Here is a 57,671-nt window from a genome sequence, read left to right on the forward strand (position 1 = left end):
CCGTCATGCTCCCGCAGGGATCGGACGTCGTCCGGTGCACCAGGTGCGGCGCGCTCCACGCTCGTGCCCCGCGCGTGCGGTGCTGCTCTACGAGCCCGCGACCGGCCGCGTAGGACAGGCCCACCCGGCTGCCGTCGTCGAGGGTGACCTCCTCCTCGAAGGGGGCGTGCGCCGGCGGCGCGGCTTTCGCATCCCCGGGCCCCGCATCCGGCTTCCCGCACGCCGCGGCGAACCCCAGCAGCACCACCGCCGCGGCCGCAGCCGCCGGCCGAACGCCGAGCATCTTCACAGCCCTCCCTCGCCCACCCCCGTACCGGGGACGTCCCGACAGACGCTACGCGATGCCGGCAACGGTCCGTGGCGCTCCTCGGGGACGGACGATGCGCGGGCGGGCGGACGCCCGTCAGCGTCGCGTAGTTGACCGGACCCGCGCTCACGGTGCTTCTCGCGGGCCGGTCACCCGCATCCGACTCCGATCCCTCCGACTACGTCAGCCCGAGCGGTGCTCGTAAGATGCCGGGATGCCAAAACCGTTAGGGATGAGTCGCCGTACGTGGGTCACCGCGTGGGCGGCGCTGTGCGCGGCGGGTATCGCTGCCACCGCCGCTCTGAATAGCTCTGTGGAGCCTGCGGCGCAGCCTGAGAACCCTGTCAGCGCTGAGTGCGCCGAGTACATCTCGGAGATCGAGACGCAGCTGGACCGGGCCAAGGCGGAAGGCAACGACGACGGTGTGCTGGCCTTCTCGCGGACGTCGGTCGGCGGGGACGACTGCCACGACGAAATACGCGATCACTTCGGCGGCGACCGGTGAGCCGTCGTACAGGGCTCGCCGCGACAGCGGGGCTGGCCTGCGCCGGTGTCGTGGCCGTCATCGCCGGCAGCGCCGCGACGGAAGCGGGGCCGCAGCCCACTCCGCCACGGGTGTACTCCTCCTGCCTGGCGGCCGACACCAAGCCGATGCCTATGGGCGACGACCCGTGCCATGGCCGTTGAGGAGCCACTGAATCCGCCGGTCGTCGACCGGTTGGACAGGAGGTGGCCGAAGCGCAGTTGCGTTACGGCCCGGGGGTCGGTCGGCGGGCGGGGCGGTCGGTGGGCCGCCCCGCCCGGCCGGTTTCAGGGCCTTTCGCCGTCCCGGTCGACGAGGGACTGGGTCGTCTTCATCTCGCAGAATGTGACCTCGCCCTTCTTGTGCGAAGGCCCGGCCGACGAGCCGTCCTCGTACTGCTCCTTGTAGTCGCGCACCGCGACCGACTGGTTCCCCTGGTACTGGAAGGTGTCGGGGTCGAGGAGGTACTCCCGGCGCTGCACGGCCTTGCTGCCGAGGTCCGGGTATATGGCGATGGCGTCATGCCCCAGGGGGTCCTTCACCAGGTGCGGGACCACTTCGATCGCGGGGTCCGCGGCCAGGGCGCGGTACAGCTTGGCCATCCCTTGCGGAGGCACGGGATAGGCCTCGTTGAGGGTCGCGAGGAGCGCGAAGGTCTCGAGCTGCTCTCCCTTCAAGCCGGTGTCCTTGCCCATGGGGAACATGTCCGCCGCCCGCTTGCGGATCTCGGCGGGGTCGTCCGGCAGCGAGGCGAGCAGGCGGTACAGCCGCCGCTGGGAGGGCTCGTTGTCGCCGTCCTTGTCGTCCTCCCTCACGGGGCTGTCGTACTGGACCCACTCCTCGCTCACCTCGGGCTTGGCATCGGGCGCCGCGTCCGACGCTCCGTTGCGGCACTGCGCGGTCTTGAGGTAGACCCACTGACCGTCGCGCGGATGCAGATCCGGCTGCTGCGACACCACGTTTGCCGCGTGCTCCAGGAGTGCCGTCGCGGACGTGAGGTCGGGGCCGGCAGGCTGCACGCCGCCGCGCTCGGGTCCGTCGTCGCCACCGGCGAGCGTGGTTGCCAGCACCGCGATGACGGTCACCGTCGTGGCGACCCCCGCAGCCGTCACGCGCCAGTCCAGCCACATCCTGCGGGCAGAGCGCTGCTGTGCCGCCTCCAGCAGCTTCTGACGGCCGGGAACCAGCCGCACCCGGTCCGGCGCCGGCGCATCGGAGCGCAGCTCGTGCATCTGGGTCATGTCATCCATGGGTTACCGCCCCGTTGTGGTCGCTTACGAGGGTGGGGTCGGCGCCGAGCGCCGTACGCATCTTGCGCCGCGCCCGGTTCAGCCGGGAGCGGACCGTGCCGACCGGCACCCCGAGGGCGTCGGCACACTCCTGGTAGGTGAAGTCCGCCCAGGCGACCAGCAGCAGCACATGCCGGTCCTTCCCGGGCAAGGCGGCGATCGCCCCGGCCAGCGCCTGCTGCGAGGCCTCGGCCGTCACCCGCTCGTCGGCCCTTTCCGACCAGGACTCGGCCACCGGGTCGACGCCGGTACGGGCCAGGGCCCGAAGCGCCCGCACTTCGGAACGGCGATGGCTGCCGATGAGGTTGCCGGCGATGCCGTAGAGCCACGGACGGGCACTGGCGCGCGCGACGTCGTAGCGGGCGCGGTTGCGGAAGGCGACGAGAAAGGTCTGCGCCGTGATGTCGTCGGCGTGAGCGTCGCCCAGCCGGCGCATCACATACCGGTGGATCTCGGCGGCGTGTCTGTCGTACAGCCTGGCGAATATCTCCGGCCGCTCCAGGGATTCCTGGATGACCAGCGCGTCGTCGGTGGGTGGATCCCCCACGAGGCCCTCGCTTCTTCGTGCAATAGGAGTGGCGTGCATTCCACCCCCTGTTGTCCGAAGCCGCCGGGAGGGTTCACGCGTAGACAGTGAACCGCTCGCACGCAGACGCGCCAGTTCGGGTGCCCCGACAGCCCACCAGCTCCCGCCGCCGGAATCCGTGACAGCGGTGCTCCATCCTGGAGGCCTGGGCCTGGCCAGAAGTACTCGCCCCGCGCCAACACCAGGCCCTACCGAGCGGGGCAGGCAATCTCGCAAGGAGACACAGACGCAACGTTCCTAGGGAAAACCGGACTTCACCCCCGGCAGGGCCCGTGTGCCCTGGCCACGCGAGTGTGCCCGCAGTCCTGTTCGCTCGTGTCCGTGATGTGCAAGCACCGCCGCAGCTCCGGTGGCGAGCAGTCCCGTGACTTCCGGTTCGGAGCCCTGCGCCGCCAGGTCCCGCGACACGGGCCCCGGCACCCCGTCACGTCTCCTCTGCATACAGTTCATCGAAGGGGGCGCCCGACGCCCAGCGCACCAGGGCGGTGCCGTCGAGGAGGCGGGTGTCTCCCTGGCGTCGCGCCCACCGGATGTCACGGGCACGGAAGGTGCCCCGGTGCACGACCAGGTGGACGAGGCGGTCCGCTTCCGTCCGCCGGGTGCGAGGAGGCGGCGGGTCCTCGTCCGGCAGCGGTTCGGCCACCGGGCGGAAGACCACGCGCAGTTCGCGGCCGTCGGCTCGGCTCGCGTACAGGCGCGGTCGTTCCGGCTCGGCCAGCAGGCGCACGCGCCAGCCGTCCCGGCGCAGCATCCGGGCGACCGCCAGCGCGAGTTCCTGGGTGTCGAGTGCGAACAACTCCCGCGCGGTGTAGCGGCCCTTGCGGCGGCGGGCGTCCGGACGCAGGCGCCGGACCACGAGGGGTACGGCCAGCAGCAGGAGCGCGACCGCCGCGAGCGGCACGCCGACTCCCGCGGCCCGGTACCCCACAGCGAGGGCGGCGATGCTGGAGCTGAGGGTCAGCACCGTTGCTGTGAGGGCGGGCAGCACGTCGCGGAAGGCGGGTCCGGCCATGCCCTGGGCGCGCAGTCGGCGAACGACGTGACGGGTGCGTGGCCGGCGCGAGGGAGGGGTTTCGGACGTCCACGAAAGGCGTGCCACAGTGCCGGCCTCCCCGTTCCCGCGCCCACTGACGCACAAGGCATACCCTCGTGAGGTGCCGAACTCCCTTACAGAGGTGGGGAATCGGCCATCGGCATCCGGCGCTCAGGGGTGTGCGGAGGCGCGCAACGGGGGTGAAGAGCGCGGTGCCGTTTCCCGCGTCCGTATGGACGAGGTGGCGCACCGCGAGGGCGGACGCCTCCGAGACAGACGCCGTGTCTACCCGTGATTCACCGCGGTGTCACCGCAGGTTTCGTCCGGACCCTCCCCGCGTTCTCGATCAGCGCCTTACCATTCGCGTACTTGCCGGGGTGGGCATGGGGGGAGCAACTCTTGTTCGGTGATGTTCAGGAAAGCGTGCCGGGTACGGCTGCCGTCGGGAAGGGCCGGAGCGGGGTGGGGGACCTGCCGGGCGGTGTGCGGCTGTACCGGCTGCTGCCCGACGGCTCGATCGTCCTCGCTGACCGGGACGGCGCCCGCGACCTCGGTCCGGAGCGGGATCTCCTGCGGTTCATCGACGACGGGCAGTTCGCCCACTACCTGGTGGGCGACGCCGCCACCTCGCCCGAGCGTCCCTCCAACGCCACCGTCAAACTCGGTGTCGTCGGCCCGCGCAGCGCCTTCACCCCGCACGCGCACGGCGGTGAGCACTTCGTCCTCAGCCTGGGCTACGCGTCCTGCGGCCTGTACGACGCCGACCGCGACCGGGTCACGGAAGTCCCGCTCACGCCGGGGGAGTTGATAAGAATCCCCGAGATGATGCCGCATTCCTTCGCCAATCGGGACACCTCTCCGCTGACCATTCTGGCCGCCAACACCGGCTACGGCATCGACCACGAGGACTACGCGATCACCGCCCCCGAGGCGGACCGCAGGGCGGCGGGCCCGGCGGACGGCACGGTCGCGCCTCCCGGTTCCACCGGCACCGGCACCCTTGCCCGCACAGACTACCTGGCGCTGGCCGCCGCCCTGCGTGACATCGAGCGGCTCCAGCGGGTGCGGGGAGCGGGTGTCACCACCGTCAAGGAACGCCTGGCCGCCCGGCTGCGGCGACTGGCCCACCGACTGGAGGGCCCCGCGTGATCTGTCCGCACTGCGAGCAGTCCCTGCTGCGCAAGGAACGCCCCGGCAACGTCTGCGGCAAATGCGGCCGCAGGTACGCACTGGACCCCAAGACCAACCCCCTGGGCCTGAACGACCTGCGTGTCCGCCGCGTCGCCGCCAAGCTCACCGACGAAGGCCGACTGCGCTGCACCACCGGCCAGTTGTGGTACGCCCTGTCCCGCAAATCGCTTCAGAACACCGATGTGGAGACGGGATGCGGCGCAGTGGCCGCCCTGTTCGGCCTCTTCCTCGGCGTCGCCGGGCTGATCAGCGATGAGGTGTTCTTCGCGGTGCTGGGGGGTCTGCTCCTGGTGACCTCCCTCGGCTACCTCGTCGCGGGGGCGTCGGGGTGGAGGCGAGGCCGGCCCCGCGTCTCCCGGGAGTCCTTCCGTACCGAGTTGATGCGGGCGTGGACCGACGTCTACGGCTCGCTCCCGCCGGGGGTGATAAGCGACAAGGGGTATCCCTCGCCTCGGCCGTCCCCTCGTACCTCCCGTATCGGCGGGGACCGTTCGGCGGCACCGGCAGCCGAGCCCGCGTCCGGCGGGCCCGTGCTGCTCTGCCCGGACCCGTCCGTCGCCGTCTTCCTCGATGCCGCCGGCCTGCCTGCCCGCCACGGTCTGCGCCTGGTCGCCACGCCCGACGGACTGCCCGCCGCCCTCGACCCGTCGGGCCCGGGAACGGTCCTGGTGCTTCACGACGCCGACGCCACCGGCTTCGCACTCGTCCACCGCGTGCGCGCGGCGTACCCCGGACACCGGGTCGTGGACCTCGGACTGCCGCCCGACGCCGCGCGGGACCGTCCGAACGCCGTGCCCGTACGGGGCGAGCCGCCCGGCGACGCTGTCATGGAGGTACTGCGACGCAGCGGGGAGTACCCTCCGGACCAGCTGAAGCGCCTGTCGAAGGGCTGGGGGCTGCCCCTGGTCGCCGTCCCGCCCGCCAGGCTTCTCGCGGTCGTCACCCGAGCCGTCGAGCGCGCCGGCACGGCCACCGACCCGGAACGTCGGCGCGCCGCCTCCCTGGGCTTCATGACCTGGCCCGGCGGAGGCGGTACATGATCTGCCCGCACTGCCAGACCTCCCTGCCGCGCAAGGAACGCACCGACAGCGTGTGCTCCCACTGCGAACGGGCCTTCGCCCTCGATCCCAAGGTGCACGGCCGCGGCATGCACGACACGCGGATCGAACGCATCGCCCGCACCCACACCGACGAGGGTCGCCGCACGATCACCCTCACCCAGCTGTGGTACCTGGCCCGCACCGAGAACCGCACCTGGGACGCGGCGCCGCGCAGCGGACGCTCACCATGGGTGGGGCGCACGGCTGCGGTGGTGCTCCTCGCCGCACTGGTGGCGCTCGCCGTGCGGATGCCGGACATCGCCCACGCCGGACTGCTCTGGTGGGGCTGCGCGGGCGCGGCCGTCGTCGTGTACCTGCTGGCGAAGGGGCGGCCACACAGGCCGGCCTGCCGCGCCGGCGCCTGCGTGGTGCCGTCCGCGTACGCCTTCGAGGCCATGATGCTCGGGCGTTGGGTGGAGGTCTACGGCGGCTTGCCACCCGGCGTCGTCGACGACGAGACGGCCGGCGACGTGGCGATCCTGCCCGCGAATCGGCACCGGCGGAAGCCGACGGTGGCGCTGCTGTGCCCGGACCGGGCGGTACGCGTCTTCCTGTCCGCCAACGACATCCCGCAACGGCTGGGACTGACCCTCGCCGCCCGACTCGCCGATCTGCCGCCCACCGGGCCCGTGGTCGTCCTGCACGACGCGAGCGCCCGCGGCCTCCAACTGCTGGCCGACGTTCGCGCCCACCGCCCCGACGCGGTGGTCGTGGACGCGGGCCTGCCGGTGAAGGCGGTCCGTGGCAACCGCAGGGCCGTCGTTCTCCACGAGGATCCCGCCGAGGGTGTCGGCTCCGGCGCGGCCGACTGGCTCCGGCGGATGGAACGGCTCGCCCCGGAGGACGCCGCATGGCTGCGACGGGGCTGGTTCGGTCCGGTCGCCGCGGTTCCTCCGGCCCTGCTGGAGGCGTCCGTCGCCCGAGGCGTCGAGCGGGCCCGGAGCGCCCCGGAGCCGGCGCGTCGGCGGGCCGCCGAGCTCGGATTCCTGAGCTGGCCGCAGCCGCCCGAGCCGGAGGGGATCTGACATGCGTCACCTCGTCGAGCCGCGCACGGCCGCCTTCTGCGCGAGCGTTGCCGCGGCGGTCGCCGTCCGCCGCGCGGCGCCGACGCGCGGGCGGACCCCCGAGCCCGGTTCCTCGAACCCGTCGCAGGCGTCGCCCGGGAAGGACGAAAGCTGACATGCCTACCCCCATCGAGCCGCCCGGGCCATCGCGCTCGCTCTCGCGGACGGTTCTGGAGCGGGCGATCGGCGTCGCCGCCCGGCGCGCGGCCCTGCCCGGCGGTATCCGTTACACCGAACGGCAGCTGTACTACGAGACGTGCCGCGTCCTGAGGCCGACTCCCGCGCCACTGCGACGCATCCCGCACAGCCCGCGCCCGCCCCTCAGGTTGCCCCGCTTCACCGAGGCACTGCGGGGACTGGAGCCGGCCCTCCTCCTTCCGCCCCCGCACCGTGCCGCCCGGACGATCGGCGGGCCCGCGCGCGAAGCCGACCTCTACGCCTACGGGCTGCCGCGCCTGCTGATCTGCCAGGACCGTTCCATCGCCTGGATGCTGCTGGCCAACCACGTCCACCTGGAGGCCGCCTGCCCCGTCCTGAGCGCGGCCGACGACCTGCCACTCGATCCCCGGCTGGTGGCAGCGCTGGAGCGGGCCGAAGGCGCCACTGTGCACGTCCTGCACGACGCGAGCCCCACCGGCGTCACCCTGCCCGCCCAAGTGCGCGAGCAGCTGGGGCCGGTGCCCGGAGTACGGGTGGCCTCGCTCGGGCTTGTGCCCCGGCACGCCCGCACCCTGCGCCTGGTGACGGGGCGCGCACCCGGCCGCGTGCCCCCACCCGGCCCGCTGCCTCCGGGGCTGCGGCCCGAGGAGGTCGCCTGGCTCGCGGGCGGCCGGTTCGCTGAGGTCGCCGCGGTGGCGCCGGCCCGGCTCCTGCGCGCCGTACTGCGCCTGACCCGCGGCCCCCGGCCGTCCCGGCACTCGGCCTGGGGCGAACTGCGCGAGCTGCGCACCGCGGGGTTCATGACCTGGCCCGACGCATGATCGGACACCTACCCGAGGATCGTATGCCCGACCACCGCAGACCTGAGGACCGATGAGCATGATCCGCCCCCGCGAAATCGGCTACACCGACGAATTGCTCGCCGACGGCAGCGTCCACCGCACCTACGAGGACGGCCGTCAGGAATGGCGCCGCCGCGGCCCCGGTGGCGTGGTGGACTGGCACGACGACCGGGGCGCCGCGGGCACCGACGAACTGCTCGGGGACCGGATCGTCAAGCGGCTGCTCGCCGACGGCACCGTGACCTACGGGCGCGACATCGGCTACGGCCGGACGCTGTGGGGCAGCGGCGACACCGTGATGATCAACCGGACGTCGTTCGGCGGCCGGATGGGAGCGATCCTCGTCGGCCTCGGCGTCACCGGACTCGCGGTCACCGCCGCTCAGTTGCCGCCCGCGCACCTGACGCCGGAGGAGGAGGAAGAACTGCGTCAGCAGGCCCAGAGCTCGTCCGCCTCGGGCGGCGACGGCGGCGGGGACGACTGGGACGGCGGCGACTGGAGCGACGGCGAAGACGGCTGGAGCGACGACGACTTCGGCTGACCGGGTGCGTCGCGGCGGTCCGGACCGGGGCGCCGCGAACACACCATGACGCACGTACGCGCACGGTCCACCTCCCCGAGAAGCGCGCGGGCGCACCCGGACACAACGACGAAAGGACTCCCTCGCTCCATGGCACGCTTCTGCGTCTGTCTCGGCCCGGATCCCGGCCACCCCGACGCTCGGCCCGCGGCCGCCGACGCCCACCTCACCGCCATGGGAGCCCCGCCTCTCGCGCCGGGTCTGGCACTGCTGCCCGACGAACCCGGGCACGCCGAGGGGCCGTTCGAGGCGTCAGGAATGCGCGCCGTCGGCGAGGTCACCCTGCACAACCGCGCCGACCTGCTCACCGCGCTCGTCACGGCCGGCGCCCCCGCCCCGCCCGGCTGCGGCGACGGCGAGGTGCTGCTGCGGCTGTGGGCCAGGCTCGGCGCACCGGGCGTCGCGCTCGCCGAGGGCATGTTCGCGCTCGCCGTCCTCGACGGCCGCGACCTGGTGCTGATCCGCGACCACGTCGGCGCCCGCACCCTCTTCTACGCCCGCGCCGGCGACACCTGGGCCGCCGCCACCTCCCTGCGCGCCCTGCGCCGCTGGCCCGCACTGGGCACCCGGATGAACCTCTCCGCCGTGCGCTCCTTCCTCACCTTCGCCTACCTGCCGGGCGAGGAGACGCTGCTGGAGGGCGTGCGCGAAGTGCTGCCCGGACGGGTGGTACGGCTCGCGGTCGACGGGACCCTCACCCAACAGGTGTACTGGGAACCGCAGGAGGGCCACCGCGAGCCGGGCGGGCCACGCCCCGATGACACGTACGCCCTGACACTGCGCGCCCTGCTCGAAGAGGCGACCGCACGCCGGCTGCCCGAGGCCGACGCCGTCGCGGTCCTGCTGTCCGGGGGCGTCGACAGCTCCCTCGTCACCGCGCTCGCCGCGAAGCAGCACAGTCACCCCGTGCACACCTACTCCATCAGTTTCGGCGGCGAACTCCCCAACGAACTCGGCTACTCCGGGCTCGTCGCCGCCCACTGCCACACCCGGCACCGGGTGCTGACCGTGTCCGGTTCGGCGGTCGCGGCCCGGCTCGCCGAGGCCGCCGCCCTGCTCGACAGCCCGGTCGGCGACCCGCTGACCGTACCCAACCTGATGCTCGCGGAGGCGGTCGCGGGGGACGGGCTCGGCATCGTCCTCAACGGGGAGGGCGGAGACCCCGTCTTCGGTGGTCCGAAGAACCTGCCGATGCTGGTCCAGGAGATGCACACCGGGGCGCCGGGAGCGGCAGACGCGCCCTGGTACGAGGACCGGGCCACCGCCTATCTGCGCTCCTACCGCAAGTGCTGGACCGACCTGCCCGACCTGCTGACCCCCGACGCGCTCGCCGCATTGGACTCCGCCCCGGCCCCGCAGCGCTTCGTCGAGCCCTACCTCACCGGCCCGGACCGGATGACCCACCTGCTCGACCAACTGCTGCACTGCAATCTGCGGACCAAGGGCGCCCACCACATCCTCACCAAGGTCGAACGGCTCACCGCCTCCCAGGGACTCCAGGGCCGCGCCCCCCTCTTCGACCGGCGCGTCATCGACCACGCCTTCGCCACCCCTCCCGCCCTCAAACTGCGCGGCACGGCCGAGAAGTCGGTACTGAAAGAGGCCGTACGCGATCTGCTGCCCGCCACCGTGGTGGACCGGCCCAAGAGCGGGATGCGGGTCCCGGTGCAGCAATGGCTGAGCGGACCACTGCGCGAACTGGGCGGCGACCTGCTGCTCGGCCGCGCGGCCCGGCAGCGGGGGCTGTTCCGGCCCGCCACCGTCCGCACCTGGATGCGCGGCGAGGGCACGCTGCTGCCGCGCCAGGGCGGCAAGCTGTGGCTGGTCCTCACCCTGGAGCTGTGGTTGCGGTCCTACGACCTGTGACCGCCGAAACCTCCACGGCTGTACCGTCCGCAACCGCGACGGACGTACGGCCGATGACCCCGCGGCCATGCCGACCGCTCGGCGTGCGACGAGAAGCCCGGAGACAAAGCCTCGGCACCCGGCCCGAGGGCGGAACTGATCCCGAAGTGGGAGGAGTTCCGCCTTCGGGAAGCCCTCTCCGTGTGGCGGCCTCGGTCAGCGCACGGAGAGGCTGGTCAGCCGGGCGTCACCCCGCCGCCCCGCGTCGGTCGCCAGAGCCACGTAGCGAGCGGTGGCGTCGACGGTGAGCTCGCGGGTCCGGCCGTACCCGGTGAGGGGGCCGGCCTGCGTATAGGTGAGACCGTCGCTGCTCAGTTCAGCCTTCACGTCGGGGACGTGACCTCCGGTCCACACGGTGCGGATCTCCCGGACGGTGTGCTCGGCGCCGAGGTCGACGACCATACGGCCGTCCGGACCGGGCGCCCACGCGGTGTGCGGGTCACCGTCGACAGCGGCCGAGGGGGCCGACATGCCGGGCGGGAGCGGGGTGGTCGGGAAGACCGTCCGGCCCAGGGCGAGGTCGTCCAGCGGGTAGGCGTCGGCGCCCTCCAGGGTGACCGTGGTGGTGCGGCCCACCCGGACCACCGCCACCTCGGTACGGCTCTGGCCGCTCACCCGCAAGGTGCAGGACGGCCCGGTGAGCCGCACGGTCGCGGCGTCCACGACCTCCGCCCGCAAGCCGACGGGCAGCTTCCGTCCGAGGACGGGGCTCACCACCACACGCGGGGGCAGAAGCTCGGCCGTGGCGGCGTCGAGCCGCGCCTCGTAGGCGCTGCCCTGGGCGGTGAGGGCCTGGTGTCCCTCGAACAGGACTGTGCGCATGCCGGACTGCGGGATGTCGACGCGGGTCGCGATCTCCCGGTCGGTCAGGTTGAACAGGCTGAGGTGGTCCTCGGTGAGAGCCGCCCGGACGCCGCCGTTCTGGGCCTGTGGTGCGTCACGACGGGCGAGGTCACGGAGCTCGTCCGTGGAGATGCCGGGATACCCCTCGGCCAGCAGGGGCGAAGCCGCACCGTCGGCCAGGACGACCGTGTCGCCGTACACCGCCAGCGGCTGCTTCGAGCCCCGCACGACGAGGCCGGCGCGACCGTCGATGTCGATCCAGCCGCCCCTGCTGGAGACGTCGGGCTCGGGCCAGGAGACGAGGTCGGTCCACTTCTGGCCGTCCGTCGAGCCCTGCACGGTGTAAGCACGTCCGGCGGCCGCCTCCCAGCGGAGCGTGACACGGTCCACTGCCCGGGTCACGCCGAGATCGACGGCGATCCAGCTGTCGGCCCGGGGCCGGTCGGCCCTCGACACCGCCCAGCGGGTCGTGGCGTTGCCGTCCACCGCGAGCTTCGGCTCCTTGCCGGGGTCGTACGAGGACGCGGTCGCGGTCCCGCTCCGGGCGAGGTCGGTGCCGTCCACGCCGTCGCGGGCCTCGAAGGCGTAGAGCGAGTAGCCGTACGTCGGGTCGGGCAGGACGCCGGTCATGCGCAGGTGTCTGACCTCGGTCCGCGTGAAGACGACCTCGTCCACGCGCGGGGAAGCGGCGGTCGGCCGGTCGTCCTGCGCCTTCACGGTGGCGCTGCCCTCCGCGAATCGGTAGGTGCGGGAACCGGTCAGACCTGCCATGCCAGGCATGGTGAGGTTGTGGACTTCGAGGTGTCCCTCTCCCGCCGCGACGCCGGTCGTCGCGTAGACGACCGTTCCGGAGGGCAACGTGGTCAGCCCCGCCTGCCCGGTGGTCAGGCGCAGTGCCGTGGCACTGCCGTCGAACCCGTCGCGGAGTCTGGTGTACGTCCTCACCTGGCGGCCGGTGACCTGTGCGGCCGTGCTGGGCAGGAACATGGGGATCGCCCCGCTGATCCTGAACAGCCAGTTGTCGTGGGCCGGTTGCCAGGCGAACTTCACGAAGCCGGGCTTGGTCACGGCGCCGGCCCAGGCGCCGGCCGTCTGGTGGGACACGAGGCCGGGGACGGCACCGAAGTCGGTGACTCCCGAGGCGTGTTCGAACAGTTCCTCCGCGGACAGGGGCCGGACGGTGCGGCCCTGGTCCGCGGCCCACAGGTGCAGGAGGTAGCTGATGGCCACCTCCGCGCGGGCCTCCGGCTCGTACTTCGGCTCCCCGGAGAACTTCGCCAGCCGGTACTCCGGCGGGTACTTCTGATACGACTCCAGCCGTTCGGCCAGGGCCAGTTCTGCCCGGGCCGCGGCGCGGTCCCCGCCCACCTGGGCGAGGAAGGCGAGCGGGATGACTTCCCTGCCGTAGAGGTGTTCACGGTCGTTGACCATCGGCATCAGCGGCTCGCCGGCGTCACTCATCACTCCGAGGAGGGTGCGCCACAGCTCGTCCGCGTTCGGCTGGTTGGTGAGCACCTGGGGCAACGGGCGCCCGGCGGTGATGAAATGGGCGGCGTTGCGGCCGGACGTGCGGAACAGCTCTTGCTGGTAGTGCGGACCGAAGGAGCCGTGATTCTCGACGATGAAGGTGTTGTACAGGTTGCGGGCGGTGTTGTCGGAGACGGGGACACCGTCGACACGGGCCGGGTTGACCAGGTCCGCCTGGGGCAGGCCGGTCTCGTTGCGTGACCAGGTGCCGAAGATTTTGTCCCAGTCGGCGTGCCGGGCGTCGTCCGTGGCCCATGCCAGTCCGGGGGCCAGGGACTGCGCGTAGACGCCCATCTCCTCCAGCTTGGTGTCGCCCTGATGGCCACCGAGCAGGCCGTTCGGGGTCCAGCTTCCGGAGTTCGGGTCGTTCCCCGTGCCCAAGCCCGTGGTGTAGGCCGCCTGTTCGCGGGCGATGGTGTCGACGTGGGTACGGGTGGCCGCGTCGAGCTCGTCCCACAACAGCCGGGCCGCCAGGACGAAGTAGAGCTGGAATGTGGTGTCGAAGAAGAGCGTCCGGCCCCACTGGGTGCCGCCGGTGAGCCGGTTCGACGCGGCGAAGTGCTGGATCGTGGCTATGGTCCGGGCTCTGAGCGTCTTCTCGTCGATGCCGGCGCGGTCGCTGTCGTAGCTGCCGTGGGTGAGCAGGACGGCGTTGCCCAGCACCACGGCGAAGCCGAAGTCCTTGGCCGTGTAGTAGCCGTGGGCTTGGTCCCACTGAGTCTCGGACCAGTGCGTGTGGTTAAGCAGAACACGGTAGTAGATGTCCGCGACGGTGTCGGGCGCCGCACCAGGGTGTCCATGGGCGCTCGCAGCGCCACTGCCGAGGGTGACGGGGACGGTCGCCGCGAGCGCGGTCGCGCCGAGAAGCTGGACGAAGCGGCGACGATCGACAGACAGGGCATCGGGCACGCTGGGCGCCTTTCGGTAAGACAACGTTGTCAAGCGGATGCCGAGATTGTTCGTCCGGAATCGACCGTGCGTCAAGGGGGGTGACGGGAGTGGGGGTTACCGAGTTCGTTCACGGCCTCGTCCTGAGCGGGCGCGCGAAGGTGAACGCCAGACCAACCTCACTGAGGCGGTTCGGCGCGTAGGTCTCCGGAACTGCGGGATGCGCGGAGTTGTTCGGGGATGCCCTCCGTCAACAACCGCGCAGGCTCAAGCGGGGGAAATGAGGTGCGAGGAAAAGCGCACCGTCGTACGCCCTTCCCTAACCGCAACCGCAACCGCATCCGGCGGGAGGGCTCGAGAAGTGTGCCCTATTCGTCGGAGACCTCCTCGCCTCACGCCGAAGGCACCTCACAGACCGCCGGTGTTGAGCAGCCGGTTGGGGGTGTCGGAACGTACGCCGTGCAGGACACCGCGGGTGGCCGTGCGGTCGAGCCAGACGTGGACCTGCTGGGCAGTGGCGTGGGGATGTGCCGACAGGTAGAGGGCGATCACGCCGGTCGCGTGCGGTGCCGCCCAGGACGTTGCGCCGTCGTTCTGGGTGACCTTGCCGCCGCCGGCCAGAGCGGCGGTCACCTTCTGGCCGGGGGCGTACAGGTCCACGCAGCGTCCGTGACCGGATCCGTAGCTGCCGCCGTCGCTCCATGGGCGGTCCTTCGCGGTGGCGGCCGCGACGACGATCGTGCCGGGGACGCCGGCCGGGGAGTGCTTGCAGGCGTCGTCATGGAAGTTGCCGGCCGCCACCACCGTCGGGATCCCGGCGTCGACCATCTTCTTGACGGCTGACTCCAGCTCCGGCGACCGGTGGTCGAGGTTGAGCGACATGTTCACCACCGCGGGCTTCTTCGCGTGCGCGGTGACCCACTTGACCGACTTGACGACGGCCGCCTCGGCCGCTGCCGGGGAGCCGCCCCCGTCGCTCTCGCACAGGATGCCCTGGACCCGTACGAGATCCGCCTTCGGCGCCACCCCGTACTTCGCCCCGCCGATGATGCCCGCCACGAACGTGCCGTGACCTGTGCCCTCCTCGCTGAAGCAGTCGCCGGAGTCCTTCGGCCCCACGAAGTCGGCGCCGAGACGGCCGCGTCCGCCGAACTCCTTGTGGGCGATGTCCATCCCGGTGTCGATCACGTAGACGTGAACCCCCTTGCCTGTTGCGGTGGTGGTGAGCTTTCCGTTCAGGGGCCTGGACCGCTGGTCCAGGATGTCCAGGTTCCACGGCACGTGCCGGGTGACGGGCCCTGCCGCAGCCTGCGCGACGGCGGACTCGTCCTGCTCGGCGCCCGCCGACGCCGACGCCGGGTCCGACGGCACCCCGTCTCGCGAGGGCGTCACTGACTCCTCGCTCCCGTGCGCGGGTCGCGCCCCGTCGCTCCTTGCTGCCGCGCTGCCGGCCGCGCCTCCGCAGGCCGAAGCCCCGAGTACGGTCGCCACGGCCACCGCCATGAGACCGGCCTTCGTCACATTCCGCGTCACAACGTCCCCCGTCACCCTGTTTCACACGCAGTCAGCGCACAAGACGACCTGCGGGGGCGGGTGGTTCCGGCGGCTTGTGCGAGTAACAGTCCTGCAGCGGGTTGCGCGGGACCACGTATGGGCAGGTCGTTCCGGGCGTTCGGTCGGCCCCGCGAGCGGGCGCGTCCTGGCGCTTCGTCAGCTACCGAGAAGCGTGTGAGCGCGTCTGTGGACGACCACGGTGCCGTACGTGACGACTCCGAACGAGCGGGGGACCGCTGACCCGACGGGATTGGGTGCGGACCGTTGAGCAGGGCGGCTGATACCGAGTCAGGTGGGACCTGTAGTGCGGGTGGGGTGACTCTTTCCTGCCGGTGTGTGCCGAATCACGCCCTGGGAACGGCGCTCAAGTTGTGTAGGTCACAGCGTAAATGTCCGTTTGCGTCCATGCTCGACGGAGACAGCGCCTCCCGTGACGGAGCCCGTCGGCACAGGCCCGATGTTCCGAAGTGGCCCATGGCGCAGCCCTCCTGACGATCCTCTCTGTTCCCCTGGAAAGGTGCTCATCATGGCCGCATACCTCTGTCCTCCTGCCGTGATACACGGTGAGCACGCCGTGGAGACCAGCCAGATCGTGGCGGAGGTGCGTGACCGGCATCCCCAGGCGGCGTGGGAGCCGCGGATGGACGGCATCGCGGCCGGCACGGGCATAGCGACCCGCGGATGGATGCTGCCGCTGGAGACCGCCGTCGCCCCCGGCAGCGGCGGCGCGCTGCGAGCCGTCGGAACCGGACCCGCCCAAAGCGCGCTGGCGCGCGAAGGGTTCACCCAGCAGGACGTGGACCGTGTGATCGCCGCTCTCGAGGCGATACCCGCGCCGCAGACCGTCCAGGAGCGCACCGCTCCCGCCTGGGAGGCCGTGCAGGCCTACGGGGAGCGGGCGGCGCGCGGGGCGCTGCAGATCGCAGGACTGGATGCCTCGGATGTCGACTGCCTGATCACCAGCCATTCCACCACCCCGGCGCTGCCGGGCCTGGACGTGTCCCTGGCCAACAAGCTGGCGCTCCGCAACGATGTGATGCTCCTGCCGGCCACGCAGTGGGCCTGTGTCGCGGGAACCCGTTCCCTGGCCCTGGCGGCGGAGCTCGTGGCCGCGGATCCCGACCGGGTGGTGCTGGTGGTGATCTCGGAGGCGCTGAGCACGACCTACCAGCCCGCCGACGACACCCTGGAGTCCCTGATCGTCCGACTGCTGTTCGCCGACACCGCGGTCGCCGCGGTGGTCACCGGCCGGCCGAGGCGCGAGTCGGTGCTGCGACTGGACGCCGCCTGGCACCACACCCTGCCCGGCACCCAGGACCTGCACCGCCTGGACACGCGGGAGGACGGCGCCCACTTCGTGATGGACCGGCGGGGGCCGCGCGCCGTACAGGAGACGGTCAACGCGATGTGGGAGTGGCTGCGCGTCCGTTACGAGGACGACCCGGAGTCCTGGCACCCCGACGTGCTGCTCGCGCACCCCGGTGGGACCCGGGTGCTGGAGTACATGGAGCAGACCATGCCCGAGACGTGGCCGTCGGGCCTGCTGGACTACAGCCGGGACAGCTACACCAGCGGCAACCGCGGAGGCGCCGCCGTGTTCGACATCCTGAGGCGGGCGCACGACGCCGGGCAGAAGCCGGGCAGTCGCGCCGTCCTGTACGCCGCGGCACCCGGCCTTACCGCCACCGCCCTCGAGGGGGAGTGGTTGTAGTGCGTGCCGAACCCGCCCAACGCTCGTAACCGGGTTGCTCGCGTCACCGCTCACGCCGGGGGTGTCCCCAAGGGCACCGTCGGTTGACGCGCCTGGCGCCCCGTCTGCGCGGCGTCCCCGGGCGGCGTTCCGCTCGGCGCGGCAGCGTCACCGTGCGACTTCGGCCCAGACCACCTTGCCGGTGTCGGTCCACCGCACCCCCCACCGGGTGGTGAGCCTGTGCACGATCTGCAGCCCGCGCCCCCCGTCGTCGAGCAGGTCGCCCCTGCGCAGACGTGGCCTGCCGTTGCCGGTGTCGCCGACCTCGCACAGCAGGCCGTGGCCGGATCTGATCAGGCGCACGGTGAGGGGGCCGGAGGCGAAGCGCACCGCGTTGGTGACCAGCTCGCTGACCAGCAGAGGGACATCGTCCCGTACGTTGTTGCGGGCGCGCCATTGCCGCAGTTGCGCGGAGACGTGCGCACGGGCCCGGGCGGGAGCGTCGTCGCGCGCGGGCAGCCGCCAGGTCGCGGTGTCCTCTTTGCGGTAGCCGATCATCCGTACGAGCAGCAGGGTGATGTCGTCGCGCTGACGTCCGGGTACCAGCGTGGAGACGACGTGCCGTGCGGCCTGCTGCAGGGTGTCCCAGGGATGCACCGTGGACAGGACATCCGCCAGTCTGCTGATCCCCTCGTCGATCGGGAGGGCCGGATCCTCCACCAGGCCGTCGGTGTAGAGGGCCAGCAGGGAGCCCGGAGGCGCGCTGAAGGTGTACACCTCGAACGGTTCCCGTAGAGCGAACTCGGCGCCGAGACCGGGGTGAGGGCTCACCGCGAGCGGCCCCGCGCGGCCGGTCGGAAGCACCAGAACCGGGGGGAGGTGACCCGCGCTGGAGAGCGCCACCTGATGGCTGACCGGGTCGTAGAGCGCTATGCAGCAGGTGGAGCCTAGGGCGCTGTAGCCGGCCGTCAGCCCGGACTCCGCGTCGTCCAGCAGCGTGACGGTCTTGTCCAGGTGCTCCAGCACCTCGTCGGGTGCCAGCCCCGCCGAAAGCAGCGCGCGGGCCTCCATGCTCAGCTGGCCCATCGTCGCTGCGGCTCCCAACCCGTGCCCTACGACGTCGCCGACCACCAGTGCGGTACGGCCGTCGGGCAGCGGAAAGCTGTTCACCCAGTCCCCGCCGACGCCCGCGCTGTCCGGGGTGGCGGGCTGGTAGACGCTGGCGATCTCCATGGTGTTGCCGCCCGCCCGGGGGAGCAGCCGGCGTTGCAAAGCGAGCACCTGGGTGTGTTCGCGCTGGTGCTGACGGGCCAGATCGACGTGATGGGCGGTCCTGGCCACCAGTTCCTGCAGGTCGAACAGCTCGCTGTCCTGGAAGGGCATGTCCGCCCGCCGCCAGACCTCCGCCACGCCCAGTACGACGGGCGGCGTGCCGTCCAGGACCAGCGGTAGGCATGCCACGCTCGCCGACCGGTCGCCGGGCACCAGGGCGCGGATCACCCGCGGGCTTCCGAGCAGCCGGTTGATGGCCTCTCGGTGGGGCAGGACGATGGCCTGCGGCGAATCGTCCCGGCGTACCGCCTGCGCCAGCAGGCGACTCGCGTCGCTCGGAAGATCGTCACCCGGAGTCACGTACCCCTCGGGCCATACCCGGTCGGGCACCAGGGCCGCCCGTCGTAGTCGTATGCGTCCCTGCGCCTGGGCGGTGACTCCCTCACCCGTCCACACGGCGTAGTCGAGGTCCACGGCGGCCACGTCCCCCCAGGCCAACAGGGACTCGGCCAGCGACTGGGCGGTCTCACCGATGTCCAGCGAGGTGCCGATCGCGGTCTCGGCGGCGTAGAGGTGCAGTCGCTTGGCCATGGCGATCAGGGAGACGGTCAAGCCTTCCTGGGGCGGGGCTGCGGGCAGGATGCTCATGGAAACGACCAGCTCCGAGCCGTCGCCGCGCCGCAGCCGCTGGATGCGGGCGACGTGGGCCTCACCGATCTCCAGGACCTGCCGCAACCGCCGCGTGACCGTCGGTACGTCCCCCGGAGGCAGCAGGTCGGCGAAAGAACTCCCGATCGTGACGCCCAGCCCCGCGAACACGACGGCGTCCAGATTGCAGCGGGTGATCCTCAGGTCGCTGTCCAGGTTGACCACACCGAGAATCCGCTCCTGACGGTCGGCCGCAGGATCGTCGGACACGCGTGGGCGGACAGCGCGGTCGCCCTGCGGGTCGCCGGAGCCGCCGGCCGCCGCCGCTCCACCACGCGGAACGTAGCGCCCCAGGGCACTGCTGACCAGGTCGAACGGCGATGAGGACGACGGGGTGGGGGAGGGGGAGGGTGTGGAGTCCATGCGGCTCTCTCACAATCCCCGGGGCGGCGCCGGGGCGGCTATTCGGACCGGTGCGACGGAGCCCCGAGATCCCCCGACACACACCTCATTGAATAACAAGAGGGGTCGCTTCGCCCACATCAGCCGATCGTCGCCTGAACACGGACAGCTCACGCCGCCTACGGCGAGGGCACGGGCGCCACCCGGTGTCACCGTTCGCAGAGGTCTGACCAGCCGCGACGAGTGCGGCGGCGGCCACCTTCTCGGCTGTTTCCGTGAGACAGCCGGTAGCGTCGATCACCTGGACGAGGAGGCCTTCGGATCAGGGCCTCGCGCGTCTTGAGCCCGGCGTCGTCGTGAGCGGCACCAGCTTCGGTGGGGGAGTGGGCGGCAGTCTCACCTGCGGCAACCGTGCCTTGCTCAGGTCGCCCATCCGTGGTGCACGACAGCGTGGTCGAAGGTCTCGTCCAGCATCTGCTCAGGTACGGCGCTATCCATGCCGCCCTTGTCTCTCACTGGGCAAGACCTTCGACACCGAGATGCACGGGTGCTGGGCGCCGCTGCCCCCAGCTATCGCCCGGACAGTTCCTAGAAGGTCAGATTCCAGGCGTCGATCTTGCCAGTGTCGGAGGCGGCGTTGTCATTGACGCGCAGCTTCCAGGTGCCGTTCGCCACCTCCGAGGAGGCGTTTACGGTGTAGGTCTGGGCGATGTTGTCGGCGCTGCCGCCGGAGTGATTGTGCAGCGTGTAAACGGTGCCGTCCGGCGCCACCAGGTCGACCTTCAGGTCACCGATGTAGGTGTGCTTGATGTCCACACCCACCTTGAGGGTGGCCGGGGCGTTACCGGTCACGCCGGTGATGGCGATCGGGCTCTCCACGGTCGCGTTGTCGTTGATGGCGAAGTCCGCGAGGTTCTCGAAGTACTTACCGGGCGGCGGGGTGGTCCCGACGGCCTTGAAGGCGTCGACTTGTCCTTCGCCGAAGAACGAGTTGTTGGCCGTCGTGCCCGTGCAGCGGCTGTCCGAGGGGCAAGCGATGTCGTTGGCCTGGGTGGCCAGCTTGGCGCGGATCTGCGCCGGGCTGATGCCCGGGTTGGCGCTGGCGATGAGTGCCGCCACGCCGGCCACGTGCGGGGTGGCCATCGAGGTGCCGCTCTTGCTGCCGTAGCCGCCGCCGGGGACGGTGGAGTACACGTTGCTGCCCGGCGCCGCGACGTCGATCACGCCCTGCCCGTAATTGGAGAACGAGGCCTTGGTGACACCCGTGCCGTTGGCCGCGACCGTGACGACGCCCGGCAACTCGGTCGGGATGTCGAGGCAGGCGTTGGTGATCGTGCGGGTGACCGGCGTCGAGTCGTTCGGGCTCGCGGAGTCGGTCGTCTTGTGGGCGAGGTCGTAGTTCTCGTTGCCCGCGGCGGCGATCTGGAGGGAGCCCTTGCCCTCGGCGTACTCCTGGGCGCGCTTGACGCCCTCGATGATGGCGGCCTGGTCGACGTTGTCGGGGCAGTTGAACTGCCACGGGTCCGTGTAGTAGCTGTTGTTGGTGACCTTGAAGCCGTGGTCACCGGCCCAGACGAAGCCGCAGATGGTGTTCTCGGCGAAGAAGAAGGAGTTGCCCGGCTCAGCGACCCGAACCGCGGAGATCTTCACCCCGGGGGCCACGCCGACGACGCCCTTGCCGTTCTTGGCCGCGGCGATGGTGCCCGCTACGTGGGTGCCGTGCGTGTCGACGTCCCGCCACGCGCCGACACGGGTATCGGGCTTGCCGTAGGCGCAGGAGACCGAGTCGGCCGCGTTGAAGTTGGGCGCCAGGTCCTGGTGCTGGTCGTCCACACCGGTGTCCAGGACGCCGACCGTGACGGAGGTGGAGCCAGGGTTCACGGCCCAGGCCTGGTCGGCCTTGATCTGGCTCATGTCGGCCCGGACCGGCTCTCCGGCCGGAGTCGAGGACTGGGCCGGATTGGCCGGGAGCGCCGGGTTGTAGGCGGCGGCCGGGACGTCCGAGGTGCGCGTGGCGCCCACCTGCTGCACGCCGGCGACGCCGCGCATGGTGGCGGCGAATGCGCTGGACGCCGAGTGGGCGACGATCACGCCGATGGCGTCGAAGTTCGAGAAGACGGTGCCGCCGTTGGCCGCGATCGCGGAGCGGACCGCCGAATTGTCACCGGGGGCGGTGATCACGAGGTAGGCACGCGTGCCGGCCACCCAGGTCGCACTCTGGGAAGCCGGCACGGCGGCCGGAGCGTGGGCGTTGGCGGCCGGAGCGGTGGAGGGGTCGACGGGGAGCGTGCCCGCGAGGGCGCCCGGGGCGCCGAACGCAAGGGCTGCGCCGAGCGTGGCCGCCAGGACCAGCGTGCGTCTGGGGCGACGGGATATGTGGGGTATCAAGGCATCCTCCGTAGACGGCCCGGCCGTGCCGAGGACACTGGCGGGGCCGCACGAAACGAGTGGTGGATGCAAGATGTCAGGCGCGTGCTCCCGTGCGGAAGTACCTTTCCGTGCAGGGGAGTTACAGGGGAATGGCTGAAAAGTGACGTGCTCTGAGCATCGGAGGGCCGGGGCCTACCGGGAGTTCGATGACGAGTTTGGTGGCCAGGACGTACCTGAGCCGAGGCCGACCGTCGCGGCCTCGGTGCCCAGCGGGATCAGCAGGGGCGACTTGCCGGTGTCCCTGTCGCCGATCAGAGGCAGCGGCAGCCCTTCGCGGCTCAGTCGCGAGAGACCAGGGCGGCGAACGCCACTTCGGCAAGGAGTTTCTCGACGAGTACGGGAAGATGCGCGCGTTCCGGGACCTGCGCCCGGCGATCGTCTCCGCTGTTCATCCTCTTCTCGGCCACGACAACGCGGAGGTACGCGACGCGGCCTTCGTCGCTGTGATCCCCCTCGCCGAGCATCCCGTGCTCACCGCGCACCAGGCCGAGTTGGTCGGCCATGCCCGTTGTCTGTTGGCCTCCAGCACCAACCGCTACAACGACGAACGCGAACGCGGCAACCGCCGCGCCGCCCTCCTGCGCATCGATGCAAGCCGCGGCGACTGGACCGGGATCGAGGCCCTGTGGCTGGCCGGCGACCTGCGCGACGACGACCTCGAAGACCTCTTCATCGACGAGATCATCGTCGCCGACATCGGCGCCGGCACCGACGGCTGGGAATATAGCGGAAGTTCATACGGGGTGGAACTCCGGTAACCGCCACCGGCGCACAGGACAACGACCGTTGGGACTGCCGAACACCGTTGATCCGTTTGACTGTCTGCGAACCGAAGCGCTCATGCAGGGAAAACAGTGCTTGTCCGGCGGCTCCTGCCTGCGGGGCTCCTCCGGCTTGACCGCACAGTGTGGCGCTACCGCGGGTAGTGACTGGCCTCTGCCCCCAAAACGTTCAGGAGGGCGAGGGCTTCGGCGCCGGGAGATCCCGGAGGCGCGCTGAAGAGCACGAGGTACTGGTCACGGTCGGTGAGGGTGAGCGTGTCACAGTCGACGGTGACCTCACCGACGGTCGGATGGCGGAAGGTCTTCGTGAGCATCGGCGCGGCCTGCACGTCGTGTCGTTCCCAGAGCCGGGCGAAGTCGGGGCTGGTACGGCGGAGTTCGTCGACGAGGCCGGTCACCGAGGGATCGGTGGGGTAGCGGGCGAGGGCGGTGCGGAGTTGCGTCACGACGCCCAGCCTGAAGTCGGCGGCGTCGAAGATCCCGTAGAGCGTCGTATCGTCGGGCCGCGGCCCGGGGAAGGCCCGGCGGGCGAGGTTGCGGTCCTCGGGGGCGAGCGGGGCGAAGTCCTCCATGAGCGCGGCGGCGAGCTCGTTCCAGGCGAGGACTTCGCACGCGGCGGACATGACGAAGCCGGCCGTCTGCGGCAGCCGCTCGAGGAGGTCCAGGATGCTCGGGCGGACGTCGCGCCGGTGCAGTCCGGTCCGGTTCGGCGCGGTGCCCGCGAGGACATGGATGTGGTCGGACTCCGCATCAGTGAGCCGCAGCGCTCCCGCGATCGCCGCCAGGACGTCGCCCGAGGGGCGTGGCGCCCTGCCCTGCTCGAGCCGGATGTAGTACTCCGTGGAAATGTGCGCGAGGACCGCCACTTCCTCGCGGCGAAGACCTGGTGTGCGGCGTCGCGGGCCGGAGGGGAGGCCGACGTCCTGCGGGCGGAGCCGCTCGCGGCGGCTGCGGAGGAACGCCCCGAGTTCCTGTTTGTCCATACGCCCAGTGTGCGCGCGGCGCGGCGGCGGATCCTGGTACAGCCTGTGCCTGTATCCGGTCGGCAGTCGGCCGGACGCTGTTGCCATGAGGAACAACACGAACACCACCGCCAGTGCACCCGTCGGCCTGCTCACCGGCAAGATCCTGTTCATCACCGGCGCCAGCCGCGGCATCGGGGCGGCCGCGGCCCGGCTCTTCGCCTCCGAGGGCGCCGCCGTCGTGCTCGCCGCCCGTAGCACCGATGCCCTGGACCGCATCGTGAAGGAAATCCGTGCCGACGGCGGCGTCGCCGGCGCTGTCACCTTGGACCTCGCTGACTCCGCGAGCATCCGCGCCGCCGTCGACCGCGTCGAGGAGCTGCACGGACGCCTGGACGGTGCCTTCAACAACGGCGCAGTGATCCAGCAGCCCGGCCCGGTCGACGCCACCACCGATGAGGACATAGACAAGCAGTTCACCGTGAACTTCCGCTCGCACTGGACCGCCATGAACGCCGAGGTCGCCCTCATGCGGCAGGGCGGCGGCGGGGCGATCGTCAACACCTCCAGCATCGGTAGCCGCCGGGCCAATCCCGGCCTGCCCGCGTACGGGGCCATGAAGCGCGCGCTCAACAGCCTCACCGAGACCGCCGCGGTCGACCTGGCCCCCGCCAACATCCGCGTGAACGGCATCACCCCCGGCGGCACCGCCACCGAAATGATCGACGAATGGGAAGCGGCGACTCCCGGACTCATCGAGGGGATGAGCGCAAGGATCCCGATGGGCCGGATGGGTGAGCCCCGGGAGATCGCCGAGGCAGCCGCCTGGCTGCTCAGCGACCGTGCCTCGTACGTGACCTGCGCCGCTTCGACTGCGTACTCCTCCACGGCGTAGCCCCAGCTCGAGGTCTGGCCCCGCCCACGTCAGCTGAGCTTCGCAGAATGGCTCTGCCGCTGCCTCATCGGCGAGCACATGGTCGGCCCCAATATCTCCGCCTCCTCTCGGCCAGCGGCCAGTGCTCGCTGAGGGGCGGTGGGGGATCAGTGGGCGCGCAATGGTTCCCAGGGGCCGGGGAGGGGGGCGCTGGGGTTCTCGCCTTCGGTGGACAGGCCGACGTAGGCGCGTAGGGCGGGGCGGGTGCCGGGAAGGCCGTATTGGGTGAACCGCTCGTGGAGGTCTGAGCCGAATGGCATGGGCTGGAAGTCCGCGTCGGTCAGCAGTTCGGCCAGAACCCTTCGCAACTCCTGGCGCCCGGGGGAGAGCTCAGCGAATCCCGCGCTGGTGTCCGCGGGCTCGAACAGGGCTTCTAGCAGGTCCTCGGTGCAGACCGCCAGCGGGCTCGGCACGACTTTGGTCTTCTCGATACGTGGCAGGGCGCGGACAAGTCTCAGAAGGATCCCGTCCGGGTTTTCGGCGGCGCGCATCAGGTGCAGCAGGCTGCGGACGGTGTAGCTGTGCAGGTCGCCGGCGTGGTGGGCGGTGGCGGGTGCGGGGGCCGGCCCGGCGCCGAAGGCTGCCAGTTCGGCGGCGATGCTCTCCGCCGGCGGCAGGCTTGGCGCGGAGGCCGGGTGCGCGACCAGCAGGCGGGCAAGGGCGGTGGCGGCGGCCCAGCGCGGCAAGGGGTGCTCGTGGTTGAGGTGGTGCCGGAGTCGGCCGTCCGGGTCATGGTCGGCGAGCAGCCCGACCGAGACGAGGACGGTGGCTGTGCAGACGGGGTCCCGCTCGCCGTCGAGGCTGGCCAGCAACGGGAGCAGGGTGGCGTCGGCCTCCTCGGGGAACCAGCCGAGGAGGTACGCGGTCGCGGCGCGGATCTCCGGGTCTCGGTCGTCGAGCAGTTCGAGCAGGACGGGAAGCTGGGCGCGGACCGCGTCATAGGAGCGCAGTGCGCCCTCGCGGGCGTCCACGGGATGCCCCGCCGCACAGTACGCCCGTCCCTCGCGCAGGTTCTGCAGCTGCTCCTCTTCGGTCTCGGCGGCGATCTGCTCGTCGTACCAGCGCAGATTTTCTTCAGGGCTGATGGCCGCAGCACGCCACGCTGCGGTGTCGATGCCGAGCGGGAGGTCGTACTCGTCGTGCCAGTCAACGGCCAGACGGGTCAGCAGCAACAGCGCGTCGGCCCGAGCGCCGACCGGGCCCGCGACAGCGATCCGGGCGAGGAACGGAACGGCGTGCGGAGAGGCCGAGTACCGGGTGCCTTGGTGGAAGATGTTGCTGAACAGGCTGCGGAAGGCGCTCTCTCGGGCTTCCTCGTCCGGCCCGCACACCGTCCGGAGCTGGCCGGGCACGTCCTTGGCGCTGCCGTAGGCGTGTCCCAAGGTCGCCCAGTCGATGTCGTCCAGCCCTGCCAGGAGATCCTCGGATCGTTTCATGATCCATATGCTCGCAGGGGCCGCTGACACCGCTCGCGCAGACGAGCTGTCTCCGCGAGCTCAGCGGTCGAACTCGCCTGTCAATCGGTCAACATCGCCTGTCAAAACAGCCCTCTTCGGCTCACGCACCGTAGAAGGGGACGTCGTTGCCGGTCAGGTCCGGGCGAGGCCAGTGCCAGCGTGCGGGGAGGCGTCGACGGCCCACGCTGTCCCGGGCGACGTCGACGCCGACCTCCACAGCCAGCTCGGGCCGGACGAGACGGGGGTGCAGCAGCTCCGTGGTGCCCCATCCGGCGGTGAACGTTCAGCCGGTTCACACGTGCTCGTCCTCCTCGGCCGGGGCGAGCAGCCCGGCGAGCGCGCTGCTGGCCGGCACGCGGCCGATGATGGGCAGGTTCGACATCACCACGGCCGAGCCGAGTCTGGCGATCCAAGACTGCCCCCCCCGGAGACGGAGAGGGTGGGTACCGCCTACGTCGTACGTCGCGTCACCGTGGCCGACGCGTCGCCGGTCCTCGGTCGTGGCGAGTCCTTGAGAACAAGTGATGGTGCAGGCGAGAGCGAACGACGCCTTGAGGGTCCGCGATTTCCATCACCCGTCAGCTTCATTCAACAGGGGCGCGGGCGTGTTCCATACACGAATGAGACCGTCCCATCCGGCGGCTGCCAGTAGCCGGCCATCGGGTGAGTATTCGACTGATACGAACGGCTGGCTGAGTCCGGTAAGTCGACCCAAGGCAGCGCCGGTTGTCGGGTCCCACAACCCGACTTGGCTGTCCCACCCGGCGGTGGCAAGAGTCTGGCCGTCGGGAGAGAAGGCGAGGTCGGTCACATCGTCGCGGTGGATGCCGGTGAACTGGGTGCACTCTTCGCCGGTTGCCACATCCCAGGCCCACGTCCGACGGGCACTGGCAGTAGCCAGCAGCGTTCCGCTGGGATTGAAGGCCAAGGGGCCGGCTTTACCGGGGCGGCTCATCTCCCGCAGTCGTTCGTGGGTCGCCGCGTCCCATATCACAGCGATCGAGGCGGTAACGGCAGCCAGGTATCGCCCGTCTCTGCTGTAGGCGACCGCCCAGCCGTCGGTGGTGGAGTGGGTCAGCGGCTCGGGGGCCCGGTCGCTGTGCAAGTCCCACACCAGGACGCGGCCGTCGCTGGTGGCCAGTCGGCGGCCGTCGGGGGAGAACGCCGCGGTACAGACTCCGAGCCCGAGAGCGTCGGCGTGGTCGAGAACACGCACGCAGTGGCCGCTTGTGACGTCCCACAGCCGGACCGAGTCCATGTCGCCGCTCGCCAGGAGGTCCCCGCAGGGGGCGAACCGCACCACATGCACGCTCGACCGGTGCTCGGTGAGCACGTGCCGGGTTGTTCCGGTGGCGAGGTCCCAAATCCGGACGGTCATGTCGCCGCTGCAGGTGGCCAGCAGCCGGCCATCGGGAGAGAAGGTCGCCGAATGGACCCAGTTGGTGTGGCCGTGCAGGACCTGCTCGCCTGCCGGCCCAACCGTGGCATGGTCGGCAGGCGAGCTCTCGATGGCCTTGGCCGACGGCCGCTCCTCGCGCGCGTCGGGGCGGGTTGGTACGCGATCGCGGAAGAATCTCAGCAGTCTCGTACGACGCGGTCGGCCGGCACCTGATACGACATCCTCATCCATGCGATGCCTCCCCCCCTTTCCAACTGGCCTTCAGTCGGTTCGCCTGCGACAAGACACCTGTGCCGACCCCATTCCGCGGTCGGTATTTGCTGCGCGCCGCACCGAGCGTCCAGGTCATGGGGCTGGACCCGAGTTTCAAGCGGCTCCGCACAGAGTGACACAGTCACCCATCGAAGAAAACGGCGTCTTACTGATCGTCAGAACGCCGATTTGGTGTGGGGCTTGGCAGTTGCGTGCTTCCTCGGCAGGGTCTGTTGGGTGCCTGCTGATCTTGTGCATGATGATCGGACGTCGTTTCACTTGGTGAGTCGACGGTGGTTGATGAGGCTGGTGGCGACGGCGGTGAAGGCCAGAAAGTGTTCGGGCTTGCGTTCGTAGCGTCAGTGGAGGAAGGGGCATCCGCTGAACCAGGACACTGTGCGCTCGACCACCCAGCGGTGTCGACCCAGCCGTTGTGAGTTCTCGACTCCGCGGCGGGCGATGCGAGGAATGATGTTCCGCGCGGAGCCATCGAGGCAGGTCGGGATAGTCGTAGCCCTTGTCCCCGTTGAGTTTCACCGGCCGGCGGCGCCGTAATCCGCAGGGGCTGTGGAGGGGCGGGATCTCCATGGCCAGCGGTTGGAGGGCCAGGCTGTCGTGGGTGTTGGCTGGTCGCTACTGCTCTCGTAGTTGGGGTTGCACCGTTGTTGGGTGCTGGAGATCGTCTTCAAAGGTCAGATTTAAAGCGTCGGACAGCAGTCACAGCTCGCAGGCATCATCAATACCATCGCCCCACCGGTACCACAGCACACACCCCAGCGCCGCGACACGGCTGCCGCGTCTCCTTGCTGCGCTCCGGCGGTCAAAGGCCGCCGTGTCCGCCAGACCACGCTGCGGACACGGGTGACGCGCAGGGTTCAAGGGCGTGGCTTGCCGGACAGCCCGGGGTTCATCTGATGGGTCCAAGCAGGCGGACATTGCGTCGGGGGGAGGAGGCTGTCACTTCTGGTCTTGTGACCGATTTTTCGGTGTCGAGGAGGGTGCGAACCCGGCCGTATGAAGAGCGCACCAATCCGCGTCGCCTGCGGCATCGGATCACCCTTCGCCGGCAGTGATCGGCGCTGGTGACACTGAGAGGGCACGGGCAACGTAGTGGGACGCAAACGAGTAGCCGTGGTGGGCAGCGGAGTGGCCGGGCTGACCGCCGCTTACGTGCTCAACACGACGTGTGACGTGGTGTTGTATGAGGCCGACGGTCGGCCAGGTGGGCATGCCCACACTCACGAGCTGGCTACGGCGGGACGGCCTGTCAGCGTCGATTCCGGATTCATCGTGCACAACGAGCGCACCTATCCGCACCTGCTTCGTCTGTTCGCCGACCTCGAAGTCACCACCCAGGACGCAGAGATGAGCATGTCGGTACGGTGCGAGGGATGCGGCTTGGAGTACGCCGGCGCTCGTGGGCTGTCGGGGCTGTTCACGGGGCGCGCTGCACTGCGCGCCCGCTACCTGCGCCTGCTGGCGCAAGTGCCCCGGTTCCACCGTGCGGCTCGCCACGCCCTCGCCGCCTCGGCCGAGAGGCAGGTCGAAACCGACGCCGAAGTCACTCTGGGCGAGTTCCTGGCCGACGGCGATTTCACCCGTTACTTCGTCTCGCACTTCGTCGTCCCGCTGGTCTCCGCGGTCTGGTCCTGCCCGCCCGAAACCGCGATGCGCTACCCGGCTACCTACCTGTTCCGCTTCCTTGAGCATCACGGCCTGCTGTCGGTGACCGGGTCTCCGCGGTGGAAGACGGTCACCGGCGGCTCGGCGCAGTACGTCGAGCGGATCGTCAAGCAGTTGACGGAGATCCGTACCGCCACTCCGGTGCGCCGTGTGGAACGGTTCGCTGACCGGGCGCGGGTGGTGAGCGAGGACGGCAAGAGCGACGAGTACGCGGCTGTGGTGATCGCGGTTCACCCCGATCAGGCGTTGCGCCTGCTGGCCGAGCCCACCATGGACGAGCGGCGCGTGCTAGGGGCGTTCCGCTACAGCCCCAATTCCACCGTGCTGCACACCGACACCACCGTGCTGCCGCGTTCGCTCCGGGCCCGGGCGTCGTGGAACTACTACATGCCAACCTGCGATTCGTCCGCTCAAAGTGTCCACGTCAGCTACGACATGAGCCGACTGCAGCGACTGGAGTCCGACGCGACCTTCGTCGTGTCCCTCAACGCCGCGCGCCGACTGCCCCAGGACAGGGTGCTGGCCCGGATGATGTACGAACATCCCGTCTACACGCCGGAGTCGGTCGCGGCACAGCGGGACCTGCCCCGCCTCAACACAGCCGTGTGTGCCTTCGCCGGCGCCTACCACGGCTGGGGGTTCCACGAGGACGGCTGTCGTTCGGGCGTCGAAGCGGCTGCCTCGCTGGGCGTGCGGTGGTGAGCTCGGCGGCGCCCGTGCCGCCGGCCCTGTACGACTGCGTCGTCACACACACGCGCACCACACCGTTGCGCTACTCCTTCAGGCACCGCACGCACCTGTGGCTGATCGACCTCGACCGGCTGCCCCGGCTGCCGCGTCTGCTGAGGCCGCTGGCGGGTTTCGACGCGCGGGACCACTTCGACGGCACGGCCACGTCGATTCGCGCCGGCCTGGAGGCGTACCTGGCGGGACACGGCGTGCAACTCGGCGGCGGGACGGTGCTGATGCTGGCCCACGCACGCGTCTTCGGCCACGTCTTCAACCCTCTGACGCTCTTCTGGTGCCACGACCGGGCGGGCACCCTGGCCTGTGTGGTCGCCGAGGTCCACAACACCTATGGACAACGCCACTGCTACCTGCTGCGCCCCGACACCGACGGTCTGGTGGAGGTGGTCAAGGACTTCTACGTCTCGCCGTTCTTCCCGGTGGATGGCGGCTACCGCATGCGGCTGCCGCTCCCGGCAGGGCAACTGGACGTCATGGTGCAGTTGAGGCGCGGTGACACCCGCCCGTTCACCGCGGTCCTACGCGGCCGGCACCGCCCTGCCACCTGCTGGAACCTGCTCCGCTTCTCGCTGCGCCACCCCTGGTCCACCGCGCTGGTCTCGGCCGGGATCCGCCGGCACGGCATCGCCCTGTGGCTCAGACGCGTTCCCGTCCAGCCGCGTCCCCCTCACCACCCCTACGAAGGCCCGAAGTGACACCTCCTCCAGCTTCCCGCACCTGTCACCGCGACGCACCCACCGGCACCCTGCCAGGTCAGCGTCATGCTCCGCCCCCGGGCGAGCGCGACGAACAGTCCGGCCCCCTCCCGGCCTCCACGCCCGCTCGCGTCCCAGTGGACGCCGCGCGGTGGCCGGACGTCGCCCGGCCTCCCGTCCGTTCGCGGATGCGCGGGGCCATCGCCCGCGTCCTGCTCACCCGGGCGCTCGCCTCCTTGCCCCTGCGTACCCGCCTGGGCGGCGCCCCCTCGCAGGGTGCTGGCCCGACCCTGACCGTGCACGACCCGGACGCCTTCTTCCGGCGCGTGGGCGCACACGGTCTGATCGGTTTCGGCGAGTCGTACATGGCCGGAGAGTGGGACAGCGACGACCTCACCGGCGTGTTGACCGTTCTCGCCGCGCACGTCGACAACCTGGTGCCCGCGCCGCTGCGGCGGCTGCGCAAGGCATGGACCGCCCGCCGCCCCGCGGAGCAACTCAACAGCGAAGACGGGGCCCGGAAGAACATCCACCTGCACTACGACCTGTCCAACGAACTGTTCGCGCTCTTCCTGGACCCGACGATGTCCTACTCCTCCGCGGTGTTCGCGGCGTTCCCCGCACACGAACAGACCCTGCCCGCGGCACAGCACAGGAAGATCGACCGCCTCCTGGACATGGCCGGTGTCGGCCCAGGCACCCGCCTGCTGGAGATCGGCACCGGGTGGGGAGAGCTCGCGCTGCGTGCCGCCGCGCGCGGTGCGAGCGTCGTCACCGTCACCCTCTCCGCCGAGCAGCGGGAACTGGCCCGCACGCGGATCGCGCAGGCGGGCCTGGCAGACCGGGTGACGGTTCGGCTGCAGGACTACCGGCAGGTGACCGGCGTGTACGACGCCGTCGTCAGCGTCGAGATGATCGAGGCCGTCGGCGCCGAGTACTGGCCCGAGTACTTCGCCACCCTAAGGCGGGTACTCGCGCCGGACGGCCGCATCGCTCTGCAGGCCATCACCATGGGACACGAGCGGATGGAGAACACCCGCCGCACCCACACGTGGATCAGCAAGTACGTCTTTCCCGGCGGCCTCATCCCCTCACCCGAGGCGATCCATGAGCACGCCAGTGCCGCCGGGCTGCGCGTGAGCACCGTGGACGGGTTCGGTGACCACTACGCGGAGACGCTGCGCCTGTGGCGCGAACGCTTCCTCGCCCATGGCGACCAGGTCGCCCATCTCGGCTTCGACACCACTTTCCGCCGCATGTGGGAGCTGTACCTCGCGTACTCGGAAGCCGGCTTCCGCTCCCACTACCTCGACGTCCGACAGATCGCGCTGACGAGCACCTCGAACGGGCTGGCGCACCCGGTACCTTCAGGAGCGAACCGATGACCACCTCGGCACCTCAGTTGGCAGACCTGCTCAGCCGGTACTTCCCAGGGAGGCTGCCGGTGCGGCTGCGGGCCTGGGACGGCAGTGAAGCCGGACCGAACGACGCCCCGCTCGTCGTCCTGCGCTCGCCCGCGGCGTTGCGCCGGCTGCTGTGGCAGCCCAGTGAACTCGGTCTCGCCGAGGCGTACATCGCCGGTGAACTCGACATCGAGGGCGACCTCGCCGAAGGGCTGAGCAGCGTATGGCGCTCGATCGCCTCCCACGGTGCGATCCGCCCCGCAGCCAGGGACTTCGTCCGGGCGGCGGTGACCGCTCTGCGTCTGGGAGCCGTCGGCCCTCGGCCTGCCGCCCCTGGCGCGCCGCGGGCCCGGCTGAGCGGCGCCCTGCACAGCTCGGCGAGAGACCGCGCCGCCATCAGCCACCACTACGACCTGTCCAACGACTTCTACGCCCTGCTGCTGGACGAGTCGATGGCCTACTCCTGCGGCTACTGGACCCGGCCTGGCGCGCCCGGTTACACCCTCGCCGACGCGCAGCGCGACAAACTGGCCCTGATCTGCGGCAAGCTGGGACTGCGCCCGGGCATGCGACTGCTGGACATCGGCTGCGGCTGGGGATCGCTGAGCCTGTATGCCGCGCGAGAGCACGGCGTGCAGGTGACCGCGGTCACGCTGTCCCGGCAGCAGTGCGATTTCGTGGCCGCCCGTGCGGAGAAGGAGGGGCTCGCCGACGCGGTGGACGTGCGCCTGCGGCACTACCGGGACATCGACGAGGGCGGCTTCGACGCAGTCAGCGCCATCGAGATGGGCGAGCACGTCGGCGACACCGAGTACCCGGCCTTCGCCGCGCTGCTGCACGATGTGCTGCGCCCCCGTGGACGCGCCCTGATCCAGCAGATGTCACGGGGAACGAACGCCCCCGGCGGCGGCGCGTTCATCGAGACCTACATCGCACCCGACATGCACATGCGGCCGCTGGGGGCGACAGTCGCCCTGCTGGAGGACGCCGGGCTGGAGGTGCGTGACGTCGAGGCGCTGCGCGAGCACTACACGCGGACCATCGCCGCCTGGCACCGGATGCTGGAGACGCGCTGGGACGACTTCACCGCCCTGGTGGGCGAACCGACCGCCCGGGTGTGGCGCCTGTATCTGGCGGGCAGCGGCCTGGCCTTCACCGAGCGTCGGATGGGGGTCGATCAGGTCCTTGCCGTCCGACCGACCCGGGAGGGCGAGTCCGGGATGCCCGCCGTACTGCCGCGCGGTGCCGCTGGCGGTGGAGGGCAGTGAGCGGCGTCCACTGGGCGGCGCTCGGCCTGAACGCGGCTGTGTCGGCGGCAACCGCTCTGACGGTCATGCTCGTCACCTTCGTCCTCGCCCTACGGGCGGCAGTGCACCGGATCGTGGACATCGCCTGGGGTCTTGGTTTCACCGCGGTCGCCATGGTCACCTACGTCATGTCGGCGGGTGAAGGGGATGCGGGCAGACGGCTGCTGATCACCGCGGCGACCTGCGTGTGGGGGCTGCGGCTGGCCGCCCACATCGCACGGCGAAGCCGCGGTCACGGGGAGGACGCCCGTTACGCCAAGCTGCTCGACAAGGCACCCGGCAACCGGAACCTGTACGCCCTGCGGACGGTGTATCTGCTGCAGGGCGCCCTGGTATGGCTCGTCTCACTGCCTGTCCAGACCGCCCAGTACACGCCCGCCCCGCTCGGACCCCTCGCCGTGACGGGAGCGGTGGTGTGGGCGGCCGGGCTGGCCTTCGAGTCGGTCGGCGACCACCAGCTCGCTCGCTTCAAGGCCGATCCCGCGAACCGGAGCCGCATCATGGACCGCGGCCTGTGGGCCTGGACCAGACACCCCAACTACTTCGGTGACGCCCTGGTGTGGTGGGGTCTGTACCTGATGGCGTGCGGCAGCTGGCAGACGGCGGCGCTCGCCCTGATCTCCCCCCTGACGATGACTCTGCTGCTCACCAGAGGCAGCGGCCAACGCCTGTTGGAGGCACACATGGCCCAGCGGCCCGGATACGCCGCCTACCAGGCCCGCACCAGCGGCTTCCTGCCACGCCCGCCGCGTCCCGCCGCATGAGCACCGGTGAGCCCGCGCGTTCGTCCGCGGACGAACGCCGTCCACAAAGCCCGCTGCAGATACGGGAGGCTCCGGCCACACCGTCGGCCGCCGTGCTGCTGCTGCACGGGGGCCGCGCCGATGCCCTCACCGCGCCGCCCCGGCTCAACCTTCCCGCACTGCGCATGCTGCCCTTCGCACGCGCCATCACCCGGGCAGCTTTGCCGGACAGACTCGTCCTCGCGCACGTCCGCTACCGCCACCGCGGCTGGAACGGCATCCGTGCAGACGCCGCCCAGGATGCCCGGCAGGCACTGGAGGAACTCGCCGATCTGTACCCCGGCCTCCCGATAGTGCTGGTGGGGCACTCCATGGGCGGCCGGGCGGCCCTGCGCGCGGCAAGCCACCCGCAGGTTCGGGGAATCGTCGGCCTCGCCCCCTGGTGTCCCCCCGGCGAGCCGGCAGACCACCTGGCCGGCCGGCAGGTGGTTTTCCTGCACGATCCGAGCGACACCATCACCCGGGCCCACGACTCCTGGAGTTTCCTACGCCGAGCGCACGCGGTTGGTGCTGCCACCTGCGGCATCGCCATGCCGAGCGGCCGACACGCCATGCTGCGCGACATCGACACCTGGCACAGCATCACCGCGACCTCCGTCGCGGGAATCGTGCGACCCGCCAAGATGCCACGCAGCGTGACGGCCGCCCAAGCCAGTGCGTCCTGCGTCGTCCTGCCAGCCCACGACGCGATCAACGGACGGTGACCAAAGCCGGACTGAGCACAAGGGCCGCTTCCCTCGCCGCGCTCAGGACGCAGTAAGTCTGGATGAGGGCCAGAGCCTTCGGGGACACTGGCCCTCATCTCACGTGGGGCTCAGTGGTGCTTGCAGTCCCAGTGGCCCTTGACCCAGTGGTGATCCCAGTGGCCGGGAACGTAGACCCACTTGTAGGTGTAGTGGTGCTCCCAGGAGCCCTGGTGCCAGGCGCCGTGCTTGTCGTGGTAGCCGTGGTGCCAGACCTTGTGGTGGACCTGTCGCTTCTCCCAGTGGCCCTTGACCCACTTCTTCTCCCAGTGCCCCTTCGTCCACGTGCACTTGTCGTGGTGGCCGTGATGGTCGGCGGCCACAGTGGAGACGGACGAGGGGGCGGGGGCCGCGTTGGCCGTGGTGGACGTGCCGAGAGCGGCACCTCCGGCCAGCAGACCCGTGACCGCGGTTCCCGCCACCAGTCGCCGGACGCGCATGGATACTGTCATCGCTCAAATCTCCTTGCCAGAGCATGGGCGAACACAACGAAGAAGGTGCCTGTCCTGCCGTGAACGGCCGCAATTCGATGCGGCAGCACGGATGCACGAGCTGCGACGGCTGCCTTGTTGTGTCGGACATGAGGGATTCGGAGCCGACGAGGCGGCGGATGACACAGCCGGGAGAAATGCATGGCTGCCATGCGGTGAGCAGATGCGCGCTGCATGCGCCGGTGCCGAGGCGGCAGGCATGACTGCAAGGCTCGCCTTTCGCGCTGTCACGGCATCCGTCCGGTCGCCGGCTACGAATTACCTGCACAGAAGAGAAGACCAGTTCTCAGGCCCCAGAGGGGGCAGACATGTCCACGATTGCCTCGCCGCCCGTCATGCAGCGGCACACCGTATCTCTGCCCTGCGGTCGGCACGCCCCGGCTGTGGCCCGCCGCATCACCGAACGGTGGCTGAGAGCCGCTGACCAGCTGGACCGCGTCGCGGACGCCGTCCTCATCGTCTCGGAGCTGATAACCAATGCTGTCCGGCACACCCGGGGCTCGTGTTTGCTGACCCTCACCGTCCAGGACGGACGGCTGGACATCGCCGTTGCGGACCACAGTGAAGAGCTCCCGGACCTTCACGCACGGGCAGGCGCGGGCGATCACGGCGGCTTCGGTCTGCAGATCATCGGGCGACTCGGCGGGCAGATGCGGATCGTGCCCGCCCTCGGGGGCAAGACGGTCCACGTCCTGCTCGGCGCGGAGACGGAGTGAACCGTGTCGTCATGGCCACCGCACAAGCTCCGGTTCCGGTCCGCCGACGTCACCCGCACACTCGATCCGACCTGCGCCGCGCAGCGACCGGCACCACAGTGGAACACGGAACCCGGCACGCTGCGGGCACAGCCCGCACCGCAGCACGACGCACAAAGGGAGCCGACGTTGTTGCGCCGCTCAGAGCCCAGCACACGAGCAGAGGAACTGCTGCCCCGTGTGGCCGAAGGCGACAAAGAAGCCTTCGCGGGAATCTACGACGCCTTCAGCGGGACGGTCATGGGGCTGGCCTGCCGCATTCTGCGCGATGCGGCCCAGGCCGAGGAGGTCACTCAGGACGTCATGATCGAAGTCTGGCGCACCGCGGACCGCTACGATCCCCGGCGAGGGACGGCCAAGGCCTATGTGCTCACCCTCGCCCACCGCCGTGCCGTGGACCGGGTGCGCTCCGCTCAGGCCAGTAAAGAGCGTGAACAGCGCGCTTCCGCGTTCCTCGCGGAGCGCGACTTCGACGAGGTCGCCGAGACCGTCCTGACCCACGACGAGCAGCGGCGCACCTACCACTGCCTGGCCTCTCTGGCCCGGCTCCAGCGGGTTCCCCTGGTACTCGCCTACTACCAGGGCCTGACCCATCTGGAGGTGGCCGAGGCGCTGGGAACCCCTGCGGGCACCGTGAAGTCCCGCATGCGTACAGGTCTGAGGCAGTTGCGTGCCTGCCTGGAAGGAAAGTCATGACGCCCCGGGATGATCCGCACCTGGCGCTCGGGGCGTATGTCCTGCACGCGCTGTCTCCGGCCGAGGAAGCCGCCTTCGAAAACCATCTGGCCGGCTGCGAGTCGTGCCGCAGCGAAGCCGCCCTGCTGCAGGAAGCCACCGCCGCCGTTGCCGGCATGCACGCCATGCCCGTGGCCCTTCACGTGAGGGCCAGCACCCTGGACGCCCTCACCCGCGTTTCCCAGGACCGTCCCCGCCAACGGGTGCGCACGGTACGCCGCCGAGCCCTGAACCTCGTTCTGGCCGCGAGCATCGCCGCCGTCTCAGCCCTCGGTGGCATCGCCCTCTGGCAGCACTCCCAAGTCCAGGAAACCCGAGTTCAAGCGGACCGAACACGGTCCACCAACCGCGCTCTCACCAGCGTCGTCACCGCCCCCGACGCCACGCTGCACAAGGCGGAACTGGCCGACGGGGCCATTGCCGCGGTGATCGTCTCACGGGATCAAGGCAGTGCCCTTTTCACCGCCCAGGGCCTGCCGGCCCTGACGGGAAACAACGTCTACGAATTGTGGTACGCCGCTGACACCGGAGCACTGCGCCCCGCAGGTCTCCTCCACGGCGAAGGAGAGCGGGCCGCACGGGTCCTCGAAGGACCCCTTGCCGGCGCCGTTGCCGTCGGTATCACGGTGGAGCCCTCCGGCGGCTCGGAACAGCCCACCACGAAACCTTTGGGAATCGTCTCCCTCAAGTGACAGTCGAGCGCTTCGGTTGTCCAGTGCCAGCGGACTCTTGCTCGCCGTGGTCGTCCTTCAAGTTGCACTCGCTTCGAGACCGCGGACAGTGCTTACCGGAATGGTCGGCTCCTACAGCTGCCGAGCTGGTCAGGCAGAAGCTGCACGCAGCGTGAGACCGATGCCGACGATCACGACGAGGAGAGCGGTCGCCGTGGGGCCGACGCGGGTGAGGGCGCGGACGGCGCGGTGGCGGCTGTCGGCCGGCGACTTCAGGCGAGCTTCGATGCGTTCTCGCAGGCGCACGAGGAGGAGCCCGACGAGGGTGAGGGTCGCCGCCATGCCAAGGCCGTACGCGAAGACGAGAAGGACACCGAAGGCAGTGCGGCCCAGGGCGACTGCGCCCAGTAGGACGACCAGCGCAGACGGACTGGGGACCAGGCCGCCCGCGATGCCCATGCCGATGAGGCCGCCGCGGTCGGCACGCCGAGACCGGACGTCGCGGCGGGGATCCGGACCAACGGCCGTGATCGCCTCCGGCGCAGCGAGGGTGGCCACGCCGACGCTGGTCGGTTGTGGCCTGGGGCCTCCCGTCTGCTGGGCATCTCGGGCGTGGGGTGTGTGGTCGTGGTCGTGAGGTGCGTGATCGTCGTGATGGTGATGTGCGTGGTGGCTGTGATGGTGATTGCCGTGTCCGTCGCCGTGATGGTGGTGATGCCCGTGCTGGGGTTTGTTGCGGAGGGCGGAGGTGAGGAGCCACAATCCGATGCCGGTGACGATCAGGCCGCTTGCTGCTCCGAGCGTGTTCAGGACGGTCTCACCGGCGAGGTGGGTGGCGGCCGGGAGTGCGAGTCCGAGGACCAGTACGCCTGCGGTGTGGGTCAGGGTGACCGAGGCGCCGACGGTGACGGCGTCGCCGCGGGTTCCGCGGCGGCCGGCGAGGTAGGACGCCATGATCGTTTTGCCGTGGCCCGGGAGGACAGCGTGCGAGGCGCCGAGGATCAGGGCCAGCAGCAGGGCCAGGAGTCCGATGGGCACGGTGAGTTCGCGGGAGCCGACCAGTGAGTTGAAGACGGATGACGTGGTCGCGAGGAGGCGGTTGAACCAGTCGGCTCCCGGCGGAGAAGCGCTGACGGTTCCTGTGGTCGTGTTTGCTCCAGGTGTGGTGTGCATCTGGGCGCTGCGCTGGTTGAGCGGGCTGGCCGCCGGGTCGCGGGGGTAGTGGCGCAGTTCGTCGGTGAGGGAGACGGCGGGCAGGTCGGTTCCGGTGGTCCGGACGCCGTGGCCCTGGACGGTCATCTCGCGCCAGCCGATGCGCTGGGTGTCGAAGGTGGTGCGGATGCCCAGGTCGGCGGGGCGGGTGAGGTCGGCGGCCGTGGTGTAGGCGCAGCTGAGTCGGCTTGTCTTGAGGCCCGCCTCGCCGGGTTCATACGTCATACCCGAGGAGACCGCCGACCAGATGACGGAGGCCCCCTGGACGGTCGCATGGAGTTCGCGCCCGAGAGTCGTGCAACCGGCCTTGGCATACGCGCGCGCCTCGACGGAGGAAACGGCGCCATCGTGGTCGGCGTCGACGGTGGAGCGTTCCTGGAGGGTCGAGATCTCCGCGCGGTCGACGACCACTGTGGCGTCGAGACGGTCGGGGCGCAGGCTCAGACCGGTGTGGTAGTTGACGGTGAAGTTGCCCAAGGGGTGCGCCGGCGCCGCAGCTGCGGGGGAGAGGCCGCCGGCGGTGGCCAGGGCGATCGAGGCGGCGGTGAGGGTGGCGCGTCGAAGTGTGTGACTCATGAGGTTTCGTCGATCCGCTGGAGCAGGGCACGTGCCGTGGCCGCGTGCAGAGGGTGGAAGTGCGGTTCGGTGCGCAGCGCCGTCTCGAGGTCCGAGCGCGCCGCGGTGTCGTCACCGAGGGCGTGCCGGATGACCGCGCGGTGATACCGGAAGAGTGCGCTGCGGGTGCCGAGAGCGAGAGCTCGGTTCGCCTGGGCGATGGCCTCGCTGTCACGGCCGGCCTGATGCAGGGCCCAGGCGTAGGCATCTTGCACCGCGATGAACGACCTTGTTTTCAGGGCCTCCTGAGCCATCGCGACCGCGCGTGCGGGACTGCCGTGGTCGGCTTCGTAGAGGATCGCGTCCGTGTCGGCGGGCGTGGAGCCGGTCCGGCGGATGGTCTCCTGCCCGCGCAGGACGGCGTACTGGGCCTCGGCCTGCTCCTTGTGCCCCAGCGACTGCCGGAGTTCGCCGAGTCCGAGCAGGTAGTGGGGAAGGGGCGCGATCTCGATCGCGGCCTCGTAGTCCGCGATGGCCTGCCGCGTCTTGCCCAGAGCCGCCCGGGCTCGTGCGCGGGCTTCGAGGAGGGCAGAGTCGCGCGGCGCGGCGCGCAGCCCCGTTTCGGCCTCCCGCAACGCGTGGCTGGTGTCGCCGGTCTGGAGCGCGAGTGTGGACAGCACCGCGTGGGCGAAGGAGCGTTCACCGGTGGTCGAGGCGGCATCCAGCGACCGCCGCATGAGGGCGACGGCCTCGTCGGTCTCTCCGCGTAGTTCGAAGGTGTACGAGGCGCGTGCCAGGGCGGGCGCGTCGGGGCGCAGGTCGTTCATGCGCTGGACAGCCCGGTAGGAGGCGGGGTACTGGCCGAGTTGAGTGTAGGCGTCGGCGAGGACTCCGTAGGCGACGGAATTGTACGGGTCCGTCGTGGTGGCCCGCCGGGCCCAGACGAGCGCGGTGGGGAAGTCGTGGCGGGCCGCGGCGAGGGCGCCCATGCCGATCTGCGCCCCGGTGTTGCCGTCGTGCTGCACGGCCAGCGACTGCCGCAGCGCCTTCTCGGCGCGTTCGTAGGTCGCCGGGTCGGCGGTGGTACGGGCCTGCTGGACGTAGGCCATGCCGAGCGCCGCCCATGCGCCGGCATCCTTCGGCACCTGCTTCACGCGGGCCTGCAGGGCGCCGAGCGAGCCTCTGGCCGGTGCTGTGTGCGGGCCGGACTGCGCTCTGGTGTTTCCGTCCGGGGCCAGACCGATGGCGCCGGCGGTGAAGAGGGCCGCACCGAGTGTCAGCGCCACGACGGCATTGCGAACTCGGTGACCGGAACGCGTTGAGGCTTGGTTGTCCATGGGGTGCTCCTTGCTGAGGAGCCGGTGCCCGGCCCGTGCTGGCAGGGCCGGGCACCGGCGAGTTGCCTCGTCAGCTCAGATGTCAGCTGGTCCTGTTGCGGCGACGCAGTCGCCAGCCGCCGACGCCGAGCATCACGGAGCCCAGCACGCCGACACCAGCCGCGCTGGGGGTCCTCAGCGACGACCGCCGTGTCTCGCTTCCTCCAGGACCGCTGTTCACGGACTTGGTGTGCGGCAGGGCCAGGTAGGGGAAGGACGAGTCGAACGGCACCTCGTTGGCGTTGACCTTGTCCCCGTCGGCCAGCGCGGGGATCAGCTTGCCGGTCTGAGCCGCGCCCTCCACGGCCTGCAGAGAGATGTCGATCACGTCATCGGTGAGGCGGCGTCCGTTGGGGAATCCGGCCAGGTCACCCGCCAGCACTCCGTACCGCTGGGGGTTGGCGGTGGCGGGCACGCCCATGTTCAGGCGCAGTTCCTCGGCGGGCACGATCCGCCGCAGACTCGCGTCCTTGTTCAGCCGGTGGGCGTTGAGGTCAGCCTTGATCGGGCCGCACGCCTCGCAGATGCCGGTCAGGTAGATCTCGGCGAGGTCGTTGCGGGGCGTGGCCGGCGCTGGGATGCCGTACACCTTCTGGATCAGCTTAGGCAGGATCGGGTCGTAGACCTTGTCCACGACCGGCTTGACGGTGCGGTCCTGGTCCGGGTTGAGGGTGTTGAAGGCGTCCTTGTACTTCAGCGGGACGACGACCTCGTTGACCAGCGGGTTGCCCAGGCGGGAGACCTGGCGCCACTTGTCGTGCCGGGTACGGGAGTCGGAGATCTGTACTCCCTTGCGGTCGGTGGTGGACCAGACGCCGATGACCGGGTTGCGGGAGCTGTTGCCCCGAAGAGCAAGCTCCTTCTTCGGGATCTGCAGAGCGACAGAGTTGACGTTGTACCCCGTCAGGGTGTCCTGGCCGCGCTCGGACAAGTTCCCCCCGTAGAGGAGGTCGAAGACGCGGAGGTCTGCGAAGAACGGGTCGTCGGCCTGACCCGCGAACGTCTTCCCTCCGCCTGCGAGGGGGCGCACAGCCTGCTTGCGCAGCGCCCCGTAGTTCGGCATGGAGGCCGGACCCACACGCGACGGCGCCACCGGCACGTCGGACTTCAGGACCTTGCTCCGACCGTTCTTGGTGCGGACCAGGTCGTAGACCTGGCGGAAGTTCAGGTCCGGGTCACCCAGCGATGTCACCTGGCCGGTGTTGTACAGGAACTGGTGGGCTGCGTCGCGGATCTGGTTGCGGAAACGCCAGGTGTACGTGACGTCCGAGTCTCCGTCACCATCGTTGTCGATCTTGATGTTGTAGCGGGCGTCGTCGGCGAAGGCATAGAAGTTCGGGCCGCCGTTGGGCTCTTCGAACGGGATCCAGTTTGCGACGAAAGTGACACTGTCGGACTTGTCGCGGCTGGTGAACGCGTACACGTCCGTAGTGTCCGCCCGTGGGTCGCCGGCGATGAGCGGCGCCTCACGGTGGCTGGACGCCTCACTGACGCCAGGCGCCAGACTCATGACACTCACCGCGCTGACCAGAGCACTGGCGCCAAGCACGAGCAGGGAATGATCCAGGACACGTCGCGAACGCGGCCCGGCGGTCGTTGCCTTCACAGAGTTCCTTCCGGATTGAAGCTCCACCCGACGCCTGGCAGGCGGATCGGGTAAAGCAGGGGGGTGGTATTGACGGTCGGCACCGCGGCGAATGAATTCGCACTGTCCGGGCCGGCAGGAAAGGCAACGGGGGCTGACGGCCTGGGACACACCACCACGCATCGCTGCGCAAGGGGCAGGAAAGCACCTCCAGGCGCCCAGTGGTTCTGGCTGCTCGCCTCATAGACGCTTCGCCGAGGTTGCACTGAGAGGAAACGCCCAGGTGGGAGACATGATCGCGGGCGAAACGCCGCCCTGGATCCCAACCTCGACACGGCGCAGCCTCTTAGGCCGTATGAGGAAGCAGCCCGGATCGCCAATGATGTGCAACTGGCTTGCGGGCCAATCGGCTGCATGGACCTACCGATCTGGTGCTCAAGAAGGACGCGGCACAGGCATGACGACGGTGAGATCAAGGCAGGGGGAGCGTTGCGGGTGGCGGTGCCGAAGCCGCCACCCGCACGGGCCCATGGGATCCGGGTCAAGGCGACGCGTGCCGTGCCACCTGTGACCCGACCGCAAGGACCATCCAGTCCACACCGCCCCGTTAGCGGCAGTGGACTGGAGATCTTGGGCAACCGGATGTGCCGTTGTACGGCGTGCGGGGTCTGGGCACGGCCAAGGGTCCTACTCCTGCGGACTCTCACTGCTGATTCGGTACGGCACGCGTGAAGGCTTGGTCAGAGCGCACCGGTTCACTCGATGGGATGACCCGTGCCCGTTGCTCGCTGCTGCTCCCGACGGTTCTGCGCAACCTCCGCGACCTGCGCTGGCCAGGCACGGTTTTCAGCCGATTGGACTCGTACTCAGGACGACGGGCCGGGCGGCGCGGCGAGTGCTCCGGCGCTGGCCCCCCGGGTCCACCACGGCCACCGCACTGCGCACATGTCGGCGTCCCCCTCGCCCGGGCGACGACGCTCGTACCGGAAAGGGCGGTTCATGAGAGGAGCTGTTGGCGTGAACCCTGGGCACGGGGGCAGCGCCGGTCGGGGGCACGGTGGACCAGCAGGCAGTAAGTCAGCCGTTTCTCACCGAGTCCGCACGCGTGTTCCTGCTTATCGCAGGCCTGCCCTCCGCCCGCATTCCCGCGCCGGACAGCAGATTCTGAGAGTCAGTGTGAAATCCCGTTGCGCAATGGTCAAGAATCGTTGACCATTGTGGGCATGCCAACCGACGACCTCCCCGAGACGTTTCACGTCACCACGGACGAGCAGCTGCGCGCCGTCTCCAACCTCACGCGTCACCGGATCATGGCCGTGCTCCGCTTCGAGCCGGCGACGATTACGCAGATCGCCGAGCGGGTGGGCCTCGCGAAGGGGAGTTCGAGCTATCACGTACGACTGCTGGAACGGGCCGGCCTGGTGAAGGTGGTGCGGACGCGGAAGGTGCGGGGCGTCCACGAGCGGTACTACGCGATGGCCGCGCGGTCCATCGCGCTGCCGGATCCGGGCGAAGGCGGGCCGGACGTACTGATGCGCCATGCGGTGGCGGACCTGGAGGCCTCGGCGTCGGACGGCGAGCGGCACGTACGGATGGCGCATCTGCGCCTCACCGACGAGCAGTTCGCGGAGCTGGGGGCGCGGCTGCAGGCACTGGCGGACGAGTACCGGGAGCTGTCCGACCCCTCGCTGCCGGACACCTCCCTCGTCTTCGCACTGTTCCACCCGACACCGCGCCGGCAGACCGAAGGAGACGCCAAGTGAGCACAGACACTCGGAGGTTGCCGGCCGGGTTCGGACGGCTGTGGACCGCGCAGACGATCTCCTCGTTCGGTGACGGGGTGACGCATGCCGCGCTGCCACTCCTCGCGCTGACGCTGACGCGGGACCCGATGGCGCTCGCCGTCGTCGCGGCCGCCGGGACGCTGCCGTGGCTGCTCTTCGGGGTGCTCGGCGGTGCGCTGGTGGACCGCTGGGACCGCCGGCGCACGATGTGGGTCGCGGACACGGCACGCGCGGCGCTGCTGGCGATACCCGCGGCGGCGGCCGTGCTCGACGTGCTGAGCATTCCGCTGCTCGCGGCCGTCGCCTTCCTGCTCGGCCTCGGCGGACTCTTCTTCGACACGGCCGCGACGGCCTATCTGCCGGATCTGCTCGGCCGCGACCCCGCGCTCCTGGAACGCGCCAACTCCCGCCTGCGGGGCGCCCAGACCGCGATGTCCGGCTTCGCGGGGCCGCCCGCGGGCAGTGCCATGCTCGCGCTCGGACGGGCGGTTCCGCTGCTCACCGACGCGGTGTCGTTCCTGCTCTCGGCACTGCTCGTACGGACGCTGCCCGCCATGCCCCGGCCCGTGCCGGAGGTCCGCGAGTCACTGCTCAAGCAGGCGCGGGCCGGGGCCTCGTACGTCTTCCGGGACCGGGTGCTGCTCGGGCTCGCGCTCCGCCCGGCGGTCGGCAACATCTCCTTCCTCGCGGTGGAGACCGTGCTAGCCCTCTTCGCGCACGAGCGCCTCGGCATCGACACCTACGGCTTCGGCCTGCTCCTCACGGCGGAGGCCACCGGCGGCCTGTTCGGCGCGGCCGTCGCCTCCCGCCTTGGCCGACGACTGGGCACCGGCACCGCACTGACCTGTACAGCCGCCGTCGAAGGGCTTGCCATCCTGGGCCTGGCCGCTGCCCCGAACCCGTACGTGGCCGGGCTGGCGCTCGCCGTCTGCGGGGCCGGCATGGGCGCCACGATGGTGCTCGCGCCCTCCCTCCGGCAGGCGATCGTCCCCGCCCACTTCATGGGCCGGGTCGCCTCCACCTCCCGCATGTTGGCCATGTGCGCCGCCCCCCTCGGCGCCTTCCTCGGCGGCTGGCTGGCCACGACCTATGACATCCGCACCCCGCTCTACGCCGCCGCCGTTCTCCTCCTGGCGATGACGGCCGTCACGGCATCCATGACCAGCAACCGCCGGATCGAAGAGGCACTGCGGGCAACCGCCCCGGCCGACAATCCAGATCACCCGGTATCCAAGGACCCCGCGCAGCAGAGTGCACCCCACGTGTTGTGACGCCTCCTCGAAGGCGTCACAACAGGTCGGGTGCCCGGCCCCGCGGGCCGCAACGAGTGGCCGGGGCGGTCCGTTGTGCTGCACCGCCCCCGGCGCCCCGAGGGGCGCGAAATCCCCTGCAGGAGCCTCGCGTGCATCATCGGTTCGCCACCTGGAGCCCGTCCGCGGCGACGTGGTCGGCGTGTACGCCGAGGTGCGGGCTCCGCTGCTCCACCTGCCGAACTGTGCGGTCACGGCGTCCGGTGAACGCTTCGACCGGCACGCCGCGGAGCCAGGATTCCTGCTCGTGCTCGCATACGCCGCCGATGGGGAGCCGGTCGGCTACGCCTACGGCAACCGCATTGAACACGGTGACCGGTATTTGGCAAGGCATGGCCCCGGAGCCGGCTGATGAGTACACCCGCCGCCCCGCCGTGGCCTTGAAGGAGATCGGCGTGCGGGACGCGTGGCGAGGGAGCGGGACCGCGCAGCGGATGCATGACGGGTTCCTCGCCGCGCGACGAGCCGACTGTGACGCTGATGGTGAACCCGGCGGCCGGTGACGGCAAAGTCCACCGGCTCTACGAGTCCTGGGGCGACCAAGACCTCGGCCAGAGCCAGCCGTCACCGGCATCGCCGGTCCTCACGGTGATGAGCAGGGCGTGTTGTCCCCCGTGGTCCGGTACGGCGAAGAGGCCGGGCTCCGCCGCGATGTGCGCACAGACCGCCGCCACGGCGTGGGGCGTGCAGTCGGGGCCGCCCTGCTCCGCCGCGCCGCGGAGCACGTCCCACAGGTGGGCCCGGCCGTCCTCGGTCCTGGCGAGCAGGGCCGTCGCGACGTGCGCCGTGTCGGGGTCCAGGTCGCGCTGGGGTGTGGACTCGGTCAGTCTCCGAGCACCGAGCCGAAGGACTTGTTGCGGTAGGTCAGGGCGAACGCCTTCTCGCTGAACGACACCGCGCCGGACGTCGTGAGCCCCGAGGCGCTGCCGCGCAGGATCCAGTCCGCACCGTCGGAGTAGCGGACGTCGTCGTCGAAGACGTCCTCGCCGCGGGCGGCGGCGGTGAGGTCCGCGCGGCCGTCGCCGTTCAGGTCCTGAAGCCGGAGGCCCGATCCCATCTGGTCCATGAACTCGGCCGTGCCGGACACACCCGTGGTGTTCTGCGTGAAGGACTGGGCACCGGTGCCGGTCAGTCCGGAGGCCGAACCCTTGAGCAGCCAGAACGCTCCGGCGTATTCGAGGGTGCCGACAGCCTCGGCGGGCGCTCCCACCGCCGCATCCGCGTAGCCGTCGCCGTTGACGTCGCCGACGGAGACGGGGCCGCCGAAGCCGTCGCCCGCCTCGTTCACGCCCGGGACCCCCGCGGTGTCCTGGTCGATCAGCCGGCTGCGCGTGCTGCCCGGGATGCCGCCGGTGCCGCCGTAGTGGACGGCGATGGTGCCTGCTCCCGAGGCCCCCTGCCCGTAGGTGAGCAGGTCGTCGAACCCGTCCTTGTCGAAGTCGCCCGCCGCCCGTGCGTGCGCGGCGGTGAGCGGCACGCTCGCGGGATTGTCGGTGAACGTCATGCCGTCGGTGCCGCCCGCGTAGTAGCCGAGCCACACGCCCGTTTCCCCGTGCTCGTCGTCCTCGTAGTCGTTGTCCCCCGAGACGGCCAGATCGTCGGCGCCGTTGCCGTCGAAGTCGCCCGCCACGATCGATCCGGTCCCCCGGGTGTCCCCGGACGGGCCGGTCGACAGGGCGGTCTGGGCGGGAGCCGTGGTCCGCGTGAATCCGTCGCCGAACACCGAGACTCCGGAGTGGCCGGTGACGGCGAGCTGCTCGTGGCCGTCGCCGTCGAAGTCGCCGACCGCGAGGTTGGAGCCGTACAAGTAGCGGTCGGACGAGTCCGACGCCGCGTACACGGTCAGCGCACCGTTGACGAGCCCCCTGGAGCCACCCCACAGGATCTGGACGATGCCGATGTCGGGAGCGGCCGAGGCCTTCTCCGACGCCACGCCGACAGCCAGGTCGGTGTAGCCGTCGCCGTCGAGGTCGCCCGTGGCGTAGGACGTGCCGAACTTGTCGTACGCCTCCGCCGTGCCCGGAATCCCTGCGGTGTTCTGGCTGATCAGTGCGGAACGGCTGGTCGAGACGCCGGAGGCCGAGCCGTACAGGACGGTCAGCTGCCCTGCCTGTGTCTGTCCGCTCACCTTGGCTTTGGGAGTGGCGACCACCAGGTCCTTGTAGCCGTCGCCGTTGAAGTCGTCGGCTGTGGCGCCGACGGCGGAGGCGGGAGTCGCGAGGGGCAGGGCCAGGCCGCCTGTCGCGAGCATTGCCACAGCGGTGGCTGCCAGAAGTTTTCTCCGCACGTCGACCCTCTTCACCTCGGTTTGGGACTGTGTTCACGCAGGTGACTCCTGGGTCGGCTGAATGGTTGCCCTGCACCGTCGGTCAGGACGGGGAAACACCGCTGCGTGCCCGGCAGGCCGCCCGGGCACGGGGGAGAGGCCCGCGGCTGGAGTCGTTGGATCACCGTGAACCGAGCCCTGGTCATCGTGCTGCCCGGCTGTCGCGAAGGTGAGCCGATCCGGATAGCAGTCACCCTTCGCCCGCTGATCTTGCCTCTGCGAGATCTGAGGTCCGGCCCGGCGCCCGCATGCCCTCCCGCTCACTCCGCCAGCCTGCGGGCGATCACCTCCATGATCTGGCCCGCCGGCACGGGCATGTGCAGGTCGTGGTGGGAAGCGTCGATGTCGTACTCCTCCAGGGAGCCGAGGACGTACGGGCGCCAGCCGGGCCCGTACGACGACAGCCCGTTGACCTTGTCGCACTTCGCGTTGAAGTAGAGCAGGTCGCCGCGGTAGACCGGTGACGCGAACACCGCCATGCTGTTCAGGTTGTTGGCACCCACCTTGGACATGTCCTCCAGGAAACCGTCCAGGTTGTCGGTGTTCATGTACTGGCCGAAGACCTCCTCGACGTCCCCCCGGTACATCGCCGCCGTCCTGCCCGCCACCTGCTTGAACGGGCTGTCCGGAGACGTGGTCGCGGGCGGGGCGTCCAGGACGGCGACGAGGCCGACGCGGTGGCCGCGCCGGTCCAGCTCCGCCGCGGCCGCGTGGACGACCGGGCCGCCGAAGGACCAGCCGATCAGGTGGTACGGGCCTTCGGGCTGGCGGGCGAGGATCTGGGCGAGGTAGTCGTCGATCATCTCCTCCACCGAACCCGCCAGCGGTTCCCTGCCGTTGGAGCCACGGGACTGCAAGGAGTACGCCGCCCGGTCCTTCACGTGCGGGGCGAAGGTGAAGAACGCCCAGCCCAGGCCGCCGCCACCGTGGAAGAACCACAGGGGTGGCTTGCCCGTACCGGGATCCCTGTTCAGGGGCAGCACCACCCCGTACGAGTCGCTCTGGTCGTCAGGTGTACCGCCGACGATGACCAGCCCGCCCAGCTCGGCCACCGTGGGGTAATCAAGAATCGTCTTGAGGGGCAGGTCGATGCCGAACTCTTCGGCTATGCGCGTGCTCAAGCGGGTGGCCAGGTCCGGATTCCCGCCGAGCGCGAAGAAGTCCTCGTCGTTTGCGACCCCTTCGATCCCGAGCAACTCGCCGAACAGGGCGCACAGTTTTTCCTCGTGCGCGTTGCGCGGGCCGGAGCCGCTCGTGTTGCCCTCGCGCGCGGTTCCCGGACCGCGGTCACTCGGCTCCTTCGCGAGCCTGCCTCGTCCGGCCCCCGGCACCTCGATCGCATTGACCGGAGTCTGCGGGGCGGCGACCAACTGGTCCAGCACCGACACGAACCCCGCGGCGATAGCCTCGGCCGTTTCCCGGTGGAACAGCTCGGTCGCGTAGACGAGGTCGCCTCGCAGCGCCCCAGTACCGTCGTCCTCCGCCATGCTGAGCATCAGGTCGGCCTGAGCGGTGGACGTGAGGTGCTGCTCGAACTCGACCTCCAGACCTCGGAGTTCGAGTTTCCGCTTGTCGAAGTTCTGCCAGGCGAACAGTACCTGGAACAGTGGCTGGTACGCCGCGGAGCGCTCGAGGTCGAGCGCCTCGACCAGCATCTCGAACGGCAGGTCCTGGTGCTCGTAGGCCGCCAGCGCCTTGTCCCGCACCCGTGCGAGCAGGTCCTCGAACGACGGGTTGCCGGAGAGATCCAACCGCAGCACTTGGGTGTTGACGAAGAATCCGACCATGTCGGCCAGCCCTTCATCGGTGCGGCCGGCTATCGGGTTGCCGATCGGTACATCCTCGCCGCCACCCAGTCTGCCGAGCAGCACGCCCAGCGCGGCTTGGAGGACCATCGACAGGGTCATCCCGCGTGCGTCGGCCAGTTTCCGCAGCCGGGCCGCGGACTCGGGCCCCACCAGGACAGCGACCATGTCACCCTCGGAGCTGCGCACCGCGGGCCTGGGTCGGTCGAGCGGCAGGTTCAGCGGCTCCGGTACGCCGTCCAGCTCCTTGCGCCAGTACTCGCTCTGTGCTGCGGCCAGGCTCTTTGGGTCGGCCACGTCGCCGAGCAACTCGCGTTGCCACAAGGCGTAGTCCCTGTACTGAGCCCGCAACGGCTTCCATTGCGGGGCCCGTCCGTCCAGGCGCGCGGCGTAGGCCTCGGCCAGATCGCGGGCGAGCGGTGCCCCCGAACTGCCGTCCGTGGCGATGTGGTGGATGACCAGGACGAGGACGTGCTCCTGGGCGGAGCGGCGCAACAGAGTTGCCCGCAAGGGTATTTCCGCCGCGAGGTCGAACCAGTGCGCGGCGGCTTCCTCGATCGCCCGGGACTCGTCCTCGGGTGCCACGTCGATCACCGGCACCCGCACCGGCGCCTGTTCCGCCGACAGGATTCTCGGCTCAGGCTCACCGTCGGCGTCGGTCACATAGGTGGTGCGCAGTATCTCGTGCCGCGCGACGACGTCACCGATCGCGGCGCCGAGTGCGGCCTCGTCCAGGGCCCCGGTCAGCCGGAACGTCGGGGAGATGCTGTAGGTCGCCGTGCCACGATCCAGTTGGTGCAGGATCCACATGCGGCGCTGCGCGAAGGACAGCGGAGTCGCGGCGTTCTCCCCTGCGTGATCGCGCGGCTCGAACCGGAGGCGGCGGGGAGCGGCCGCCTCGCTGGACCATTCGGCGAACGCGGCGACTGTCGGCAGGTCGAAGATCTTGCGGATCGGTATCTCGATCCCCATGTCGGCGCGGACGCGATTGATCAGCCTGGTGGCGAGCAGCGAGTGCCCGCCGAGCGCGAAGAAGTCGTCGTCGATGCCGACCCTCTCCAGACTGAGCAATTCGCTGAAGAGAGCGCACAGCTTCTCTTCATGAGGCGTGCGCGGCCCACGACCGCTCACAACGGTCGTGTGCCGCGCGGGCAGTGCTCGTCGATTGATCTTTCCGGCCGGGTTCAGCGGGAGCCGCGCGAGCGGTACGAAGGCGGCCGGGACCATGTAGTCGGGAAGGCGTTCACGCAGGTATGCGGGCAGTTCGGCCAGCAGGGGGCCGATCGCCTTCGCGAGCGCGGGGGCGTTCACCCGGATCCGGTCGCCACCGGCACGGGGAACGAACCCCCCGGAGACGGTCTTCAGCCCGTCGTTCCGCTCGGGCAGGAGGATCGCGTCGAAGGCGTGGACGGTCTCGCCCGACCAGGTGAGGACGGCGTCCAGGCCCTGCCGCCGCGCCCAGTCGGCGACTTCCTCCGGATCGAGTGGCATCCCGGAGCACGCGACGGTGCCTCCACCGGTGGGAGTCATGGCGGCGGCCGTGCCGCGGCCGACGGTGGCGGTCGCACCGGTGTCCGGGCCTCGGCCGGCGGTGGCGGTCGCCGCCGCGGCCTCCTCGGTCAGCCGTGCGTTGGGGATTCCGGTCACTCGCACCGGGCCGCCGGCCGCCCGCTCGACGCAGTCACCCAGGCCGGCCAGAGCGGCGACGTCCCCGCCCCACGCCACCGCGGGCACGCCCGAAAGGTCGAGGACATCGGTCGGTGCTTTGTGCAGCACGACCTCGTAGCGGTGCCGGGTCAGTTCGTTGTGCGCCTGCCCCGCCTTCAGTCGGATGTCCACGCCGCCGGCATGCTCACGCGCCCAGTCGGCGAACCACTCCGGAGCGACCACCAGCTCTCGCTCGGCGAGCAGTGCCTGCTCCACCAGGGTCCGCACCTCGATCGAGGGCGCGTACGGGTGTGCCGCGCGCTGCACGGCGGTGGTCAGCATCCGCAGGGTGGAGGCGTTGCGGACGTCGCCGACGATCAGCCGCCCGTCGTCGGTGAGGAGTCGCATGGCCTGGCGCAGCACCCGGTCCAGGTACTCGGCGCTCGGGAAGTACTGCGCCACCGAGTTGACGATCACCGTGTCGAAGCTTCCCAGGGGCAGCCCGGAGAAGTCGTCGGCCGCTTGGGCGCTGAGCCGCACCCGGTCGCCGAGACCGGCCTCGTCGGCCTGGGCCCGGACCCGGTCGACGACCGTCGGCGAGATGTCGGTACCCCAGTACTCCTCGACCTCTCGGACTGTCTGGGCCAGCAGGAGGCCGGACCCCACGCCGATCTCCAGCACCCGGCGCGGCGCGAACCGCAGTACGCGGGCCACCGCCGCCTCTCGCCATTCCTCCATCTCCTGGAGCGGAATCGGCTCACCGGTGTAGCTGCTGTTCCAGCCCTGGAAGTCCTCGCCGAACGTTCCTTGGGCCGAGGCGGTGTACGTGTCGTCGTAGACGTGGCGCCATTCCTCGATCTGGGCGGTGGTGTCCGTGACGGCGGCGTCGGGGGCGGGTTCGATGTAGGCGACCAGGCGCTGGTCGCCCTTCTGGTCCTTGCGGACCACGACGGCGGCCTGCGCGACCGAGGGATGCCCGGACAGGACGTGCTCGATCTCGCCGAGTTCGATGCGGAAGCCGCGGACCTTGACCTGGGAGTCGGTGCGGCCGAGGTATTCGACCTGCCCGTCCTTGTTCCACTTCACCAGGTCCCCGGTGCGGTACATGCGCGTGCCGGCCGCGCCGAAGGGGCAGGCCACGAACCGTTCCGAGGTCAGCCCGGTCTGGCCGAGGTAACCGCGGGCCAGGCAGGCGCCGGCCAGGTACAGCTCGCCGGCCACCCCGGGGGCGACCGCGCGCAAAGATGAGTCGAGGATGTAGACCTGGTTGTTCCAGATCGGGGTGCCGATCGGGACGCGGTCGGCGCCGGGGACGTGCTGCCAGCCGGTGACCTCCACGGTGGCCTCGGTGGGCCCGTAGAGGTTGTGGGCGGAGCAGGTGGGGAGCAGGTCGGTGAAGCGGTTGGCCAGGGCTGCGGGGAAGGCCTCGGCTGCGACCTCGATCCAGCGCAGGCTGGTGCAGTTCGCGGCCACAGGCTCGCTGACGAACGCCGAGAGTAGGGAGGGCACGAAGAACGCGCCGGTGACCCGCTCGCGCTGGATGAGGCCGGCGAGGTAGGCGGGGTCGCGGCGGCCCTCGGCCCCGGCCACGACGATCGAGGCGCCCGTCTGCAGGTTGGAGAACATCTCCGGCACCGAGGCGTCGAAGCTCGCCGAGGTGCTCATCAGCATCCGGTCCTCGACGGTGACGTCGAAGTGCTCCAGGCCCCACTCGATCCGGTTGGTGATCGAGCGGTGGGCCACGGGGACGCCCTTGGGGCCGCCGGTGGAGCCGGAAGTGAAGATGACATAGGCCGTGTTGTCGGGGGACAAGGTGCGCTTCGGGTCGGTGTCCGGATACCCCGACACGTCCGGCAGTGTCCCGTCGAGCAGGAGCAGGGGGTCGGCGACGGCCAGGATGTGGCGTACGCGGTCGGCGGGCAGTTCGGTGTCCAGGGGTACGTAGGCGGCGCCGGCCTTGACCACGCCGTACACGGCGACGAGCAGGTCCACCGAACGGGGAATCTTGATCGCCACGAGTTGCTCGGGTCCCGCGCCCCGGTCGATCAGCCAGTGCGCTAGGCGGTTGGCACGCCGGTTGAACTCGGCGTACGTCAGCGTCTCTTGCTCGGCGATCACCGCGACGCGGTCCGGGGTGCGGGTGACCTGGGCCTCGAAGGCGTCGGGCAGGGTGGTCGCGGCGACCGGGCGGGCCGTGTCGTTGATCTGCCGTACCAGGCGGTCGTGTTCGTCCTCGCCAAGCACGTTGATGGCGCCGATCGGGGTCTCGGGCGCGGCGGCGACCTGTTCCAGGACCCGTACGAACCGCGCGACGATGTCGGCTGCGGACTCCTGGCCCAGCAGGTCCTTCTGGTATTGCAGGACCAGTTGAAGCTGGGGATCGGCCGCGGCGGCCAGGATGACCGGGTAGTGCGAGCCCGCGAACGGGCGCAGCCCGGTGATGGCCACACCGGCCGCGGAGTTGGCCTCGCCGATGGCTTCCCGGTCGATGGGATACGACTCGAACACGACCATCGTGTCGAACAGCGTCGTCAGCCCGGTGGCTTGCTGGATCTCCGCGAGGCTGTGCTGGTGATGGTCGAGCAGGGCCGCCTGCCGGTGCAGCAGGCCGGTGAGCAGGTCGGCGAAGGTGGTCTGCCGCTCACAACGCACCCTGACGGGAATGGTGTTGATGAACAGCCCGACCATGCTGTCGACGTCCTTCACCGTGTCCGGGCGCCCGGACACGGTGGCGCCGAAGACGATGTCCGACTGCCCTGTGAGACGGGAGAGGAGCACGGCCCAAGCGCCCTGAACGAGGGTGTTGAGGGTGACGCCCAGCTCCGCGGCCCGTCGGGACAGGCCCTGCTTGCCATCGAACACGACCTCGATGGCGCCGATGCCCGCGGAATCGTGCCGCGTTCCCGCGTGCGGCACGAGCAGGGTGGGCTCCTGGAGGCCGTCGAGTTCGGCCGCCCAGACGCGCGCGGACTCCTCGTGGTCGTGCCGCGTGAACCAGGTGAGGAAGTCGGCGTAGTCGCGCGCGGGGGTGAGCGCGGTCGGGTCGCCGTCGGCGGCGTAGAGCAGGAGCAGGTCGCGCATCAGCAGCGGTGTGGACCAGCCGTCGAACAGGACGTGATGGGCGGTCAGGACGAGCTCGGTCCGGTCAGGTTCGAGGGATGCCAGGGCCAGCCGGAGGAGCGGCGGAGTGTCCGCGTCGAAGTAGGTGGTCCGGTCCTGGTCGAGGAACCGCTCGAACTCCCCGGTGCGCTGCGGCTCTTCGGCCACGGTCAGGTCGAGGTGCCGCCACGGCAGCGTCACCGACTCCGGTATCACCTGGACGAGATCGCCGTCCGCCCGGTCGACGAACGCGGCGCGCAGGGCGGGGTGGCGGTCCAGGAGCGCCTGTCCGGCTCGGCGCATCCGTTGCGCGTCGACCTTGCCGGACAGATGGAACACGAGTTGCATGTGGTAGGCGTCGAAGGAGGAGCCGGCGAGCATCGCGTGGAAGAGCAGTCCGGACTGTGCGGGGGTGGCCGGCCATACCTGGGCGAGCCTGCCGAAGCGGGCCTCCCAGGCGTCGATCTCCTGTTGGGTCACGGTGACCAGGGGCGCGTCGCCGGGGGTAAGTCCGCCGGCGTCGGCCGTGCTGGTGTGCCGGGCCAGCGCGGTCAACGCCCGGACCCACAGACCGGCCAGTTCGCCGACCTCCTCGCGGGACAGGACGCCGGTGGGAAACCCGAAGTAGGCGGTCAGTTCCTCGCCGTTGCCGGTGTCGGCGGCGACCGCGTTGATCTCCAGCGCGGACAGCACCTCCATGTCCGGGTCGGGAGCCGCGATCAGGTCGGCGTGCGTGGTGTCCGGCGCCCAGCCCAGGCCGCGGAGTTCCTCGGGGATGTCCGTACGGGAGGCCCTGCCGAGGTAGTTGAAGCCGATCTGCGGGCGGCGCGCCCCGGCCAGTGCGGCGGCGGTGTCGGGGTTGAGATGGGCGAGCAAACCGTAGCCGAGGCCGGAGTCCGGTACCGCGCGGAGCTGTTCCTTGACGGCCTTGACCGCGCGGCCGGCCGCCTGGCCGCCTCCGAACGCGTCCGCCAGGTCGATGCCGGTCACGTCCAGGCGGACCGGGTACATGGCGGTGAACCAGCCGAGCGTGCCGGACAGGTCCGCGCCCGGCACGAGGTGTTCCTCGCGGCCGTGGCCCTCCAGTCGGACCAGGGCCGACGTCGCCTGCGGCCCGGAGTCGCCGCGGGTTTGGCGCCAGCGCACGAGCGCCAGGGCGAGGCCGGTCAGCAGGCCGTCGTCGGCGCCGGCGCGGAAGACCGTGGGCAGGCTGTCGAGCAGGATCTTGGTGACGTCGGCCGGGACGGTGACACGTACCGTGTCCACGGTGGCGGCGACATCACGTACGCCGTCCAACTCCCGTGCCCCCAACACCGGTTCATCGCCGTCCAGAATGTCCTGCCACCGGGGCAGTTCGGCGATCCGCTCGGGGCTGACGGCTTCCTCGGCCAGGGCATGGCTCCATCGGCGCAACGACGTGCCGCTCTGCGCCGGTCGCGTGGCCGTGCCCGATCGGACCTGCTGCCAGGCGGCCACCAGGTCCGGGAGCAGGATCCGCCACGAGACGCCGTCGACGACCAGGTGGTGCAGCACGATCAGCAGCCGGTCCGGACCGCCGTCGTCCATCAGCCGCACGAACTGGGCCATCACGCCCGCGTCCGGGTCGAGGCGGCCGGCTGCCTCGTCCAGTTCGGTCTGCGCGTCGGCCGCGTGCCAGGGGAGCTCGCGCAACAGCGCGGCTGCGTCGACGTGACCGGCCGCCTCCATCCACAGGCCCGGCCGCTCGCGGTCGAGCCGGGAGCGCAGTACGTCGTGCCGGTCCAGTACGGACTGCAGGGTGGCGACCAGTTCCGCGCGGTCGGTGTCCTCGGGCAGGGTCAGCAGCGCGGACATGCAGAACCGGCCGATGCCGCCGCCCAGCGCGAGCACGTGCGCGGCGGTGGGCGGCAGCGGCGCCCAGCCGACACCCCCGCCCTTCAACTCGGCCGGCACCACCGGCTCCTGTCCGGTCCGGCCCCCGGCCAGTTCCGCGAGCCGGGCTATCGTGCGGTGCTCGAAGAGCTCCCGTGTGGTGACTACGACACCGCGCGCCTTGGCCCGTGCCACCACCTGGATGGAACGGATGCTGTCGCCGCCACCGGCGAAGAAGTCGTCGTCGACACCGATCTGTCCGGGTCCGGCGCCCAGCACGTCGGCGTACACCTCGGCCAGCACCCGCTCCGCCTCGCCGCGCGGCGCCCGGTACTCGGCGCCCGCGAACTGCGGCTTTGGCAGCGCGGCCCGGTCCAGCTTCCCGCTCGGGGTCAGCGGCAACCGGTCCAGGACCAGCAGGTGGGCGGGCACCATGTAGTCGGGCAGCCGCCTGGCCGCGAACCGCCGCAGGTCGGCCACCGAGACACCGGCGTCCAGGGCGAAGTCACCGTCGTCGGCACCGCCGTCCACCGCCACCACGTAACCGACGAGCCGTCTGCTGCCGGAGGGGTCCTCGCACAAGGTGACGGCGGCCCGGCTGACGGCGGGGTGCCGGGCCAGGACGGTCTCGATCTCGGTGGGCTCGACGCGGATGCCGTTGACCTTGACCTGGTCGTCGGCGCGTCCGGCATACGTCAGTTGGCCCTCGGCGTCCCACCGGGCCAGGTCGCCGGTACGGTACATGCGCGTACCCGGCGGGCCGAACGGGCAGGCGACGAAGCGCTCGGCGGTGGCGGCGGCGTTTCGGTGGTAGCCGCGGGCAACCGGGCCCGCCACGTAGAGCTCACCGGTCACGCCCGGGGCGACCGGGGAGAGTTCCGGCCCGAGGACGTGGGCCCGCATGTTGGCCAGCGGGGTCCCTACCGGTACCGCCCCGGACCCGGTCCACTCCCGAGGGACGGTGAACGCGGAGGCGTAGAAGCTCTCCGTCTGGCCGTAGGCGTTGACGACGCGGGTGCCCGGCAGCGTCTGGTGCACCCTGCGGGCGAGGTCGCCGGAGAGCTCCTCACCGGCCAACACGACGGTGTCGACGTCCAGGTGGAGGCCGCCGGGGCCGTCGGCGGGGAGCTGGTCGAGGAGCGCGGACACCAGCCCCGGTACGGCGCTGATGGTGGTGCCCGACCAGGCGTCGCGCTCGGCGAGTTCGAGGAGGTCGCGGACGATCTCGACGCTCGCTCCGGCCGCCAGCGCGGTGAAGATCTCGAAGACGCTGACGTCGAAGTTCACCGAGGTCGCCGCAAGGACCCGAGAACCGGCCTCGACCCGGAGGCGCCGGGCCAGGTCCCGTACGCCGTTGACGACAGCGGCGTGGGTGACGGCGACGCCCTTGGGGGTCCCTGTCGATCCGGACGTGAACATCACGTACGCCAGATGGTCGGGCCCGATCCCGGCCGTTGCGGCGTCGACGA

General features: G+C 70.5%; 39 protein-coding genes and 4 pseudogenes (2 of these 43 running past the window's edge). 22 read left to right on the top strand and 21 right to left on the bottom strand.

All coding sequences use genetic code 11. From position 1 onward, the window contains the following. On the bottom strand, nt 1-283 hold the 5' portion of the coding sequence (locus tag ACWGIS_RS07965) for a hypothetical protein (protein ID WP_453361531.1). Its footprint begins 275 nt before the window's first position; 283 of the gene's 558 nt are visible here — the first part of the coding sequence; the start codon lies at nt 281-283; its stop codon lies beyond the left edge, outside the window. A 238-nt stretch (nt 284-521) separates the two neighbouring features. Here ACWGIS_RS07965 and ACWGIS_RS07970 point away from each other — a divergent pair, with 238 nt between their 5' ends. Further along, entirely contained in the window at nt 522-812 is a 291-nt protein-coding gene (locus tag ACWGIS_RS07970) for a hypothetical protein (RefSeq protein ID WP_453361532.1), read from the top strand. A gap of 305 nt (nt 813-1,117) precedes the next feature. Here ACWGIS_RS07970 and ACWGIS_RS07975 read toward each other — a convergent pair whose 3' ends face one another. From ACWGIS_RS07975 to ACWGIS_RS07985, 3 genes are all read right to left on the bottom strand, one after another. Beyond that, nucleotides 1,118-2,071 carry a CU044_5270 family protein gene (locus ACWGIS_RS07975; protein ID WP_453361533.1) on the bottom strand — a complete coding sequence of 318 codons (954 nt, stop codon included), beginning with the start codon at nt 2,069-2,071 and terminating at the stop codon, nt 1,118-1,120. A 1-nt stretch (nt 2,072) separates the two neighbouring features. Beyond that, nucleotides 2,073-2,666, bottom strand: a complete 594-nt coding sequence (locus ACWGIS_RS07980) for an RNA polymerase sigma factor (protein ID WP_453361534.1) — start codon at nt 2,664-2,666, stop codon at nt 2,073-2,075. 463 nt (nt 2,667-3,129) lie between these two features. After that, a complete protein-coding gene (locus tag ACWGIS_RS07985) occupies nt 3,130-3,717 on the bottom strand; it encodes a hypothetical protein (RefSeq protein WP_453361535.1) in 588 nt (195 codons plus the stop codon). Between the two features lie 483 nt (nt 3,718-4,200). Here ACWGIS_RS07985 and ACWGIS_RS07990 point away from each other — a divergent pair, with 483 nt between their 5' ends. The 6 genes from ACWGIS_RS07990 (at nt 4,201) to ACWGIS_RS08015 (ending at nt 10,540) form a co-directional block, all read left to right on the top strand. Beyond that, complete coding sequence (locus ACWGIS_RS07990) at nt 4,201-4,887, top strand: cupin domain-containing protein (protein ID WP_453361536.1); 687 nt, start codon at nt 4,201-4,203, stop codon at nt 4,885-4,887. Further along, the gene (locus tag ACWGIS_RS07995) at nt 4,884-5,969 is read left to right on the top strand and encodes a hypothetical protein (RefSeq protein ID WP_453361537.1); all 1,086 of its coding nucleotides are present in this window, start codon (nt 4,884-4,886) and stop codon (nt 5,967-5,969) included. Before ACWGIS_RS07990 ends, ACWGIS_RS07995 begins: the two co-directional genes overlap by 4 nt. Further along, a complete protein-coding gene (locus tag ACWGIS_RS08000; RefSeq protein ID WP_453361538.1) occupies nt 5,966-7,054 on the top strand; it encodes a hypothetical protein in 1,089 nt (362 codons plus the stop codon). Before ACWGIS_RS07995 ends, ACWGIS_RS08000 begins: the two co-directional genes overlap by 4 nt. Before the next feature lie 155 nt (nt 7,055-7,209). Further along, on the top strand, nt 7,210-8,073 hold the full coding sequence (locus ACWGIS_RS08005; protein WP_453361539.1) for a hypothetical protein: 864 nt from the start codon (nt 7,210-7,212) through the stop codon (nt 8,071-8,073). A gap of 52 nt (nt 8,074-8,125) precedes the next feature. After that, nucleotides 8,126-8,635, top strand: coding sequence for a hypothetical protein (locus tag ACWGIS_RS08010; RefSeq protein ID WP_453361540.1), 510 nt, complete (start codon nt 8,126-8,128; stop codon nt 8,633-8,635). Between the two features lie 129 nt (nt 8,636-8,764). Next, complete coding sequence (locus tag ACWGIS_RS08015) at nt 8,765-10,540, top strand: asparagine synthetase B family protein (RefSeq protein WP_453361541.1); 1,776 nt, start codon at nt 8,765-8,767, stop codon at nt 10,538-10,540. 195 nt (nt 10,541-10,735) lie between these two features. Here the strand turns inward: ACWGIS_RS08015 and ACWGIS_RS08020 are convergent, their stop codons facing one another. After that, on the bottom strand, nt 10,736-13,858 hold the full coding sequence (locus ACWGIS_RS08020; RefSeq protein WP_453361542.1) for a discoidin domain-containing protein: 3,123 nt from the start codon (nt 13,856-13,858) through the stop codon (nt 10,736-10,738). 387 nt (nt 13,859-14,245) lie between these two features. Further along, nucleotides 14,246-15,229, bottom strand: a complete 984-nt coding sequence (locus ACWGIS_RS08025) for a S8 family peptidase (RefSeq protein ID WP_453361543.1) — start codon at nt 15,227-15,229, stop codon at nt 14,246-14,248. A 688-nt stretch (nt 15,230-15,917) separates the two neighbouring features. Between ACWGIS_RS08025 and ACWGIS_RS08030 the strand changes: the two genes are divergently transcribed. Beyond that, nucleotides 15,918-17,102: a type III polyketide synthase gene (locus ACWGIS_RS08030; RefSeq protein ID WP_453361544.1), complete on the top strand. Its 1,185-nt coding sequence runs from the start codon at nt 15,918-15,920 to the stop codon at nt 17,100-17,102. Nucleotides 17,103-17,249: 147 nt separating this feature from the next. Here ACWGIS_RS08030 and ACWGIS_RS08035 read toward each other — a convergent pair whose 3' ends face one another. From ACWGIS_RS08035 to ACWGIS_RS08055, 5 genes and pseudogenes are all read right to left on the bottom strand, one after another. Further along, a complete protein-coding gene (locus ACWGIS_RS08035) occupies nt 17,250-19,424 on the bottom strand; it encodes a SpoIIE family protein phosphatase (RefSeq protein ID WP_453361545.1) in 2,175 nt (724 codons plus the stop codon). Between the two features lie 408 nt (nt 19,425-19,832). Continuing rightward, nucleotides 19,833-19,901: pseudogene (locus ACWGIS_RS08040) on the bottom strand (HalD/BesD family halogenase); the annotation flags it as partial. A 90-nt stretch (nt 19,902-19,991) separates the two neighbouring features. Beyond that, the gene (locus ACWGIS_RS08045) at nt 19,992-21,791 is read right to left on the bottom strand and encodes a S8 family peptidase (RefSeq protein ID WP_453361546.1); all 1,800 of its coding nucleotides are present in this window, start codon (nt 21,789-21,791) and stop codon (nt 19,992-19,994) included. 181 nt (nt 21,792-21,972) lie between these two features. Next, nucleotides 21,973-22,109 (bottom strand): annotated as a pseudogene (locus ACWGIS_RS08050) (IS21-like element helper ATPase IstB); the annotation flags it as partial. 2 nt (nt 22,110-22,111) lie between these two features. Continuing rightward, complete coding sequence (locus ACWGIS_RS08055; protein ID WP_453361547.1) at nt 22,112-22,336, bottom strand: hypothetical protein; 225 nt, start codon at nt 22,334-22,336, stop codon at nt 22,112-22,114. Between the two features lie 12 nt (nt 22,337-22,348). Between ACWGIS_RS08055 and ACWGIS_RS08060 the strand changes: the two genes are divergently transcribed. Next, on the top strand, nt 22,349-22,591 hold the full coding sequence (locus tag ACWGIS_RS08060) for a hypothetical protein (RefSeq protein ID WP_453361548.1): 243 nt from the start codon (nt 22,349-22,351) through the stop codon (nt 22,589-22,591). A gap of 155 nt (nt 22,592-22,746) precedes the next feature. Here the strand turns inward: ACWGIS_RS08060 and ACWGIS_RS08065 are convergent, their stop codons facing one another. After that, entirely contained in the window at nt 22,747-23,598 is an 852-nt protein-coding gene (locus tag ACWGIS_RS08065) for a helix-turn-helix transcriptional regulator (RefSeq protein ID WP_453361549.1), read from the bottom strand. A gap of 85 nt (nt 23,599-23,683) precedes the next feature. Between ACWGIS_RS08065 and ACWGIS_RS08070 the strand changes: the two genes are divergently transcribed. Next, on the top strand, nt 23,684-24,472 hold the full coding sequence (locus ACWGIS_RS08070) for an SDR family NAD(P)-dependent oxidoreductase (protein WP_453361550.1): 789 nt from the start codon (nt 23,684-23,686) through the stop codon (nt 24,470-24,472). 146 nt (nt 24,473-24,618) lie between these two features. Here ACWGIS_RS08070 and ACWGIS_RS08075 read toward each other — a convergent pair whose 3' ends face one another. From ACWGIS_RS08075 to ACWGIS_RS08085, 3 genes and pseudogenes are all read right to left on the bottom strand, one after another. Continuing rightward, complete coding sequence (locus ACWGIS_RS08075) at nt 24,619-25,947, bottom strand: HEAT repeat domain-containing protein (RefSeq protein WP_453361551.1); 1,329 nt, start codon at nt 25,945-25,947, stop codon at nt 24,619-24,621. 592 nt (nt 25,948-26,539) lie between these two features. Then, nucleotides 26,540-27,598: a WD40 repeat domain-containing protein gene (locus ACWGIS_RS08080; RefSeq protein WP_453361552.1), complete on the bottom strand. Its 1,059-nt coding sequence runs from the start codon at nt 27,596-27,598 to the stop codon at nt 26,540-26,542. A 296-nt stretch (nt 27,599-27,894) separates the two neighbouring features. Continuing rightward, a pseudogene (locus tag ACWGIS_RS08085) lies at nt 27,895-28,246 on the bottom strand (transposase); the annotation flags it as partial. Nucleotides 28,247-28,729: 483 nt separating this feature from the next. On the opposite strand from ACWGIS_RS08085, the gene ACWGIS_RS08090 reads away from it, so the two are divergent. The 6 genes from ACWGIS_RS08090 to ACWGIS_RS08115 all read left to right on the top strand — a co-directional run bounded on the left by ACWGIS_RS08090 (nt 28,730) and on the right by ACWGIS_RS08115 (nt 34,961). Then, entirely contained in the window at nt 28,730-30,004 is a 1,275-nt protein-coding gene (locus tag ACWGIS_RS08090) for an NAD(P)/FAD-dependent oxidoreductase (protein ID WP_453361553.1), read from the top strand. Nucleotides 30,005-30,018: 14 nt separating this feature from the next. After that, the gene (locus ACWGIS_RS08095; RefSeq protein WP_453361554.1) at nt 30,019-30,744 is read left to right on the top strand and encodes a DUF1365 domain-containing protein; all 726 of its coding nucleotides are present in this window, start codon (nt 30,019-30,021) and stop codon (nt 30,742-30,744) included. Between the two features lie 188 nt (nt 30,745-30,932). Then, a complete protein-coding gene (locus ACWGIS_RS08100) occupies nt 30,933-32,129 on the top strand; it encodes a class I SAM-dependent methyltransferase (protein WP_453361555.1) in 1,197 nt (398 codons plus the stop codon). Then, nucleotides 32,126-33,415, top strand: a complete 1,290-nt coding sequence (locus ACWGIS_RS08105; protein ID WP_453361556.1) for a class I SAM-dependent methyltransferase — start codon at nt 32,126-32,128, stop codon at nt 33,413-33,415. Before ACWGIS_RS08100 ends, ACWGIS_RS08105 begins: the two co-directional genes overlap by 4 nt. Further along, nucleotides 33,412-34,218: a DUF1295 domain-containing protein gene (locus ACWGIS_RS08110; protein WP_453361557.1), complete on the top strand. Its 807-nt coding sequence runs from the start codon at nt 33,412-33,414 to the stop codon at nt 34,216-34,218. Before ACWGIS_RS08105 ends, ACWGIS_RS08110 begins: the two co-directional genes overlap by 4 nt. 92 nt (nt 34,219-34,310) lie before the next feature. Beyond that, nucleotides 34,311-34,961, top strand: a complete 651-nt coding sequence (locus ACWGIS_RS08115) for an alpha/beta fold hydrolase (protein WP_453361558.1) — start codon at nt 34,311-34,313, stop codon at nt 34,959-34,961. Between the two features lie 110 nt (nt 34,962-35,071). On the opposite strand, the gene ACWGIS_RS08120 is transcribed toward ACWGIS_RS08115, so the two are convergent. Beyond that, a complete protein-coding gene (locus ACWGIS_RS08120; RefSeq protein WP_453361559.1) occupies nt 35,072-35,452 on the bottom strand; it encodes a hypothetical protein in 381 nt (126 codons plus the stop codon). Between the two features lie 347 nt (nt 35,453-35,799). On the opposite strand from ACWGIS_RS08120, the gene ACWGIS_RS08125 reads away from it, so the two are divergent. The 3 genes from ACWGIS_RS08125 to ACWGIS_RS08135 all read left to right on the top strand — a co-directional run bounded on the left by ACWGIS_RS08125 (nt 35,800) and on the right by ACWGIS_RS08135 (nt 37,673). Then, nucleotides 35,800-36,207: an ATP-binding protein gene (locus tag ACWGIS_RS08125; protein WP_453361560.1), complete on the top strand. Its 408-nt coding sequence runs from the start codon at nt 35,800-35,802 to the stop codon at nt 36,205-36,207. A 168-nt stretch (nt 36,208-36,375) separates the two neighbouring features. After that, nucleotides 36,376-36,942 carry an ECF RNA polymerase sigma factor SigK gene (gene sigK / locus ACWGIS_RS08130; protein WP_453361561.1) on the top strand — a complete coding sequence of 189 codons (567 nt, stop codon included), beginning with the start codon at nt 36,376-36,378 and terminating at the stop codon, nt 36,940-36,942. Further along, a complete protein-coding gene (locus ACWGIS_RS08135) occupies nt 36,939-37,673 on the top strand; it encodes an anti-sigma factor (protein WP_453361562.1) in 735 nt (244 codons plus the stop codon). The genes sigK and ACWGIS_RS08135 overlap by 4 nt, the downstream gene beginning before the upstream one ends. Nucleotides 37,674-37,802: 129 nt before the next feature. On the opposite strand, the gene ACWGIS_RS08140 is transcribed toward ACWGIS_RS08135, so the two are convergent. The 3 genes from ACWGIS_RS08140 to ACWGIS_RS08150 form a co-directional block, all read right to left on the bottom strand. After that, nucleotides 37,803-39,440: a HoxN/HupN/NixA family nickel/cobalt transporter gene (locus ACWGIS_RS08140; protein ID WP_453361563.1), complete on the bottom strand. Its 1,638-nt coding sequence runs from the start codon at nt 39,438-39,440 to the stop codon at nt 37,803-37,805. Then, nucleotides 39,437-40,705: a tetratricopeptide repeat protein gene (locus tag ACWGIS_RS08145; protein ID WP_453361564.1), complete on the bottom strand. Its 1,269-nt coding sequence runs from the start codon at nt 40,703-40,705 to the stop codon at nt 39,437-39,439. Before ACWGIS_RS08145 ends, ACWGIS_RS08140 begins: the two co-directional genes overlap by 4 nt. Nucleotides 40,706-40,838: 133 nt before the next feature. Beyond that, the gene (locus ACWGIS_RS08150; RefSeq protein WP_453361565.1) at nt 40,839-42,305 is read right to left on the bottom strand and encodes a DUF4331 domain-containing protein; all 1,467 of its coding nucleotides are present in this window, start codon (nt 42,303-42,305) and stop codon (nt 40,839-40,841) included. 1,298 nt (nt 42,306-43,603) lie between these two features. Between ACWGIS_RS08150 and ACWGIS_RS08155 the strand changes: the two genes are divergently transcribed. The 3 genes and pseudogenes from ACWGIS_RS08155 to ACWGIS_RS08165 all read left to right on the top strand — a co-directional run. Continuing rightward, nucleotides 43,604-44,143 carry an ArsR/SmtB family transcription factor gene (locus ACWGIS_RS08155; protein WP_453361566.1) on the top strand — a complete coding sequence of 180 codons (540 nt, stop codon included), beginning with the start codon at nt 43,604-43,606 and terminating at the stop codon, nt 44,141-44,143. 17 nt (nt 44,144-44,160) lie between these two features. Continuing rightward, entirely contained in the window at nt 44,161-45,435 is a 1,275-nt protein-coding gene (locus ACWGIS_RS08160; RefSeq protein ID WP_453361607.1) for an MFS transporter, read from the top strand. 151 nt (nt 45,436-45,586) lie between these two features. Further along, nucleotides 45,587-46,077: pseudogene (locus tag ACWGIS_RS08165) on the top strand (GNAT family N-acetyltransferase); the annotation flags it as partial. Between the two features lie 220 nt (nt 46,078-46,297). On the opposite strand, the gene ACWGIS_RS08170 reads toward ACWGIS_RS08165, so the two are convergent. Both ACWGIS_RS08170 and ACWGIS_RS08175 read right to left on the bottom strand, forming a co-directional pair. Then, nucleotides 46,298-47,725, bottom strand: a complete 1,428-nt coding sequence (locus ACWGIS_RS08170) for an FG-GAP and VCBS repeat-containing protein (RefSeq protein ID WP_453361567.1) — start codon at nt 47,723-47,725, stop codon at nt 46,298-46,300. A 335-nt stretch (nt 47,726-48,060) separates the two neighbouring features. Next, a protein-coding gene (locus tag ACWGIS_RS08175) for an amino acid adenylation domain-containing protein (RefSeq protein ID WP_453361568.1) crosses the window boundary here: on the bottom strand, nt 48,061-57,671 show its 3' portion. It continues 1,777 nt past the right edge of the window; the window shows 9,611 of its 11,388 coding nt (coding positions 1,778-11,388); its start codon lies beyond the right edge, outside the window; its stop codon occupies nt 48,061-48,063.

It is taken from the genome of Streptomyces sp. NPDC054842 (genome assembly GCF_053611025.1).

Excerpts from the sequence above, each read along its gene's own strand:
- ACWGIS_RS08035 (WP_453361545.1), bottom strand. The coding sequence starts at position 19,424 with ATGGACTCCACACCCTCCCCCTCCCCCACCCCGTCGTCCTCATCGCCG.
- ACWGIS_RS08070 (WP_453361550.1), top strand. The coding sequence starts at position 23,684 with ATGAGGAACAACACGAACACCACCGCCAGTGCACCCGTCGGCCTGCTC.
- ACWGIS_RS07975 (WP_453361533.1), bottom strand. The coding sequence starts at position 2,071 with ATGACCCAGATGCACGAGCTGCGCTCCGATGCGCCGGCGCCGGACCGG.
- ACWGIS_RS08015 (WP_453361541.1), top strand. The coding sequence starts at position 8,765 with ATGGCACGCTTCTGCGTCTGTCTCGGCCCGGATCCCGGCCACCCCGAC.
- ACWGIS_RS07970 (WP_453361532.1), top strand. The coding sequence starts at position 522 with ATGCCAAAACCGTTAGGGATGAGTCGCCGTACGTGGGTCACCGCGTGG.
- ACWGIS_RS08150 (WP_453361565.1), bottom strand. The coding sequence starts at position 42,305 with ATGAGTCTGGCGCCTGGCGTCAGTGAGGCGTCCAGCCACCGTGAGGCG.
- ACWGIS_RS08000 (WP_453361538.1), top strand. The coding sequence starts at position 5,966 with ATGATCTGCCCGCACTGCCAGACCTCCCTGCCGCGCAAGGAACGCACC.
- ACWGIS_RS08005 (WP_453361539.1), top strand. The coding sequence starts at position 7,210 with ATGCCTACCCCCATCGAGCCGCCCGGGCCATCGCGCTCGCTCTCGCGG.
- ACWGIS_RS08170 (WP_453361567.1), bottom strand. The coding sequence starts at position 47,725 with ATGCTCGCGACAGGCGGCCTGGCCCTGCCCCTCGCGACTCCCGCCTCC.
- ACWGIS_RS08075 (WP_453361551.1), bottom strand. The coding sequence starts at position 25,947 with ATGAAACGATCCGAGGATCTCCTGGCAGGGCTGGACGACATCGACTGG.
- ACWGIS_RS08080 (WP_453361552.1), bottom strand. The coding sequence starts at position 27,598 with ATGGATGAGGATGTCGTATCAGGTGCCGGCCGACCGCGTCGTACGAGA.
- ACWGIS_RS08155 (WP_453361566.1), top strand. The coding sequence starts at position 43,604 with ATGCCAACCGACGACCTCCCCGAGACGTTTCACGTCACCACGGACGAG.
- ACWGIS_RS08105 (WP_453361556.1), top strand. The coding sequence starts at position 32,126 with ATGACCACCTCGGCACCTCAGTTGGCAGACCTGCTCAGCCGGTACTTC.
- ACWGIS_RS08125 (WP_453361560.1), top strand. The coding sequence starts at position 35,800 with ATGTCCACGATTGCCTCGCCGCCCGTCATGCAGCGGCACACCGTATCT.
- ACWGIS_RS07985 (WP_453361535.1), bottom strand. The coding sequence starts at position 3,717 with ATGGCCGGACCCGCCTTCCGCGACGTGCTGCCCGCCCTCACAGCAACG.
- ACWGIS_RS08030 (WP_453361544.1), top strand. The coding sequence starts at position 15,918 with ATGGCCGCATACCTCTGTCCTCCTGCCGTGATACACGGTGAGCACGCC.
- ACWGIS_RS08120 (WP_453361559.1), bottom strand. The coding sequence starts at position 35,452 with ATGACAGTATCCATGCGCGTCCGGCGACTGGTGGCGGGAACCGCGGTC.
- ACWGIS_RS08010 (WP_453361540.1), top strand. The coding sequence starts at position 8,126 with ATGAGCATGATCCGCCCCCGCGAAATCGGCTACACCGACGAATTGCTC.
- ACWGIS_RS08055 (WP_453361547.1), bottom strand. The coding sequence starts at position 22,336 with ATGGCCGACCAACTCGGCCTGGTGCGCGGTGAGCACGGGATGCTCGGC.
- ACWGIS_RS08100 (WP_453361555.1), top strand. The coding sequence starts at position 30,933 with ATGCGCGGGGCCATCGCCCGCGTCCTGCTCACCCGGGCGCTCGCCTCC.
- ACWGIS_RS08140 (WP_453361563.1), bottom strand. The coding sequence starts at position 39,440 with ATGAGTCACACACTTCGACGCGCCACCCTCACCGCCGCCTCGATCGCC.
- ACWGIS_RS08065 (WP_453361549.1), bottom strand. The coding sequence starts at position 23,598 with ATGGACAAACAGGAACTCGGGGCGTTCCTCCGCAGCCGCCGCGAGCGG.
- ACWGIS_RS08135 (WP_453361562.1), top strand. The coding sequence starts at position 36,939 with ATGACGCCCCGGGATGATCCGCACCTGGCGCTCGGGGCGTATGTCCTG.